The organism is Pseudomonas sp. NBRC 111140, from assembly GCF_001320885.1.
Lineage (GTDB): Bacteria > Pseudomonadota > Gammaproteobacteria > Pseudomonadales > Pseudomonadaceae > Aquipseudomonas > Aquipseudomonas putida_P.
This window is the reverse complement of sequence record NZ_BCBQ01000060.1, coordinates 1-40,629: the sequence shown is the minus strand read 5'-3', so window position 1 is coordinate 40,629 and position 40,629 is coordinate 1. Positions and strand designations below refer to the sequence as shown.

General features: G+C 56.5%; 27 protein-coding genes, 1 other RNA gene and 1 pseudogene. 16 read left to right on the top strand and 13 right to left on the bottom strand.

What is annotated here, in order from left to right:
* Positions 1-1,538: TonB-dependent siderophore receptor (locus tag APH42_RS18805; protein WP_156352831.1), on the top strand; the 1,538-nt coding region annotated here is incomplete at its 5' end.
* A 98-nt stretch (positions 1,539-1,636) separates the two neighbouring features.
* On the opposite strand, the gene APH42_RS18800 is transcribed toward APH42_RS18805, so the two are convergent.
* Positions 1,637-2,512: a WYL domain-containing protein gene (locus APH42_RS18800; RefSeq protein ID WP_060493991.1), complete on the bottom strand. Its 876-nt coding sequence runs from the start codon at positions 2,510-2,512 to the stop codon at positions 1,637-1,639.
* Between the two features lie 119 nt (positions 2,513-2,631).
* Between APH42_RS18800 and APH42_RS18795 the strand changes: the two genes are divergently transcribed.
* A complete protein-coding gene (locus APH42_RS18795; RefSeq protein ID WP_012274286.1) occupies positions 2,632-2,889 on the top strand; it encodes a hypothetical protein in 258 nt (85 codons plus the stop codon).
* 58 nt (positions 2,890-2,947) lie between these two features.
* Here the strand turns inward: APH42_RS18795 and APH42_RS18790 are convergent, their stop codons facing one another.
* Both APH42_RS18790 and APH42_RS18785 read right to left on the bottom strand, forming a co-directional pair.
* Positions 2,948-4,651: a LeoA/HP0731 family dynamin-like GTPase gene (locus tag APH42_RS18790; protein ID WP_012274285.1), complete on the bottom strand. Its 1,704-nt coding sequence runs from the start codon at positions 4,649-4,651 to the stop codon at positions 2,948-2,950.
* The gene (locus APH42_RS18785) at positions 4,651-7,614 is read right to left on the bottom strand and encodes a DUF726 domain-containing protein (RefSeq protein ID WP_374701058.1); all 2,964 of its coding nucleotides are present in this window, start codon (positions 7,612-7,614) and stop codon (positions 4,651-4,653) included. The genes APH42_RS18790 and APH42_RS18785 overlap by 1 nt, the downstream gene beginning before the upstream one ends.
* A 1,036-nt stretch (positions 7,615-8,650) precedes the next feature.
* On the opposite strand from APH42_RS18785, the gene APH42_RS29925 reads away from it, so the two are divergent.
* Positions 8,651-8,920 carry a hypothetical protein gene (locus tag APH42_RS29925; RefSeq protein ID WP_156352828.1) on the top strand — a complete coding sequence of 90 codons (270 nt, stop codon included), beginning with the start codon at positions 8,651-8,653 and terminating at the stop codon, positions 8,918-8,920.
* Between the two features lie 229 nt (positions 8,921-9,149).
* Here the strand turns inward: APH42_RS29925 and APH42_RS18780 are convergent, their stop codons facing one another.
* Complete coding sequence (locus APH42_RS18780) at positions 9,150-9,998, bottom strand: hypothetical protein (protein ID WP_232858683.1); 849 nt, start codon at positions 9,996-9,998, stop codon at positions 9,150-9,152.
* A 490-nt stretch (positions 9,999-10,488) separates the two neighbouring features.
* Here APH42_RS18780 and APH42_RS18775 point away from each other — a divergent pair, with 490 nt between their 5' ends.
* The 9 genes from APH42_RS18775 (at position 10,489) to APH42_RS29345 (ending at position 27,014) form a co-directional block, all read left to right on the top strand.
* Positions 10,489-10,689 carry an AlpA family transcriptional regulator gene (locus APH42_RS18775; protein WP_060493989.1) on the top strand — a complete coding sequence of 67 codons (201 nt, stop codon included), beginning with the start codon at positions 10,489-10,491 and terminating at the stop codon, positions 10,687-10,689.
* 323 nt (positions 10,690-11,012) lie between these two features.
* Positions 11,013-11,669 (top strand): inovirus Gp2 family protein, encoded by a 657-nt coding sequence (locus tag APH42_RS18770; protein WP_060493988.1) that lies wholly within the window; start codon positions 11,013-11,015, stop codon positions 11,667-11,669.
* A gap of 477 nt (positions 11,670-12,146) precedes the next feature.
* The gene (gene drmD / locus APH42_RS18765) at positions 12,147-15,272 is read left to right on the top strand and encodes a DISARM system SNF2-like helicase DrmD (protein ID WP_060493987.1); all 3,126 of its coding nucleotides are present in this window, start codon (positions 12,147-12,149) and stop codon (positions 15,270-15,272) included.
* Positions 15,269-19,372 (top strand): Eco57I restriction-modification methylase domain-containing protein, encoded by a 4,104-nt coding sequence (locus APH42_RS18760; RefSeq protein ID WP_177336863.1) that lies wholly within the window; start codon positions 15,269-15,271, stop codon positions 19,370-19,372. The genes drmD and APH42_RS18760 overlap by 4 nt, the downstream gene beginning before the upstream one ends.
* A gap of 91 nt (positions 19,373-19,463) precedes the next feature.
* Entirely contained in the window at positions 19,464-19,922 is a 459-nt protein-coding gene (locus APH42_RS30300; protein WP_060493986.1) for an ATP-binding protein, read from the top strand.
* A 4-nt stretch (positions 19,923-19,926) separates the two neighbouring features.
* Complete coding sequence (gene drmA / locus APH42_RS18750) at positions 19,927-23,961, top strand: DISARM system helicase DrmA (RefSeq protein WP_232858647.1); 4,035 nt, start codon at positions 19,927-19,929, stop codon at positions 23,959-23,961.
* A 2-nt stretch (positions 23,962-23,963) separates the two neighbouring features.
* Positions 23,964-25,820, top strand: a complete 1,857-nt coding sequence (gene drmB, locus APH42_RS18745) for a DUF1998 domain-containing protein (protein WP_060493985.1) — start codon at positions 23,964-23,966, stop codon at positions 25,818-25,820.
* A 1-nt stretch (position 25,821) separates the two neighbouring features.
* A complete protein-coding gene (gene drmC, locus APH42_RS18740) occupies positions 25,822-26,598 on the top strand; it encodes a DISARM system phospholipase D-like protein DrmC (RefSeq protein WP_060493984.1) in 777 nt (258 codons plus the stop codon).
* Positions 26,598-27,014 (top strand): very short patch repair endonuclease, encoded by a 417-nt coding sequence (locus APH42_RS29345; protein WP_256217837.1) that lies wholly within the window; start codon positions 26,598-26,600, stop codon positions 27,012-27,014. Before drmC ends, APH42_RS29345 begins: the two co-directional genes overlap by 1 nt.
* Here APH42_RS29345 and APH42_RS18735 read toward each other — a convergent pair.
* A complete protein-coding gene (locus APH42_RS18735; protein WP_060493983.1) occupies positions 26,965-28,029 on the bottom strand; it encodes a DNA cytosine methyltransferase in 1,065 nt (354 codons plus the stop codon). The genes APH42_RS29345 and APH42_RS18735 overlap by 50 nt on opposite strands.
* A 112-nt stretch (positions 28,030-28,141) precedes the next feature.
* On the opposite strand from APH42_RS18735, the pseudogene APH42_RS30850 reads away from it, so the two are divergent.
* The 4 genes and pseudogenes from APH42_RS30850 to APH42_RS18720 all read left to right on the top strand — a co-directional run.
* Positions 28,142-28,435: pseudogene (locus tag APH42_RS30850) on the top strand (transposase); the annotation flags it as partial.
* A 218-nt stretch (positions 28,436-28,653) separates the two neighbouring features.
* Complete coding sequence (locus APH42_RS18730; RefSeq protein WP_060493982.1) at positions 28,654-30,855, top strand: hypothetical protein; 2,202 nt, start codon at positions 28,654-28,656, stop codon at positions 30,853-30,855.
* Position 30,856: 1 nt separating this feature from the next.
* Entirely contained in the window at positions 30,857-32,824 is a 1,968-nt protein-coding gene (locus tag APH42_RS18725; protein WP_060493981.1) for a hypothetical protein, read from the top strand.
* Between the two features lie 37 nt (positions 32,825-32,861).
* Positions 32,862-33,611 (top strand): hypothetical protein, encoded by a 750-nt coding sequence (locus tag APH42_RS18720; protein ID WP_060493980.1) that lies wholly within the window; start codon positions 32,862-32,864, stop codon positions 33,609-33,611.
* Positions 33,612-33,964: 353 nt separating this feature from the next.
* Here the strand turns inward: APH42_RS18720 and radC are convergent, their stop codons facing one another.
* The 8 genes from radC to APH42_RS18680 form a co-directional block, all read right to left on the bottom strand.
* Complete coding sequence (gene radC / locus APH42_RS18715; RefSeq protein ID WP_060493979.1) at positions 33,965-34,462, bottom strand: DNA repair protein RadC; 498 nt, start codon at positions 34,460-34,462, stop codon at positions 33,965-33,967.
* Between the two features lie 51 nt (positions 34,463-34,513).
* Entirely contained in the window at positions 34,514-35,428 is a 915-nt protein-coding gene (locus APH42_RS18710; protein ID WP_060493978.1) for a hypothetical protein, read from the bottom strand.
* A 77-nt stretch (positions 35,429-35,505) separates the two neighbouring features.
* Entirely contained in the window at positions 35,506-36,510 is a 1,005-nt protein-coding gene (locus APH42_RS18705) for a YqaJ viral recombinase family protein (protein WP_060493977.1), read from the bottom strand.
* A 75-nt stretch (positions 36,511-36,585) separates the two neighbouring features.
* Entirely contained in the window at positions 36,586-37,554 is a 969-nt protein-coding gene (locus APH42_RS18700) for a DUF932 domain-containing protein (protein ID WP_060493976.1), read from the bottom strand.
* 71 nt (positions 37,555-37,625) lie between these two features.
* Positions 37,626-37,955 carry a hypothetical protein gene (locus tag APH42_RS29335; RefSeq protein ID WP_082421425.1) on the bottom strand — a complete coding sequence of 110 codons (330 nt, stop codon included), beginning with the start codon at positions 37,953-37,955 and terminating at the stop codon, positions 37,626-37,628.
* Between the two features lie 340 nt (positions 37,956-38,295).
* A complete protein-coding gene (locus APH42_RS18690; RefSeq protein WP_060493974.1) occupies positions 38,296-39,552 on the bottom strand; it encodes an integrase domain-containing protein in 1,257 nt (418 codons plus the stop codon).
* Between the two features lie 183 nt (positions 39,553-39,735).
* Positions 39,736-40,134, bottom strand: a transfer-messenger RNA (tmRNA) gene (ssrA, locus tag APH42_RS18685).
* Positions 40,135-40,233: 99 nt separating this feature from the next.
* Positions 40,234-40,524: a hypothetical protein gene (locus APH42_RS18680; RefSeq protein WP_060493973.1), complete on the bottom strand. Its 291-nt coding sequence runs from the start codon at positions 40,522-40,524 to the stop codon at positions 40,234-40,236.
* Positions 40,525-40,629: the final 105 nt, after the last annotated feature.

Sequence of the window (40,629 nt, the reverse complement as noted above, 5' to 3'; positions counted from 1 at the left end):
ACGTGACCTACGGCTCCTACAACCATGCCGAAACCGGTATCGATGTAGGCGATGCCCTGAACGACGAACAAACCCTGGCCGGCCGCTTCACGGCCAAGATGCAGAACAGCGACCGCGAGTACGACCACTCCCAGGACGACAACCGGTTCGTGATGGGCGGCCTGACCTGGGCGCCCACCGACTTCACCTCGGCCACCATGGTGCTCGACTACCTGAAAACCGATAGCTCGCCGAACAGTGGCGGCTACCCGCTGGACAAGGAATACGACCGCAGCGATTTCTATGGCGAGCCCAGCTACAACTTCCACAATGTGGAGCGCACCAGCCTCAGCGGCAACATCACCCACGACTTCGACAATGGCTTCGTATTGCGCAGCAACCTGCGTTACAGCGAGCTGAGCGATGACTTTGGCTACGCGTACCTGAGCGACAGTGCCTCGCGTGTCGGCACTACGATTCCACGCTACATCTTCGGCACCGACAGTGATGCCGATCAGCTCAATGGCAACCTGATGCTGCAGTACGATGCCCAATTCGAGCATATCGACAGCAGCACCCTGGTGGGCGTGGAGTACCTCGACTCGACGACCAAGCAGAGTTCGGTCTACGGCCTGGCGCCTTCCATCGACATCGCCAACCCGGTATTCACCGGCGTGCCAGGCGGCATCACGCCCTATACCCGCAAGAAGAATGATGCCACCACCAAGGCGGTGTTCCTGCAGCAGAACCTGTCGTTCTTTGACCGCGTCATCGCCACCGCAGGCGTGCGTAATGACTCGATGGACCTGTCCAGCAAGGAGTACATCGGTGGCGAGCAGACGGAAAAGGACAACTTCTCCGAAACCTCTTATCGCGCGGCACTGACCTATATCGTCAACGATGAAGTCTCTACCTATGTGAGCATGGTGGAGTCCGTATCACCCCCGCAAGTTGGCGTTACGCCGCAAACGGGCAGGCAGTATGAAGTGGGCGTGAAGTATTCGCCCCTGGGCATGGACGCACTGTTCTCGGCTGCCGTTTACGACCTGACCCAGGAGAACGTGACCATTGCCGTGGTGCTGCCAAGCGGCATCATCGAGCAGCAGACAGTGGGCGAGTCACGCGTGCGCGGTCTCGATCTGGAAGCCAAGGCGCAAGTCACGCAAGACATCAGCGTGATCGGTGCTTACTCCTACATGGAGTCCGAGGTGCTGCGCGGGTCGTTGTGGAACGGCGACTCGCTCAAGGGCAATGAATTTGCCACTGCACCGAAGCACACCGCATCGCTGTGGAGCTATTACGACGTACCGGGCACGGATGTGAGCGTGGGTCTGGGCGCGCGGTACGTGGGTGCCTACTACATGGATGCTGCCAACACCAAGAAGAGCGACGGCACAACACTGTTCGACGCGGCGCTGAACTACAAGATCGCCAAGGGGACCGACCTGGCGCTGAATGTCAGCAACCTGTTCGACGAGCAACATGTGGTTGGGTCGGGGACGGCGAACTACTACAACCCCGGGCGCGAAGTGACGGCCAAGTTGAGTTACAGCTGGTGAGGTGGGGCGGGCTGGCACGGGCTTCGCCCGTGTTCGCGGGCAAGCCCGCTCCCACAGAACAACACATGACGCGTTGCAGCTAGAGCAAGCGCCCAGCGTCAGTACTTCATCAACCACGGCTGCAGGTCCTGGAGGTTGCTCACCACCAGTTGCTGGGCCTCGGGCAGTATCGCCATGTTGCGGTGGTCGATTTGATACCGCTGCAACACATACTTCACCAATGCCCTGCGGCTAGGCACCACCAATTGGCCATCGGTCATGCCGAAGTCGGTTTCGATGATTGCCTGCTGCGCCGTGTTCAACCGCCCATCAGGCGCGAAGATGACCGGCACCTCGACATTCCAGTCTTCATCCTGCTCACGCGTGTTCGGCGACGCGTCGAGCAAGCCTGGCTGCCCACGCAGGCGGCTGAGGACGAAGTCGCGGTACTGGCCGTTCTTTTCGCAGTAGGCCCGCACGTGCCAGCGCATGCCGGTGTACACCAGCGTGTGCGGGGCGATCAGGCGCACCTCGACGTTGGGGGTGTTGAAGGATACGTATTCGGTTTCCAGGCGCAGGCCTTCACGGCAAGCCTTGAGCAATGGGCGCAGCACCTCTGGCCGAATAGGGCGGTCAGGCACCTCCAGTACACGGGTGTGCGCGTAGGCCAGTGCCAACCCGTCGATGTGCGGCGCCCGTTCGTTGTTCTGGTAGAGCAGGTGCAGATAGGCGCTGGCGCTGTTATCGATGAACAGCGGCTCGAACTGCTCGCTCGGTACATAGCCCTTGATCTGCTTGTCATACGTCAAGTTTTCGGGCGCATGTTCGGTGATGTAGGTATTGATGTCCTTCGACGCCTGCTGGCGGCTGATGCCAAAGCTCTGCATCAGGTGGCCCGTGGTCAGCCGGCCTTCCCACCAGGCAACGGTTTCGATCAAACGATAGCGAAGTGCCAGGTCCCAGCGTACCTGCTCGATGGATTGCTTGCGTTTCATACCCTCTCCATGTGCGCGATTACTTTACCTGTATAAGTCTACATTCTAGACGTGTAGTTTTGCATTACATATCTTTGGTTCGTCTTCGGAACGCTCCGAAGGTAGCAAAGGACATGAGCATGACGATGCCGGAAGTGGTTGCGACGGGTGCCTTGGTGGCGATGGGGATCATCTTGCTGGTGCTGATTCAGCAGGGGTTGAGGCTGGGCGAGCTGGGCAAGAAGGTGGAGCACTGCCAGAAGGATTTGCGCTGGTTGCAGATTTGGGAGATGGAGAACCGCGAGCTGAGGGCGGCGTTGCGGGCGGAGCGGGAACATGTGGGGCAGTTGCGGCGCAAGGTGGAGTTGTTGCAGGGGGTGGTGCCGGTTGTGGATTAGTGCTTGGCAACGCTCTCGCCAAGCGCCCGCTGCCTTGCGCAGCGGGCACCTGACCGGGTTAGTTCAACCTTTTGAATTCTGCATCGATGGCTTCAGCTTCGTCGCGCCATGCCTGGAAGCGCTGCTGACGCACGCGGCTTTCATCCACGTTGGCCTGAAGTTCTTGTCGACGAGTATTGAGCTGCAGGTAGTCGGGGAAGAACTTTTCTTTGAAGGTTTCGGAGTTCACCAGGTCCAGGAAGTCCTGACGCTGCTGTTCGAAGTTGCTGACAATCTCCGCAACAGACTTCTTGAACGCTTCTTCGCGCTTGTATTGTTCCCAGCTGTCCCAGGCTTCAAGCGCCACGCCGATGAAGGCGAGGGCCCCGTTGGCACCTTTGGCGAACTTCACGGCGCCCCATGGCTTGAACTTCAGATACTTGCCGATATCCATGCCTACCGTCTTGGCAATCGTCGTGAGGCCATCGCGTGCGGCCAGTACCGTGGTGTTATTGATCAGGTTGCCCTTGAGCAGATGGTTGATGCCTTGCTTGCCCAGTGCCTTGACGGTGGTATTGAAGTGGTTGACCTCGCTGTCGAAGCCCACTTGCATCTTCTCGACCTCAAGCGTGATCGACTGGGTCTGGCGGCTGAACTCGTTCTGCAGACGGGTGGAGACGATAATGCCTTCAGCGCCAACCTCACGCTCGAAAAAGTCACCGAAGGTTTCCAGGCTGGAGCCTTTGGCTTGAATGATCAAGTCAGAGAAATAGCGCGTGGCGAAGGCGCGCAGGCTGATGCGTGCCTCCTCGATTTGCTGCCCGGTCACTGCCAGCTGATTGACCAAGCGGTTGTTGAGTTCATCAAGCCTGGCAACCTCCAATGCGACCTTCTCATCGTTCTCGATGGCCACAGGCAATTGGTTGTTGAGCACGTCACGGATGACGCTGACGCGCATTTCGTTGGCCAGCGCGGCGCTGCCACCGTTCTGCTTGATCTTGCCAGTGGTAGCCGTCTGCAACGTAGCGATGTGCGACAGCGCCTTGAATTGCTCAAGGTTGGCTAGCCAGTGCTCGACACCCAAGTCGAAAGGGTTTGCGGCCACGGCGACGATGGACAGTTCGGCGACCTCTTGGTCGCTCAGCCCGATTTGTTCACGAAGCCGACCTGCCACGTTGTCGCGCTTGACTTGCAAGTTGGATTGGTAGTCCTGTTCGTCCTCTACATCGGCCACTTCGTCGAAGCGGCTGAGGACGAACACGGTGCGGGGCAGGAGGTCCAGGGTGCGGAACAACCAGGTCAGGTCATCCTTGTGGCTTTCCTTGATGGGGTTGGTCGAGTTCATCACGTACAGCACCAAGTGCGCTTCGCTCACGTACTTCTTGGTGATGTCCTTGTACTTCTCGAGGGTGTGCGTTTCTGTATTTTCCTGTTGCTTGAAACCGAACAGCCCGGGGGTATCGATTAGCACGAAGTCTTCGCCGACCTCGTAGACCTTCACCTCATTGGAAGACTCCTGGTGGCTGATCTTCATGCTGGACCTGTCCAGCTTTTCCATCCAGGCCGCCGCGATCGAAGTCTTGCCTTCAGAGAAGCCGCCAATCAGCGCGACCTTGAGTTTTTCACCTGACAAACTGTTGATCACATTCTGCAATTTGCCGATCAATGCAGGATCAATCGGTATGCCGGCCTGCGCGCCCTGCCCGAGAAAGCCTTGCAGCCGGTCAAGCAACGTCAATGCGCTCGCCTGTTGGGCCTTGAATGTCTTAAGGGTGTTTTCCATTACAGGTTTCCTGCGATTTCAATTTGGCGGGAGAGGATTTTCAGCCGGTTAGTCGAACGTGACAGCGTGTCTACCTGGTTGGCTGCTTGTTTGGCCGGTGCCTCCAGGGCAAGGTCAAGTTGTTCGATCGTGTCCTGCATATCGTCAAGGGCAGCCGCCAGGCTGGAATGCAGCGTTTCGCGCAATTGCTCGGCAGCGCTGCGCAGGTTATTTTCCAGGGCCTGGCGTTGTTGTGACATTTTGTAGCTTGAGCTGAACGCACCAATAAGGGCTTTGCTGACCGAGACCAGTGCGGCCAGTACCGAGGCACCGACGAACCAGAGGCTGGCGCCGCCAGTGAACGGTGCAGCGGCGATCCCCGCAAGGCTGGCCAACAGGCCCATCACATTGATGCCGTTATCGATTTTAATGTTGAGCTTGAAATGCTCATTGAAACGCATGCTGCCGAGCTTCGCGTAACTTGCGGTCAGCTCCTGGGCATGCTCTTCAAAGCGTTTGAGAATAGCTTCGGCCGCCTTTTGGAACTTGCCGACCTCTGCGTTCACCGCCTCGGGCAGTTGTTTGCCCAGCAGTGCTTGCTGGCTTTCAAGCTCCTTGGTCAGGGTGCTTTTGAAAGTGTCGTTACTGATATTGGCTTCAATCTGTTTGTAAACGCTGTTGCGCACGTTGCTGGCGAAGTCATCGATCAAGGTTTCGCCACAGGCTTCCAGCCGCTTTTTCAGCGCCTGGAAACTGCTGTTCAGCTGGCTTTTGGCACTTTGCTCTTCCTGAGACAGCTTCCTCGACAGCGCGCTTAACGTTTGCTGCACGCCTGAGAGCGTCGTGGTGGTCTGGTTGAGCGCATCGTTCGCCTTGTTGAAGTTGGCCCGCACGATCTTGGCTTTGCCGTTAAGGATCAACCGATCGCTGAGCATCTGCAGGAAGGCCCGCAGGCGGGATTTTTCCAGCAACTCGTCGGCGCCGAAGTCCTCGAGTGCTTTGCTGCGACGTTTGGCATTCTGCGAGCCGGGTGCAAGGTGGTCGGTCGAGGCGAGGAATGCCGGCAGCGCGCTCAGCGCGAACACCTCCTGATAGTGTTTGCCAAGCTGCTCGCTCATCTTCTCATTCAGCCCGGCAAGGCTGATGTTTTCGTCGTCGGAGGTCAGCGGACGGTTACCCAGAGAGTGCTTGGGGTTGGAGATCTTCTTGTTGAAAATGGTCCAGACTTCGGTTTGCGCCCCCAGGTGCTGCTTGATTTTCTCCAGCGTGCCTTGGTGCTGCCCATCGCCCGTTTGCGGTGGTGCCGGCTGGTTGGTGACATAGAACACGGCGTGAGCGGTTTGCACGGCACGTTCTATCTGGTCGAGTACCAAGCCTTCCTTGCCCTCGATGCCCGGTACATCCAATAGCGCAAATGGCTGGCCGTCCAGCTCGAAGTCGTAGCGCTGTGTCTCTCGTGTGTGGTCGGGCCGCCCGTCACCGATGATTTCACCATCAGCATGACGCTGCAGCTGCGCCACCAGGTCTGCCAGCTGGCTTTCATTCTCCAGGCGCTGCTGGACGAGCGCCTGCTGTTGCTGCGTGACCTGCGCCTGTTGGCTGGCAAGCGCCGAACAGGCTTGGTCGCGTGCCGTTGTCACCTCGCCTAACCGCTGCTCCAGAGCCAAGCGCTCATGGTTCGACCTCTGCTGTTCGGCGTTCAAGGCCGCCGCCGCGCTATCGCGTGCTTGAGTGGTCTCAGTCAGCGACGCGGTGGCTGCATTCAGCTCGACTTCTTCCGGCAATTTCCGGAACAGGCTCATGAGCGTCTGCCAGAGGGTGGCGGTGTTTTTGCGAGTGGCGAGCAGCGTATGCAGGCGGGTAACGGCCGCAAGGGCGTCCCTGTGTGCTTGCTCGTGTTGTTCAAGTGCAGTGCCAAGCCGTTGAGACAGCTCGTTGGATTGCGTGTTGGCCTGGTCGAGGGCGCTGCGGGCTTCGTTGAACGGCAGCTCGAACTGCTGCAGGGTGGCAGTTAACTGCTGCGTCAATTCGCCAAGGCGCGCTTCGGCTTGCTCGATGTCCTGCTGCAGCCGCTGCAGATTATCTTCAGTCACCCCATATTGTTCGCGCAGTTTGCGAAAAGCTTGTTGGCTGGCCCGTTTACCGGGCTCCTGAAGCAGAATGCGCAAGGTTTCGATAAGGGTGGACTTGCCCGCGCCGGTTTCACCATAGAAGGCAATGGTGAATGTGTTCCACTCGGCGTTCTTCTCCAGTTCGGCGAGGCGCATGTACAGGGCTGTGCGGTGCTCACTGAGGCGCTGGAGTGCCTCTTCGCGAGCCAGGTTCAACGTTTCGTCGTCTGCGGGGTTTCTCAGCTCTGCGATGATCAGTGACAGTTCATCGTTGATTTGCTGATAAACGTCACGCGGGCTGTTCAGTTCAAGTTTCATCGACTTTGCTTCGGCGGGTTGCGTGGGGGCGCGGGTTGGTTTTTTGGGGTGAGCGGTGGGTTGAGCAGGCTCGGGTGAGGGCGGCAAGCACGTTTTGAAGCGTGATTTAGTCAGCACCTCGGGCAGCCGCTCCCAGTAATCGGTATGGCCGAAGTCGTCCATCTCGATGCTCTCGAAGTGTTCGACCTCGTTCCGCCCCAGGCAGGTTTCCCCCACGTTCAGTAGCAGAGTCTTGTCCGCCTTCGAATAGGCATTGATCAGTCGCCCCTGGAGCAGCCCCCGCATCTCGCGGGCCTCGAGGGCTGTGACCTCAACGGCCGCGGCCATCAGCAGCACATCGTTGATGGCCAGTTGTTGCCTGTTCGAAAAGTGTTTAAGGCTGCTGATGACCAGTCGGCCGCCGAGCGAGTGGCCGATCAGGTTGATGGTCTTGATCTGTGGATGGTTGTTTAGCAGGTACGCCTGAAGCTGGTCGAGCAAAACCGCGCCCATGCTTTCGGCACGTGCGCGGGCCTGGGTGAAGTTGCCCATCCGGTCCTTGGCCAGCGAGCCCACAAGGCTCAGCGACCCCATGGGAGCGCCGGTGAACGCTGCGCCGGCGCTCAGGCCTGCCGTAGCAAGTTTCCAGGCTGAGGACTTGTCGAACCGAAAGATGTGGTTCGAAGGCCAGAACGCGAAGATATTGGTGTAGTGCTTCAGTTGCTCGGGGATTCGGTCGAGCAAGAGCTGCTTGTCTTCATCGCTGTGGCCCGCGCTGTAGCCGTGGATGAAGATGTTGGCTTCTGTGGCGGTGGCGCCGGCAGACCGCGCACTCTGGAAATGGAAGGGGTGGGGCATGAGGGCTTCCTATCCGTGGACGGGCTGCGTTTTGAGCAGCGGGCTTGGAGGGCAGGAGGATGGGGGCCTCGCAGCTGGATACGGCTGGGGGAGGTGCTTGAGGAGAGACTCCCTGGGATTGGGCATCGCTACTTCCTTGTGGGCGTGGGACGGGCGATTGTTGACGTCATTTATGTGGCGAATTTACCTTGTTTTGATGGCTGATTGCCATTGTGGTGGAGGGTGTTTGTAAGGGGGCGACGCGGCAGGGGGATGGTGGCGGGGGGGGTTAGGGATGTTGTTGCGTGTGGTTTACGTTGAAGGCGGGGGCCAGGATTATTCGCTGGGCCGGGGTAATCTGAACAGGTATCGCAATCCATTGATTTTAAAGTGATATTTCTGTTTGTTTTTTCTTGTGGAATGCCATTTGGAATGCCGATAGGATTTGCTTGGTACCTTGGGGCGTCATGATGGGGGGCTATTGCTAAGTCGTTCCTTTACCACTTACCTGAAGATCGGACTGGCTGATACGCGTAGTGCGCGACAACAGACCAGGCCACTGATTCTCCAGGGGCATCGGTCGCACAACAGACAGGCCGAATGGTTGGCTACAGGGCCATGGTGATCGCGTTGCGTCAGATGTTGTTCACCTTTGTTCGCACTGTAGCTCCGCAAGGCGGAGTGGAGCGAATTCGATCTGGAACGGGCCGAATAGCGAATTCCGGCTGAGCGTATGAAGATGTGAGAGTCGCACATCGTCCCGTTCTCCAGGCAGATGGCCGAGTTGCTGTGTGAACTGAGCACCCATACAGGTGGTCATCGGCTATTTTTTCCGAACTATCGCAAGCCAAACGAATTCATGATCGCCACAACGCTGAACTGGGCACTTGGGCACGTGGGCTTCAATGGTAAGGACAGCATAAGCTTTTCAGCCTATGGCTTTCGTGCGACAGCTTCGACCATGTTGAACGAAACGGGATATCGCGCAGCCGTGATCAATCGTCAGTTGGCACATGCCAAGAGAAACAAAGCTCGTGCAAACTAAAATCAGGCTGAATATAGTGAAGGACGACGCCAGATGATGAAGGCGTGGTCTGACGAAATTGATGCTTGAATTATGGTGATGGATGATCCTGATTTGTTTTTTAAATAATTTTCTTTTATTGATATCGCAAGGCTGTTTACTGGATTTCTGACAGCCTTGCTAGTAATTAAGATGCTTCGGCAAGGTGTTTTTGGCGGAGAATGAATAGATCAAGCTGCCTGTGCAAAATTTAGCTGTCGATCAGTTGTTTCAGTCTTGTTGGGATGTAAATTCCTTTCTCTTCTTCCAGTTTGAGCAGTATCTCTAGCACTTGAGTTCGCTTCAGATCATGTTTCTCGGCTAGCTTGTCAAGGCGCTTAATGGCTTTGTCGGATAGGATGAAATTGTGTTGCTTTTTGCCAGTCATTTTGGCGCGATATTTATTTTGGCTCCATCGCTTCTTGATGGAGCTCATAAGTAGTGCTTTGTCTGATGCATTGATAAATGGTGAATCAAGTAAAATAATTAAATCGTCCTTATCTTGCGGTTGGTTTTGGAGGTAGGTCAAGGGTGAGTGTTTGACTTTGATTATTTCCCATGCCGTATTCAGTTTTTCTTTCTCATCTACGCCATCGAACCATTTAAATAGGTCGTCTGATTTTGTATGGGTTTCCCATTCGGACCTTATTTGGTTGATTGTTGCTGACTTTTGAATGTTGTCTGTTTGCCATGTGTCAATTGCTGCAATGGTTAGATCTCTGTCGGCTAGAATTTCGGGGCCGTTTGTGTAGGTTATTCCATTTTTTTCGGTCAGTTTTCTAATTATGAAAGCGTTCTGTCTTTTGTTGTTTGTTATCCACTGAAAGCTCTGCTCGGGCAAGAGGTTGGTGCTCTTTTGGTACTCGATTGATTGTTTTAGTCCTGGCTGGTTGATGATGACTTCCGCCATTCGATCACGCATGCCTGGGCTTCCTAATTCCCCTAGGTTTATATTTTGAAATTTTTCCCTTATGAGAAACCATAGCCAGGTAGCAAATCGTCTGTCGGCATTGAGGCTATTAAATATCTTTTGAAGTTTATCGTTGAAACGGACTGCCATGTCTGTGGTTCGCCTGGTAGGTGGTGGAAGGATTGTAGTAAATCTCTAGTAGATCCATAGTGGAAAAATAGTCGATTTTTAGCTGTTTTTTAGCGAAATCCTATGGCTTTTCTAGAATAGAAAATTAGCTAAGGTGTCAGTATACATGGGGTTTTAATGAGGTAAAGCTTGCTGTGAGAGGGGCCTCATTCTCCCAAAGCATGTGAGGCTGTCGGAGCCGCCTTTTACAAGTGGAATGGGCTGCGGGCGGTGTTGGCTTCGGGGAGTGGTAGAAAGGTGCGCCTACAAATCAGGAGAGTGCTCGGTCGTTTATCTACTTACACAACTCCATTGGTTTGGTTGAGTTTGTACCTCGTTATTTTTCTGTGATTGCATAGTCGGGGTTGTGGGTGCAGGATCAAAAGTTGAAGTCTGTTTTTTCGGGTGGGCTGATCATCAAGTAAAGAATTACGAGGAAGCCAGATCTGATGAGTAAAATTAGGAGCTCATCATGAAAATAATTCGACTGCAGCAGGTGATGGAAATGACAGGCCTTGGGCGCTCGACGGTTTACAAGTATGTTTCCGGTAACTGGTTCCCGAAGCCGATCCCCTTGGGAGGGCGGAGTGTTGGGTGGCTGGAGAGTGAGGTTAAGGAATGGATCTTGGATCGAATTGAGGAGCGCGACACGCAAGGAATCGTTTCGGTTTGATCTTAAAGTTCTCTATGGTTTTAGATGAGGTGCTACGGCCAGGTTAGCTGGTCGTGGCAATTTTTTTCCAGAGTTTATTTTTGGAGTTTTGCATGGTTTTTATTGGATGTCTTCCCGGTGGTGATAGGCATTTTTCTTATTGGGTCTATCGGTATTGGTAGTATGCTTTATTATTTGTGTATCAGGTGTCAATGTGTTTGGGGTATGTGTTAGTGATGAATTGCAGGAATCCGTGGGATGCCTGAATGATGTGCATCGCAGATGCGTCGTAAAAAACTACTCATTGCTAGAAGTTTATGAAACCAGCACCGGAGTGTTTGAAAATGCAGCGTCTTCCTCAAAACCGAAATCTGATTATTCATGATGCAGGCAGCTATTTGGGATTCCCTATTCAAGTCGATAAAGGGCCTTTTGTTCAACAGTATCTGGAAAGACTTCACAGTACTACAGAGAGGGCTGTTCAGCAGTATTCACGTGTTTTCGCATTTAGGGTTGATCTGAGGTTTCCTACAGGCGTTGATCTGCCTGAAAGCTATTACACGAATCAGGTAATTGATCGATTTGTTGAATCGTTTAAGGCCAAGATACGGCACAATCGTCGAATAGCACGAATGGAGAACAAGAGTGCGCATGACAGTAATGTGCGGTGCGTCTGGAGCAGGGAGGTGGGGCAGCATGGAAGACCCCACTATCACATGGCCTTCCTGCTGAACTTCGATGCGTTCAATGCCCTTGGAAAATTCGAGGCCGGAAGAGACAACATGTTCAATCGTCTTGAGGGGGCATGGGCCAGTGCCCTGGGACTACCAGTTGAAGCGGTCAGGGGGCTGGTCGAGATACCTACCAATCCAACCTACTGTCTACGTCGGAATGACCCGCAGAGCCAGGCTGACTTTTTCTACAGGACCAGCTACCTCTGCAAGGTAGCCACCAAGGTTTATGGGGATGGCCAGCATGGCTTCGGTGCGAGCCGGCTGTGACAGCCCTTTGCAATGCCTTTCGTGCTGATAACCGATAGCATCTGTACTCTCCTCGCTCAAAAGAGATTCAGGCGAAGGGAGCAAGATCAGCGCTATTAGGCAACTCAGCAAGTGATCGAAGTCGCCCTCTACGTGGGTACCGTGCTTGATTGCTACGCCCGTACCTGTGTGGTCAGGATTGTATGAGGCCGATGAAGGCCTCGGTCAGTTGCCCAAACTGCAGAAAGCGTGGAGAGCGGCTTTACCCACGCCGTGCCAATGGATAAGGTGATGTATTTTGCATCATAGCAGGCGGTAGTATCCCAGGGATGGCCAATCTACAGTGTTCTCTGCGATCACGAATGCCGTTTCCAGCCCTGGACTTCGCACCTGTACTCAATTGAATTTAGTGCTTCGGGCTTTCGAAAGCGCGAAGCCCATAGGTGTTTGCTCATTCGTCGTCATCGGCTAGATGAAGACGGTGTTAAGGGGTTAAGAATGACTGCAATGGCGGAAGGCAGCAGCTACCGTGATATCCCGCAACCAGGTCAGCTTGTCGAAGTTAGACGCCGGCAGTGGGTGGTGGCTGAGGTGGACGCTTCCAAATTAGGCAGCGTGCAGCAGCACGCTGTCACGCTGGCTTCCATTGATGAGGATGCCCTAGGCGAAGAGCTCCAGGTGATTTGGGAAATTGAGCCAGGTGCGCATGTCATTGAGCGTGCTGGTTTGCCAGCCATCACCGGACAGGACGACTCCTGCACTGTGGAGGCTTTTCTCGATGCCGTGCGTTGGGGGGCTGCTACGAATGCTGATCGCGGCTTCCTCCAGGCACCGTTTCGCAGTGGTGTAAGTCTGCAAGACTTCCAGCTGGATCCCCTGGTTCGTGCAATCGACATGGCTCGCGTCAATCTGCTGATCGCCGACGATGTAGGTCTGGGGAAGACCATCGAAGCCGGCTTGGTCATTCAGGAAATGCTCCTGCGTCATCGTGCTCGAACTGTGCTGATCGTCTGCCCCGCGTCACTGCAAGAAAAGTGGCGTGTCGAGATGATGGAAAAGTTTGGTCTGGAATTTCGTATCGTCGACAGCACTTACATCAAGGAGATGCGGCGCGAGCGTGGAATACATGCTAATCCTTGGACCTCGTTCCCGCATCTGATCACGTCAATGGATTGGGCTAAGGCCGGTGATGGTTTGCGTGCATTCCGCGATATCCTGCCGACGCATGTCAGCTATCCGCGTAAGTTCGATATGTTGGTCGTCGACGAGGCGCACAACGTCGCGCCGTCAGCGAGCGCTCAATACGCGATCGAAAGCCAGCGTACTCGTTTCATCCGCACCATAGCCCCGCATTTTCAGCACCATCTGTTTCTGACTGCGACGCCACATAACGGCTACACCGAGTCCTTCACTTCGCTGTTGGAGCTGCTCGATGATCAGCGGTTCGCCCGCAATATCATACCGGAGCAGAAGCAGCTGTCTCAGGTGATGATCCGCCGCCTCAAGAGCGAAATCACTGACAAGGACGGGAATCTGATTTACGCACAGCGCAAGCTCGAAGCATTGCCCGTCTACTACACCGCAAAAGAAAGAGAAGTCCATCGCAAGCTTCAAGAATTCTGTGCCAGCAGAGAATGCGCGGATGACGAGTTGGGTGGTGTGACCGGTGCGTCCTTCGTCAACCAACTGCTACGGAAACGCTTGTTCTCGTCGCCGGCTGCTTTCGCGTCGACCCTGGAAAAGCATGTCGCGACGCTGGAAAACGACGGAACTAGCAAAAGACGAACGGATTTGTCCGAGCGAATTTTGCTCAAGGCTATACAGCGTGCCGAAGAGGATTACGCCAACGACTCAGACGTCGAAATTGCGCAGCAAGAGGCCGTCGAGGAAGCCACGCGCTACTCACGCGCGTTGAACGCAGAGGAGCGTATCCTGCTCGATGAGCTCAGGCACTGGGCTCAGCAGGCGATGAATCAAGCCGACTCCAAGGCCAAAGCGTTGCTTGATTGGATCAATCGGCATTTGAAGACCGATGGATCCTGGAATGATAAACGAGTGATTCTCTTCACCGAGTACCGCACCACGCTCGACTGGCTACATCAGATTCTGGCGACTAATGATTTGGGTGGCGATCGCCTGATGATCTTGCATGGCGGCATGGATCACGACGATCGAGAACAAGTGAAGGCGGCATTCCAGGCCGCTCCAGACATTTCCCCCGTGCGCATCCTGCTGGCCACCGACGCTGCTTCCGAAGGTATCGACCTGCAGAACCACTGTAACTACCTCATTCACCTGGAAATCCCGTACAACCCCAACGTTATGGAGCAGCGCAATGGTCGTATCGACCGCCATGGCCAGCGTGAGAAAGAGGTGGTGATTTGGCATCCGGTCGATGCTCGGCAAGACCAGGATACTGTCGGTGGCCATCAGGACGATATCCTGCGCGCCTTGCGTAAGCTCGATTCCATGCGTGTCGATATGGGCAGCGTGAACCCCGTAATCGCACCGCAGATGTCTGGACTCATCGAAGGGGCGCTACGTGATCTGGATACCCGTTTGGCGGATGCGAGGATTGCCCAGACCCGCCGATTCGTCAGAGCTGAAAAAGACCTCGCTAACCGAATAGCGAAGCTACATGAGAAGTTGGTCGAGACTAGGGAGGATTTCCACCTCTCACCTGAGCACATCCTGAAGGCGGTCGAAACCGGCTTGGCGTTGGCCGAGAAACCGGCTCTCAAGCCGCTGACGCTGGAGGGGATCGCGCCGGGTAAAGTCTTCGAGCTGCCGCCTCTAGGAGGTGCCTGGGAGCGGTGCCGCGAAGGGCTGGAGCATCCATTCACCGGCAAGTCACGCCCGGTGACATTCGATCATGAAGTCGCCAATGGGCGAGACGACCTGGTGCTCATCCATCTCAATCATCGCCTGGTGCAGATGTGTCTGCGTTTGCTGCGTGCCGAGGTTTGGGCGCATGAAGACAACAAGCGCTTGCACCGAGTGACGGTGCGAGCGTTGCCTGACGATCGTCTCGAGGCCCCGGCGGTTGTGGTCGTGTCACGCTTGGTGATCACTGGTGGCAATCACCATCGTCTACATGAGGAACTGACGTTGGCTGGGGGCTATCTGCGCGAACAGGGCTTCAAGCGCGAAGAGGGCGTCGCCCGCGTACAGGGCTGGTTGGACGACGCGCAGCCGTGTCGGCTCGATGATTCGCTCTTTGTCATGTTGCGCTCTCGCTTCGCCACTGCGGAAGAGGCGATTCAGCAATCCCTCGGAGCACGTTCACGCAATCGTCTCGAATATTTGGGCAACACCCTGGAAACCCGCAAGAACAAAGAAAAAGAAGACATTTTCGCCGTGCTGGATGAGCTGGATAGCGCCATTCGCAGGGAGCTGGGTAAGGACGAGTTGCCTGAGCAGTTTTCTTTGTTCAGTGAAGATGAGCGCACCCAGGTTCGTCGTGACAACTCCGCCCTGCAAGCACGTCTCGCGCGGATTCCTGCGGAGCGGGAAGAGGAGGCCGGTGCCATCGAAGCTCGTTATGCCGAACCGCAGGATCGCACCTTCCCGGTAGCCGTCATTTTCATCGTACCTGTATCGCTAGCCCAGGGAGGCCGCGTATGAACCCACTCGATATTCACGATGAATGGTTGTCGCTGATTGAGGTCTCCGGTCCTTTCCTCGCCACGCCGGTACTGAAACGAATCTTCTCCACTGGTCTACCTGCTGTCGAACCTCGCATTCGACAGTACCTGCGGCAAGCTTATGACGAATGGTGCGAGGCGCGTGACAACGACGATCCCAGATTCACCGAACTGCATCGCGCCTGGATTCACGAGGTGCTTGCCCGCGGCCTGGAATACGACGAGAACGATAGCGGTGAGCTTCTACTACGAGGTGAGCGCATTCCTTCTGAGCTGCGCGTCACTCTGCCGGAACATGGTGTCACCTTGGAGCCTGACTATGCGTTGGTCTCAGGCGGCAAAAGTCAGCTGCTCGTGCAAACCTATTCTGCGGGCACGGATCTCCAGGCAGCACTGAAATTGGATGGCTGGTCCGCTAGTCCAGCCGAGCGCATGGAGCGGCTCTGCCGGGCCAGCGGCTGTCGCCTTGGTTTGGTCACCGATGGTGAGCGCTGGATGCTAGTCGATGCTCTCGTTGGCGCTGTATCGACCTTCGCAAGTTGGTATGCACGTCTCTGGGGGCAGGAGCGGCTGACGCTGCAGGCCTTTCTCACCCTATTGGGTGTCCGGCGCTTCTTCGGTCCAGACGATGAGACCTTGCCCTCAATGCTGGACGAGTCTCTCCAGCATCAGGAGGAGGTCACCGATGCCCTGGGTGAGCAAGTCCGCCGGGCGGTCGAGGTGTTGATCCAGGCTCTGGGTAAGGAAGACCGTGAGCGGTCAGGGGCGTTGCTGCAAGGCGTCGAGCCGACCGAACTCTACGAAGCGGGCCTGACCATCATGATGCGTCTGGTGTTCCTGCTTTCGGCCGAGGAGCGGGGGCTCTTGCTGATGGGCGAGGAGGCCTACGAAAGCAGCTACGCCATTTCCACTTTGCGTATGCAACTGCGCCAGGACGCCTGGGAGGTGCTGGAGCGGCGCAACGATGCCTGGTCAAGGTTACTAGCGACATTTCGCGCGGTGTACGGCGGCATTGAGCATGAAATGCTGCGCCTTCCGGCACTAGGTGGTTCCCTGTTCGACCCGAATCGTTTCCCGTTCCTTGAGGGGCGCTCCAAGGGCTCAGATTGGAAGATCGACTCCGCGCGACCACTACCGATAGATAACCGTACCGTTCTGCTCCTGCTGGAGGCGATCCAGCAGTACGAGGGGCGTACGCTTTCCTACCGAGCGCTGGATGTTGAGCAGATCGGTTACGTCTACGAAGGCTTGCTGGATCGGACTGTAGGACTAACCGAGCGGGTGACAGTGGAGCTTGCCGGTGGCAAAGGGGCAAAGAAGACCCTCTATGCTCTGGAGGAGCTCGAAGCTATGCACCAGCGGGGGGGCGAAGTGTTGGCCGAGGCGCTCTCCGGTGCCGATGCGATCAAGCGTGGCGGAGGAGCGATCCGCAAGGATCTCGAACGCTCGGTCGAGGCTCTCCAGGCCAACCGCCTGCTCACCGCTTGCGCTGGCGACGAAGGCCTGCGTGATCGTGCACTGCCATTCCTCAACCTGCTGCGTACCGATCCTTGGGGTTACCCGCTGATTTACCCTGAGGGGGCATTTATCGTCACCATGGGCAGCGATCGGCGCGAGACGGGAACGCACTACACGCCGAAATCGCTCACCGAAGCCATCGTCGAGGAGACGCTGACCCCTATCGTCTTCACAGGGCCGGCAGAAGGAACTTCGCGTAAACAATGGGTGCTGAAGTCACCCGCAGAAATGCTGGATCTGAAAGTCTGCGATCCGGCCATGGGCTCGGGTGCCTTCCTAGTTCAGGTATGTCGTTGGCTGGCCGATCGCTTGGTCGAGGCATGGTCGAAAGTTGAAGGCAGCGGAAAGGCAGTGAGCGTGGACGGCGAAGTTTTGGATGCGCTGGATGCCAAGGAGCCGTTACCCTTGGACGCTGAGACGCGCACCGTGATCGCTCGCCGTCTTATCGCTGAACGTTGCCTCTACGGCGTGGACCTTAATCCTCTGGCGGTGGAACTAGCTAAGCTCTCCATCTGGCTGGTCACGATGGCAAAGAGCAGGCCGTTCGGTTTCCTTGATCACAACCTGCGCTGCGGCGATAGCTTGTTGGGCATTCACCGACTGGAGCAGCTCACTGAACTTTCGATGACGCTTGGCGGTAAAGGGCAGCAGCGTTTGTTTGGCAAGAACATCGAAAAGGCTGTCCTTGCAGCGATAAGCGGACGGAAAACACTACGTGAACTGCCAATTCGTGACATACGTGACGTAGAGATTGTGACTCGCCTTAATGCAACTGCGCACTCAAAAATCGAAATCCCGCAGCGTATCGCAGATGCTTTTATTGGTGAGGTTTTGGTGGTCGAGGGTAAATCCAGTGCATTGGAAAAGTGCATAAGCTCTTTGTCTATTCAAGCTGGGCAAGCAATCGAAGGGGACACTAAAGCCCTACAAGAAATTCAAGAGCGCGCAGGGAAAGCATTGAAAGAAGATGTCTCTGGAAAAGAAATAAAGCATAAGCCATTTCATTGGTCGCTGGAGTTTCCAGAGGTTTTCGATTCTGCTGAGCCGGGGTTTGACGCTATAGTTGGGAATCCACCCTTCCTTGGTGGAAAAAAAATTGCCGCAGCAATGGGGCGTAAGTATCTTAAATACCTTGTTGCGATAGTGGGTGAGGGGGTGAAGGGGTCGGCTGATTTAGTTGCGTTTTTCTTTCTTCGTTCTGCGCTAGTCCTAAAACCCTCAGGTGTAATGGGATTGATAGCGAGTAACTCTATCGCTGAAGGAGGTACGAGGGAGGTTGGACTTGAACAGCTAAAGAATCGTGGGTTTTTGATTTGTGCGGCAACAAGCTCAGAGGTTTGGCCAGGGTCTGCCAATGTCGTCACGAGCAGAGTTCACTTGGTAAAAGGGGAATGGTTGGGCGAAAGAGTTCTGAATGGTGAAAAGGTGGCGTATATATCGCCATATTTGACAAGTCGAGACAATTTGGAACCGGTCAAAATCTCGGAGAATAGAGGTTGTGTGCATCAGGGAAGTGTTCTTCTTGGTAATGGCTTTATTGTGGAAAAGGATTATGCGCTAAAGAAGATTAAAGAAAATAATCAGCTTGGTTTAATTCTTTTTCCCTATTTAAGCGGTCAGGACGTGAATAGGAGTCCAACGCACGATTCTGATAGGTGGGTAATAAATTTCTGGGATTGGTCTAAGGAAAAGGCAGAGAATTTTTCTCCTGAGTTATTCTCACTGCTTGAGAGGTTGGTCGTCCTGGAACGATCCGAAATGAAAAGCATGGGGGGGGCGGTAGATACTTTCTGGAGGCATTTGTGGTACAGGTCTGAGTTGTATCACTGGCTTGGCTATGGGGCATGCTTTGATGAGCATCCGACGGATTGGAGTGCCAGCCATGTTTCTCCTAAACGAGTGATGGTTTTTGCAACTGGTGCTACGAAGTATCCATGCTTTACATTTGTCGATAATATTTACATATATGCAAATACGTTATGCGTGATCGCCAGTGAAAGCTATGGTTTGTTTGCTTGTTTATCTTCGGATATTCACTCTGTTTGGGCTTGGGAGCATGGCTCTAGAATGAAGCAGGATTTGCGTTATACTCACGGAGACATATTCGAGACATTCCCTTTCCCAGTAGGGGCGCTGGATGATGGTAATCGACACTTGTGCGCTCTTGGTGAAAAGTTCTTCGAGTTTCGGTCAAAGTACATGGTTGCAAATAATGTCGGGATGACGAAATTTTATAATGATTTCCATGATCCAGCTGTTATAAGTGAAGCCATGAGAGAGCTGAGGGGGCTTCAGGTCGAGATTAATATGGCAGTCTTGGGTGGCTATGATTTTGATGTTTGTGATTTGGAACAAGGGTTTCATGAGGTTGCATACCTGCCAGAAGGGAAGAATATACGCTTTACGATAAGTGAAGCCGCACGGGAAGAATTGCTTTATCGTTTGGTAATGTTGAACAAGGAACGCTCTGAGTTGAAGTCTGCTTCGTCCAAGGGTGTCGTAGGAGAGTTGGTTAAAAATTCAAAAAAATCTGAAGACGTCATTCAAGGCAGCTTTTTTTGAACAGAAATAATTAAGCGATATGGATGGAATCAAGGTTTATCTACAACGCTGAAATGTGACACGGAGGGTTGGTAATGAGAGGTGAGGGCAAATGACGAATGAAGTCACACCGACGTTTGAGATGACTGTAGACCTCAACGTCCTCGAACATCTCGGTATCAACCTTTACAGCAACATAGCCGCCGTCCTGACCGAAGCGGTGGCCAATGCATGGGACGCGGATGCATTGAGCGTGCAGATTCGAGTGGCTCCGAACAATGAGTGGATCAAGATCGAAGATGATGGCATCGGCATGTCGGTCGATGACCTGATCTTGCGTGAGCAGAATCAGACCAGTCCTAATATCGAGGTGATCTTCGTGCTCGGGAAGACCGTAGTCGAAGAGGCATCCAACCCGGATCGACTAAAGTTGTCGATGACATCGATCTCGGCAGATAGTCGCATCGTTCATTACGACACCCTGATTCGTGGAGCGCAGGAAGGGTATTCGGCCTATATCGCCCAGAGTAAGTCGCTCGACAAGCTGGAAGATATCGTTAATAGGATTTAGAAGAATGAGCTTGGAAGAGATGGTGCAGAACAGCACCCCAGAGGCTTGGATAGTCGTCGATCGTGGCTTGGGGCGTGACATTCGCTTGGCCGACGAGGTCGTCTATCTAAGAGGAAATCATCCCGCGTTGCGCGAGGGGGCCTGGGTGCTAGTTTTGAACCCAGCTGGCGGCGTTGTGCGTATCGGTCATGTCTTGCGTATCCGAGTCGACACGGAAGGCACTTCCCTGTATTTCGATAAGGCCCAGACGATAGCGCCTGGGGTGGGGATTGGTAGCACCGGTTTGCTGCCTCCGACCGCTGGCAGCGTCGTACGAGCGCCCTGGACAAATTTCGCAGAGGCTATTCCCCGTGTGCTGGGTATCACTCTCGCCGATATTCCGCTGATCGAGAACGAGGCTTACGTTCGCGAGCTTTTGCAGTTCGCGATCATGGACGACCTTCTAGGGCCTGCCGGTGGGCCGGAAGAGCTCATCGTCGATATGAGCGTTCGCGACCGATACCTCGTCGGCAAGCTTGCGCCGATGGAGAACTCCGAGCGCGGCGAAGATGTGGCTCCGCCGGAAAAGAATGAGGACGATGAGCCAGCGGATCTGGAACCGAAGGCACAGTCGAGTAAAGTCGATTCACCTCCGAAATCTGGTGGTGGGGATTCCGAGGCAGAAGAGGAAGTGGATACGGCCTCGAATCAATCGCTCGCACCGTCGAGTTTGGGCTTCACTTTTTGCGTCGATGGCGATGCGGAAAGTCTTGAGGTGGTGGTGAGTTGGGGGCGCTATGAGCGCTTCGAATCCGATGACCCGGCTCATGCCAAGGTGGTCAAGAAGGCAGTACGTGACGCCGAAGGTCGAGTGATCAAGACCACCGAGCAAGTTCTCAAAGCTAAAGTCTGGCGGCGTAAGCCTTCTGGTGGAACCTTCCAGTTGGCGCTGAAGGATGGAGTGATTTCTCCGGTCACCCCTGATTCTGCATGCCAAGATGTGATCATCCAGGGTACGGTGCGTTCACCCAACGAGAAGGGTGAACGATTGATCACTCTGTTTCTGGTGAATGGCCAAACGGAGCCTGATGAGAATCGCGATACCGCTTGGGTGTTCCAGCCGGAAATCCTCGTACGAGCCAATGACAAAAATTCGCTGAAAGATATATTCCGCCGCCGCCCAGCATTGGAAGCCGATGCTGGCGCTGCGGACGATGACGATTTACGCGAGCGCTTGGCGCTGGAGATGATCTATCGCGATCGGGTCGAGTTCGCAGTAGGGCACGGTGTTGCAGTGCATGCAGTGTCTGGTCCAGATGTGGCAAGGGCGATAGAGCTGCGCACTGCGGTGATGCCGCAATACGAAGTGCCGGTCACCGAAACACCGGGTTTGGATCCGCAGGATCGGCCAGCGATGCGCAGATTGGTCGACGAAGGTCTGCTGGATATGAAGGGACTGGCAGAACTGGAGAAAGACCAACTTGTCGCTGCACTCGGAATACTTACCGAGGACTATGCCGCATGGATCAAGGATCAGCGTGCACGCACTGATAGGGATGTGGCTGGCTATGCGCAGCAAGCCGATGAGGCGCTGAGCCACTGTGAGTCGATCCTGATTCGTCTGCGTGAGGGTGTGGAGTTATTGGCTGCGGATGACAAGGCCTTGGCGGCTTTCCGTTTCGCTAACCGAGCGATGGCGATCCAGCGGGTGCATAGCGCGTTCGCCTTGCAGCGCCGTCGCGGGCGCACTGTCGAGCTAGCGGAGTTCGATGTACCGAAGAACCGCTCTTGGCGTCCCTTCCAGTTGGCTTTCCTGCTGCTGTCCGTTCCTGGGCTTACCGATCCTAAGCATACGGATCGCACTCAGCCTCTGCAGGCTTATGCAGATTTGCTCTGGTTCCCAACTGGTGGTGGTAAGACTGAGGCCTACCTGGGGGTGGCTGCATTCACAATGGCAATCCGCCGCTTACAAGGAAATTTGGGGGGCTACGATTCGTCTCGCGGGCTGGCGGTGATCATGCGCTACACCCTGCGGTTGCTGACTTTGCAGCAGTTCCAGCGGGCTACCGCGTTGATCTGTGCGATGGAACATATTCGTCGGGAAGCATTATCGGCAGGTGATAAGTCCCTTGGTGAGAGCGCTTTCACAATCGGTCTTTGGGTCGGTAACAAGGTGACGCCTGGGACTACCGAGGATAGCCATAAGTTCATCGAGGCCATTCGTACCCCAGGGCGAAATCCCACCGGAATGGCTTCGCCGGCGCAGCTGACAGGTTGCCCTTGGTGCGGAACCGAGATCGACCCGAAGAGGGATATTGAGGTCGACAAGATATCAGGGCGTACGACGATCTATTGCGGCGACAAGCTGAGCACCTGTGACTTCTCTCGTGGTCGTTCGAGCAAGCAGGTACACCCTGGTTTGCCGGTGATGGTCGTGGATGAGGAGATGTACCACCGCCCGCCGTCGATGATGATCGCCACGGTGGACAAGTTCGCCATGATGGCGTGGCGTGGGCAGGTACGGAACCTCTTCGGCCGGGTATCGAAGGAGTGTTCCCGCCATGGATTGCTTTGGCCTGGCTCGGATTGCAATACCGGCCATAGGGCTGTTGCGGGTAGGGCTGCTGCTTCGGTCAAGGCTATTTCTCAGGTGCGGCCTCCGGATCTGATTATCCAGGACGAGTTCCACCTGATCAGCGGTCCCTTGGGAACCATGGTAGGTCTCTACGAGAGCACGGTCGATGAGCTGTGCACGTGGCAGTTCGATGGCGATGCTATCCGGCCGAAGGTGATCGCCTCCACCGCTACCGTTCGTAAGGCGCAGCAGCAGGTCAACAACGTCTTCATGCGTCAGGTATCGGTTTTCCCGCCCCATGGCTTAGACGTCGAGGACAACTTCTTCTCGGTGCAGCGGCCCATCGAGCAAAAGCCAGGACGGCGTTATCTGGGAATCTGCTCTCCGGGCAGCTCACGGCCGGCGATGTTGATCCGTGTCTACACGGCAGCGCTGACCGCCGCTCAAGCACTATTCGATCGATTCGGCAAAGCTGCCGATCCTTACATGACCATGGTGGGCTACTTCAACTCATTGCGAGAGCTGGGAGGCATGAAGCGTCTAGCCGAGGACGATGTGCAGACCCGTGCGTACCGTGTCCAAATGAGCATGGTGCAGCGGCCTGGCCTGGCCCAGCGCAGCGTCATGAATATCCGTGAACTGACTTCCCGGGTTTCCAACCAGGACATCCCCAAGTATCTCGATCAGCTCGAAGTGATGTTCAAGTCCGAATGGGATCCTGAGCTAGGTAGGTACGTGACCAAGTGGGAGGAGGGCGATGCACGTGCCATCGACATCGTTTTGGCGACCAACATGCTGTCGGTCGGCGTCGACGTCAATCGGTTGGGCATCATGGCCGTCAACGGTCAGCCGAAAGGAACGGCGGAATATATTCAGGCAACCAGTCGTGTCGGCCGACAATTCCCTGGGTTGGTCTGTACCGTACTGACATGGGCTCGCCCACGCGATCTTTCGCATTACGAGACCTTCGAGCATTACCACGCGACGTTCTACAAGCACGTCGAGGCGCAATCGGTCACTCCGTTCTCGCCGCGTGCGATGGATCGAGGTCTGACCGGGGCGATGCTGTCGCTGATCCGTGGCAAGAGCGATCGCTTCGCTCCGAACGAGGGGGCGCAGAGTCTCAAGCAACCTAATCAGGTGGAAATGCTGGATGCGATGAAGGTGCTCGAAACGCGTGCCGACAACATCGCGGAGGCCCCTGCGAAGAAGCTCGCTAGCGGCATGCTCAAGCAGCGGGCGGATCAGTGGGTGAATGAGGTAATGCAGGGCAATCGTATCTTGGCGTACGAGAAGCGTGGGCCTGAGAAGGATCTGACCTATGCCTTGATCAAGGCACCTGGAACGCATACGTGGGATAACTGGACGGTGCCCATGTCGATGCGCGAGGTCGAACCTGGCGTTCGCTTGGTCATGAACTCAGCGAAGATCAAAGACGATATTCAATGGAAGCCTCGCCCCGCGGCGGCTGATAAGGACGAATGAAGATGGCGCACGAAAAGACTCCCGTTGGCTCGGTACGGCCCAGCCAACTGCTATGGACCTATGGTCCAGGTGCCCTCATCGATTTGCCGAATCTGTCGGTCGTGACTTCAGGTATCGACATCTGGGAGAGGGATCGATGCAACCTGGTGATTGAGAATCGCCTGCTCGCCGCGGTGCAGAAAGCGCTTGGTCCTCAGGTCGAATCACTACGAATGCCGCCTATCAGCAAGAGCGAGTCGAATGACACGAGCTCTGCGGAGGCTAATGTCGGTGTGCCGGTAAGGCCGTTCCCTCGTTGGTTGCGCTGTGTGAAATGCGGGCTGCTCTCGCCTTACGACAGCGGGTTGTTCGAGTTGAAGGAAGGGTATCGCCGCCCTGAGGCGACTCGTTTCGTGCATCAGGGCTGTCGCGGTTCGAAGGGCGATCAGCCTGCGAAGGATGCCGATGCTGTTCCCGCACGTTTCCTTTTGGCTTGCAAGAATGGGCATCTGGATGATTTTCCTTGGCAGTGGTTCGTCCACAGCGGCCCCAACGATTGCAAAGGCACGCTGCGTTTCTTCGAGAGTGGCGCATCCCTTCAGACCGAGAACCTATGGGTCAAATGCGATACTTGCGGCGCGGCGCGGAACATGGCTCATGCCTTCGGACAGCTCGGTAAGGAGAACCTGCCGGGCTGTCGTGGACGGCATCCTCATTTGGATCAGTTCGATCCGGATTGCGATGCCGAGCCGCGGGCCGTCCTATTGGGGGCTACCAATAGCTGGTTTCCGGTCTCCTTGTCGGCGTTGGCGATACCTCAGGCAAAAGATGGTCTAGCGCAGCTATTGGAAGATGGTTGGAGCTTCTTCAGCGATCTGGAGTCGCTCGATGAGGTTCCTCTGACCATCAAGCTATTGAAAAAGACTGGCTCATTGCCTGGAATTGACCAATATTCCGCAGCAGCCATTTGGGCGGGCATCGAGGCTCACCGCTCAGCAGATGGCGAGAGTGTCACCGAGGCTGATATCAAAGGCCCCGAGTGGCGGGTGCTGATCGCCCCGGTGCCGGTGAATGACTATCCGCATTTCTTGTCCGAGGCAGTTGCCGTTCCTCAGGGCTACCAAGGCAAGATCGCCAGGGTATTGTTGTTGAAGCGTCTGCGCGAGGTGAACGCTTTGCTCGGCTTCACGCGAGTCGAGGCGCCTGACGACTCCGGTGGCGTTGGAGTTGGACCGATTCAGGCACCACTGTCACGTACGAAGCCCGATTGGGTCCCCGCGAATCAGGTGCACGGTGAGGGTATCTTCATTCAGTTCGACGAGCAGGCGATAGCTGAGTGGGAGCAGATAGCTGACGTGCAGGCCGCCGACATGAAATTGCGCGGGGGGCACAAAGGTTGGCGAAACTCCCGCCGTCTCTGTCCTCCGGAAGACGGTTATCCAGGTGCTCGTTACGTGATGCTGCACACTCTGGCGCATCTTCTGATCCGCGAGTTGGCGTTGGAGTGCGGATACAACGCAGCCAGTATCAGAGAGCGGATCTATGCCGAGTTGAATGAGGATGGCAACCAGTGCGGCTTCATCATCTACACAGCCGCTGCGGACTCCGATGGTACCTTGGGTGGATTGGTCGAGCTGGGCAAGCCCGAAAACTTGGAGCGCCTACTGGTTCAGGCTTTGCGGCGTGCGCGCATTTGCTCCTCTGACCCTCTGTGCGCGGAGCATGATCCCCGGAAAGACCGTAGTTTGCATGCAGCGGCATGCCATGCTTGCTCCTTTGTCGCGGAGACATCGTGCGAGCGTGGCAACCGTTATCTTGACCGGGCGATGGTCGTGCCGACTTTCGAGAATGCCAAAGCGGCATTCTTTCCGGATGCTTGAGATGCGAGAGCTACTCGCAGCGGTGTCCGAGTTGGTTTCCATAGTCTCCTATGACCGCGTAGCAGCTTTGGCGGCGAAGATCAGAGGAATGCAGGTCGCGAGGGCCGGTAATCTGAGGGTGGGGGCGCTGTCCGCGAAGGCCGACAACGCGCTCAGAGAGCTGGTCGATGGCTGGAAAGCGTCGACCATCAGTGGCGAGACGTTGGCTGCCATGCTCATGGCCGCTGCGCATGCGTTTCGTCATGCCGAGGGTCGGCAGAGGGTCGAGCTGGTGTGGACTGGGCCGACGACCGAACTCGTTCCTGCTCGGCGAACCGAGCAGGCTTTGATACAAGTGATCGATGCTGCTCAGCAGCGGTTGTTCATCACCAGTTACGTCGCTTACGACATAGAGTTGGTAGCTAGAGCTCTGAAGTCAGCGGCAGTGCGGGGTGTGAGGATCGAATTTCTGATGGAGCTTTCGAGCGCGCAGGGTGGCAAGGTTAGCATCGACCCTATCGGGAAGCTGAAGAAGATCGTTCCCGATGCGCTGTTTTACGTCTGGAAAGACAAAGATGCTGCTTTCGTCAATGGCAGCGTGCACGCGAAGGTCGCGGTGGCGGACGGGGCATATTGCTTCATCACCAGTGCCAATCTGACGGGGTATGCGATGGATCAGAATATGGAGGCTGGGGTATTGATATCTGGCGCTCCCTTACCCGAGCAACTTCATCGACATCTGGAAGCTTTGGCGATGACGGGAGTGGTCGTTCCTATCGATGGTCAGGGGGATGGCTAGTGTCGCGAAGCGACATCATGCGGGCGGTCAAGCGTGCCCATACAAAGCCAGAGATTATCGTGCGCCAAGCGTTGCATGCTCTTGGGCTCCGATTTCGTCTGCATCGTCGTGATCTTCCTGGTTCGCCGGACATAGTCCTGCCTAGACTCCGGACGGTAGTCTTCGTGCATGGGTGTTTCTGGCACCGGCATCCTGCTTGTCGCTTCGCGACCACACCTAAGAGCAGGCAGGAGTACTGGCTGCCCAAGTTCGAAGCGAATGTAGAGCGTGACGCGCGTAAGGAAGCCCAATTGCGAGAATTGGGCTGGCGTGTGGTGGTGATATGGGAGTGTGAAACGAAAAGCCTAGAGGCGTTGGAGGCACGACTCAGGCTTGAATTCGACGTTCCGCTTGGCGAGCCGCCTCATAAGCCCTAACGTGTTGTACAAGGCTTTCTCCGATCACTTCCCCCAGTCGCACCGGAACCGCATTTCCGATCATACGACCCACGGCTTTAAAGGTGATCCGTTCTGGTTCCATGAACGCGTAGTCCCTAGGAAAGGACTGTAGGATCGCTGCTTCACGCAGAGATAGCGCGCGAGCCTGCTCAGGGTGGCCGAAACGACCATTCCCGAAACCGTAGCAGAGGGTAGTCATCGTCGGGCTAGGGCGATCTGCGCGCATGCGTCCGTAGACGCTCGGATACGTTTTGCCGCTCGCTTTGCGATGACATTCGGCGACCAGCTCTGGCGGCCAATCTTTCCAGGTTCCGCCTGGCCTGGAGTGAATGATACGGCGCATGTTGATCGGGGTGAGTGTTGCTGCCCTGTGAAGTGGATCGTTCGGGTCGCATTCTCCGGCGGCTAGGCGAGGCAGTGCGCCGATGACGTCCTCGACATTGACCGGGGCGTTCAAGTGTGTAGGTGGGATGATGCTTATTGGCATCCCCAGTTTGGAGGCGAGCAGTACATGTCGGCGGCGCTGTTGCGGCAAACCGTAGTCGACGCAGGCTACGCGCCCATCCCATATTTCGTAATCTTGATCCCGGAGGCTCTGCACAAAGTCGTGGTAGACCTCGTGCTTGGTGACATCAGGGACGTTCTCCATGGTTACCAGGTGAGGCTCGGTTTCTTCGATGAGGCGGCTGAAATGATAGAGCAGCGGCCACTTGCGATCGTTGCGGGTATCTTTGCCTTGGTTGTAGGTCGAGAACGGCTGGCAGGGCGCGCAACCGGCCAGCAATCTGTATCGGCCAGGGCGATACCAGGCCAGCAGCTCTTCGGCCGTCACTTCCTTCACATCTTTGGTGACGAAGGCAGCCTGGTTGTTCTCTTGGTAGGCGTACGCACATTGGCCTTCGATGTCATACCCGGCATGTACCGTAATACCGGTGTTTCGCATGCCAGCGGTAAGGCCGCCAGCGCCACAGAAAAGGTCAACAGCATCGATCATGGGATTAGGCCCTCCTAACGGAAGGTATTCTAGCTGGAACTTGTATAAAGATCGAGCACGATAATTAGGTTAGTTGTAAGCGTCCGACGAACTCAACTTCCGAAGCTCTTATCCGAAACCATTCAAGGCTCAGGTCGTTCAGGAATACCTGCAACCCGGAGCATCCGTTTCCAGCGTCGCCATCCGTCACGGTATCAACGCCAACGTCATCCGCAAATGGATGCCTCTTTTCCGAGATCAGGTCGTAACCTCGGCGCCGGCATTCGTTCAAGTAACAGCTGCACCCAAACGATCAGCCGAAGCGTTGGCAATCATCAAGCTGTCTGTGGCCGGTCAAGCGATCACAGTGAAATGGTCCGCTTCAGATCCTGAAGGCTGCGCGCTTTTTATTCGGGCTGTTGCTTGATGATCCGCATCACGCTTACTTTTTGGGCGACGGAATGGGCTGTAATGCTCAAGTATCTATATAGAGGGCCGATAGGGACTAGCATCTACCCCCTGATGCCGCTACGCCGCAGTGCCACGCTTAGCACATTCATTTGTATTGCTTAGACGGCCACTGGCCGGCGTTTGTGCCGAAGCTCGCATGCTGCGGCCCCTTGATGATCGAACGAGGAAACCACAGTGACCCTGCAGTCCCCGGAAGCCCTACTTGAACACCTGAACAATGCCTTACGCCATCTACGTGGCGCCTGCACTGTCTTGGACAGTGATGACATTGACAGCAAGCTGTTGGCCGTGATGCGCCGTTTGCTGCTGGCCCAGGTACTGGGCGACACCTGGGTGGTGGCGGTGGGCGGCTCCCAAGGGGCGGGCAAAACCACGCTGATGGCCAGCCTGTACGGTTTGCTTGATACCGAGCAAAAGTGGCTTGAGGGCAACGAAGGGCGCGGTGAGAAAATGCCCGTATTGGTCCTCGAACAAGACGGCATGAAGCAGGCGCAAGGCTTCGTGCGCCGCCTGGTGCAGAATGAGAGCGCAGCAGGCTACAGGCTGCAGGATGTGCAGGTTGAAGTGGCTGACTTTCAAAAGGCGATTAGCGACCCAAACGCTGAGGACCTGCTGCCGGTGCTGCGGGTGCCGCGGCGTTACTTCAACCGTGACAACCAGGCTTGGCTACTGCTGCCGGGCTACGAGCGACAGGACCGTGAAAACCGTGCCTGGCAAGAGCTGATGCGCCAGGCCATGATCGCCGCCGCCGGCTGCATTGTGGTCACTGACGAAACCCGCATGGCCAACCAACAGCAGGTCGAGATCGTCAAAGACATGCTGGCAGGTGAACTGGCCGGTGTGTACCCCTACGTGGTGGTTACCAAAACCGAGTCCAGCCAGGGCGATGACGCCAAGCGCCAGGAACTGCGCAACAGTGCACAGACCACGTTTCAAGTGGCGCCAGAGCGTGCCGAGACGCACATCATCCTCACCGGTACTGACGACTCCGATTACATTACGCAGTGGCTGCCGCAGCTTGAGCGCGCGCTGTACGGCCTCAACTTCACCGGGCAGGCCAACCGCCATCTGCAGATGAGTGACTTGTCCGAGTTGCTGGGCAAAGACCTTACGCGTGTGCTCGGCTTGATCAGTGGTAAGGCGCAGTTGTACTTCAACAATGACACCAGTTCCGAGGGTGCGCGGGTGCTGGAGCTGGTACTGAGCGAGTTCGACGATGCGGCGCAGGCCCTGCGTGAAGAGCACCTCAAACAGGTCAATGAAGTGGTGGGCCATGCGCTGGACCGTGCCAGCAAAAAACTCGACGAAGCTCTCAAGAACGACCACGAAGGTTTCAAGAACTGGCTATCAAACGTGTTCGACACCACTAGTGAAACCAGAATAAAAATGAAGGCGGTGGTCACCAACGCCTGGGCTGATGGCGCCGCACCACTGTTCACCCAGTATTCGGGGGAGTTAGAAAAACTGACGGCCAAACGCTTGGGCCGAGACGCCACAGTACCTGCCGTGGGGGCCGCAAAACCGTTGCTGGCGGCAGCGCCGTCACGTGCGCTGAAGCAGGTCGGCTATATGCACAGCTCTGGGGAAATGGTGCGTTTTAACGCGCTGACGCCTGACGCCACCCACGATGTTCGGCAACTGCTGAGTGATCCTGTGCTGGATAGCAATGCCGTCTCGCAGCCGTTCAGCAAGGCGCTGAGCAAAAGCGTGAAGCTGATCCCGGCACTCTCGCTGGAATACACCCGCCTGGTCTATGCGCTACCCGAGGTGGTAGGGCTCAAGGATGGCCTAGTGCTGGCCGATGCTGTACCGGCTGGCAATCTGGTTGAGGACGGCGTGCAAAGCCTAGGTGCAGGCGTTGAGCTGGGTAAAACCGCGATCAAGTCTTTGGCAGCAGTGATGGCGGTGGATGTGGTCAGCGATGGCAAGGCCGACATCCTCAACACCCTGCTTGGCAACACCCAGATCACCAGTGCTGACCCAGGCGCCACCCTGCCTATAGTACCGCCTTCGCCGCACCCGGCGGCGATTGCAGCGACTGCCGTCGTTGCTGCGGCGTACCTGACCACGGTTGCAGTGACGCGGCTACGTTCGTTCGAGAAAGCCGCCAGCGCCCAGGCGCACACCATGCTGCATGGTGTTCACGATGCCCATGTCGAGCACCTGCGTGTGCAGTTCGATCAGACTATGGCGGTGGCCCGGGCGCGCATCGTCGACTCGATACGCGCACGCTACAAGATGGACGAATCCTTGATGCTCAAGGATCGCCTAGCGTGCGCGCTAACCACGGTGAAATCACTGGCCGGCGACCTGCGCCATGACCTTGATGCCTCGGCCACCGGCCTGAACGTGCTCGCGGCCGGGCGCGGTGCTTGAGATGGCGCCTGAGCGCGCGCCCAACCTGGCTGTGGCGCACTGGCATGGCTTGAGAGTAGAGCATCCGCAGTGGGCCCTACGCGCTTATGCCCGGCTGGTGAGCACCCTTAGCCCGCAGGTGCAGCAGCGCTTGCAGGTCAAGGAGGCTGAGGCCGAGCCTTACGTGGTGGTGTTCGGCAAAACCCAGGTTGGCAAAACCACGCTGCTGCTCGACCTTATGGGGGTTGCCCCGACGCAGATGGCCAGGGTATCGACAGTGTTACGCGGTGGCCGCGAGGCCGGCCAGTCGGCGACAGCCACCACCATGGAGTACTGCCGCTCTGCCAGCGAGCAGTGGGGCCTGGGGTGCCAGGGCGAGCCTAAGTGGTTTGCCAGTGACCAGGCCATAGCTGAGGAACTGGGCGGTTTGCGTGCGCGCATGGAGGCCGGCCAGTTGCACACTGGCACTGCGCCCTGGGTAGTGCACATCCCACGGGGCTGCTTTGTGGCCGACGCTAAAGGTCCGGGGGTACGCATGCTCGACCTTCCGGGAGACAAACCGTCCAACGAGCAAGAGCAGCGGCACGTGCATCTGATGGCCAAAACCTACTTGCCGTTTGCAGACTTGATTCTGCTGGTGGGCCGCGGTGATGACTTAAGCTTTTTGCGTGCCGGCGAACTTGCGCTGCCGGGCATCGAAGACTGGCAGGCCATGCCCTACCGGTTTCGGATCGTGACCACCTACTCGTATTTTGCCAAATCGGCGAAGGACTTTTTGCGCGAGCACCCCGGTGCCGGCACAGCGCAGGTACGCCAACGGCTGTTAAACGAGGCACAACGTTTCGGCGCATTCAGCGAATCGGCGCGGCAGGAGCGGTTGTTCTTCCCGCTTGAGTTCGGCAATAGCTGGCAGAACACCGCCAAGGATGACCCCCTGCTGCACAAGCGCATGGCGCCCATCATTACTGGCCTGCGCAATGAGCTGCTGGCACAGATCCGCAGCAATACTACTCCCATGGGGCGCATGCTCGGCACGCTCCAGGCGCACATTAGCGTGCGCTACATTCAGCAGCAGAAAACCTGCGCGGTTGAGCAAGCGCTCAATGTGCTGGCTACTCGCCGGGACGCATCGGAAACCGAGGTAAAAAGCTGGGCAGTACTGAGCGCATCATCTACAGCGCATTTTAAGGAGATGCGCGACGTCATGGGCACACAGCCATGCCAGCAAGGCATTGCGGCCATCGACGCAGCGGCCGAGGCCTTGCAGGAAGACCCTGAAGAACACTACTGGCCGAAAGCCGGTAGTGTAGAGGACGACCGTGAAACCCTTTACACGTTGATCAGGGACTACCGCCGGGTACTGGCAGCCCTGCGCTTGGAGGTTTCACCAAATAGCATCCCTCCCAACTTTTGGCGGCAGGTGCGCAAGCAGTTCAACGAACCGCCGACGCGCGCCATCGACAGTGCGCTGGATGCTGCCTTTGGGTGGGTGCGCGGCGTACTCAACGGCTATTGGTTCGACACCTACCTGTCATCTGACAATTACCAGAAGGACCGAAAGCGCGTACGTGCGGCCGGCGCCGAGGCCCTGGAGCTGTTGGTCGGTCTATGGAAAAACCAGTGGCTCGAAGCCCTTATGGGTACCGAGCGTGCATTTACTGAAGCCGCCAGGGCCGCTCAGGCCCAGGCCGCTGCGCACAAACAGGAAGCTGAGCACGCACTGCAACGCCACCGCTTTATTACCCAGGCCATCGCCGAAAACGCCACAGAGCTTGAGCGTATTGCTCAGGATTCCAAGGATGATCTTGAGCGCTGCGAGCGCTACGTTGGGCTTCTGAAAGAGGAGTACGGCACTGAGCTTTGCCATCGCTACACCACGGCGCTGGCCGAGGTCGAGCCGGTCGATGCGTTGCTGGGGCTGTTGTCCTGCGTTGCGTTGCGCCATCAGTACGCTGAGCTCATGCAGGTGTGCGGACCCGCGGCAACCTGAGCCTGCCAACATTCACTGTTTTTTTAGAGTACCCATCGTGAGCGACCAAACCCAGGAAAAAGAAAATAGCCTTGCCGAGTTGATGGTCAGGATCTTAAAAGAGCCGCTCAAGCCGCTGGATGAGTCGGTCAAAGGCTTGAAGGGTGAGCTGGCCGACATCAAAGAAGAGATTGAACACACAAAAAACTCCGTCGTCAGCGGTGTTGTCGACGTGCTGAACAAGCACGAGCGCAACGCTAAAAACCGGGACGAAGAAACGCTGGAGGTCCTTCGCACCAGCCTCTCTGAGCAAGCACTGGCGTTGGCTGCTATGCCTGGGCTCGTGAGCGACGCGCTGGCGGGTACCGTAACCAGTCTGCACGAGCAGCTTAATAAGCAGCAGGCAAGCTTGGCCGCCATATTGGCACAGTGGCAAACCCATGCGAGCGCCGCCCATACTGAGCAGGCCGCGAGCATAAACACCGCCGTCGCCGGCATCAGCCAGCGCCTTGAACAGCAGCAAAAAAGCGCCCAGGCTGCGCAGCTAGCACTGCTCGGCGCCCTGAAGAGCGCTGCCGAGCACTCACAATCGGCCATGGCTAAAACCCAACAAGACGGCCAAACGCTGCGCGAGGCATTTGCCACCGCCCAAGCCGAGGTACTTGGCGTCTTGCACCAGCAGGCCGAGGTGTTCAGTACCCGCCTCGACCAGAGCCAGGCTAAGGTACGCCAGCTAACCGTCATCATCGGGGTGTTTTTCGGTTCGATGATAGCGTACGTAGTGTACGACCTGTTGGGCCGGGTCTAGCGGAGCGATCACGGCGTTGGATCGGTCGCGGTAGGGACGGCAGCTACCTGCAGCCCCCCGCACAAATCCGTACATGCGGAAGTACCGCATTAAGTGTAAGGGGCAGGTTCGGAAGGTGTGTTCACCGGCCCCTTACGGTTAGTTATCATATCGCGTGCTTGGGGTTAGCTTACAACGTGTACTTCTTAGCGCCTGAACCTGCTCCATATTCGGCCATGTGCTCTTGGGGTGGATGAGGTTTGTCAGGCGGAATGCCGCTGGATTGCGACAAAAAATAAACGATAGGAAGCCATCCCGATGGTCGCCCTGGCATCAGCCAAGGGCAGTCCATCGGACGGTGTGAGCTATAGGGGTTACAGGTAACCTCGTTCGGCCAACGACACACAACCTTCATGGCCAACCACCACATGATCCAATATGTGGGTGCCGACCATGTTCAGAGCGTCCTTGAGGGTGGTGGTCAGGGTCCGATCGGCTTGGCTTGGTTCTGGGTCTCCGGAGGGGTGATTGTGCACCATAATTATGGCCGCAGCGTTGTGCTCCAAGGCGATCTTGACCACTTCTCGTGGGTACACGCTAGCCCCATCCAGCGTACCTCTGAACAGTTCTCTAAAACCTATGACCCGATGTTTGGAGTCGAGCAGCAGCAGGGCAAAGACTTCATGCTCGTGGTACTGCAGCAGTGTTTGCAGGTGACTGAAGACCTGCTTCGGCTCAGTCAAAGCCCGGCCTTTAGACAAACGGCTCATGGCCAGTTGTTGTGCCATCCGTAGGATGTCGGCCTCGGTGACGGGTGATTCCATGACGTAGGTGCCACTTGCCTCACCGGCTTTGAGCTTGTGATATTTCATGACGGCATTCCTGTACGAATGAGGGGTAGGCTGGAGAGGTTGAGCAGAGCGTTACTTAACGGAAGGCCTAATGCTGTGCACGGTAGCTTGAGCCTCCAGCTTCTGAGCCAGTGAGGGCTTTGAGGGTACTGTCGGTTGTGGCTCTGCGTTGTTGGGCTGTGTTTCATCAGCAGGGAAGAACTCCTCGACAATGGCGCCGGTGTCTTCCTCGCTGTCTTCAAAAGCGCCATTGTTAAAACCCTGCCGGGCTGCGCGATCTAAGGCGCTCTGGTCAAAGCCCGAGGCTTGCCGGGTTTCCCCCAGTTGCTTGGCGGCCAATAGGGCGTCCTCTAAACTCAGTCCACTGCGCACCGTGATATCGACGTAGAAGATCGGCGTGCCGTGGCTCTGACGGGTGGATTTGCCACGCAGACGCAGCTCCAACGGCAGGCAGGCCAGGCGATTGCCAGAGATGGCTTGCAGGTAATGCAGGCGCGCTGCCAGGGTGCGGATGCTGTTGAAGCCAGTGGTTCGGAAGACAAAACTGCCCAGTGGGTCGTCATCACCAATCATCACGTTTAGCCGACCGTAAGGCTTGCAGGCATTGCCTTGGGCTAGTGGACAGTCATCGGGTGAAGGGCAGGGCAGCGATTGGATGCCGTCCTTGGTCAAACGCTTGCAAGTTTCACCATTGCCGACGCACAACGGCCTGCCGGTGGTACGGTCGAACAGACTGTAGTCCGCACGAAAGTTGAGGTCTGGTTCGTTGAACAACAAGCGGATCGGAATGCTGCGCAGCTTGCCGTCCTGGCCATTGCGCAGCTCCTCATTGAGTGGGTGCATCAGCCAGCCGTCGCGGCTCTGGACTTGTGAAGTGATGGTGAACTGATCGTCCTTCTCCGGCTGGCGCTTGCCGTTTTTCTCGACGACCTTGCCGATAGAAATGCGCCCGAGTACCGGCGGGGTGATGGCTAAACCTTTGAGCATGGCGGTTATCCTTGATCTGAAAATAAAAAAGCCACCGGGACGTGAGCGGTCCAGGTGGCTAGGGTAAGCGGGCTGTTTCAGCCGATCAGGAAGCGACGAGTGCCTACTTTGGTCCTGGGGTAGCGAGCTTGCAGGTAGGGCTTGTCTTTGAGCATCTGTTCGGTATCCAGACCAATGCTGTCCTTGGATCTCTTCCAGCTGATGTAGCCCTCGGCAAACTCTGCACGGGTGGCTTCCCCCATGGCCTGCTGCAGAACCTGCTTGAGCCGCGCTTCACGTGTCTCCTGCTGGGCAATGTTCTGGCGAACAGACTTGAGTTCCACGAAGGTGCTGGCCAGCTCTGTGTGCTGGCTGAAGTCCAGGGTTTGTCCGTTATCCTCGGGGTAGAGGCAGCGCAAAGCCGCTTCCGAAGATGCTGTGCCATCGGCCGGTGGCGGGGTGTCACTGACGACGTAATCCCAGAACAGTCGTTCCAGGTCAATCAGCCGCGCAATCAATGCCTCGTCGCGTGCGATGCGATGGATTTCCAGTTGGTGGCCACCGAGCAGCACCGCCACATCAGCAGCCTGCTTGCCAGTGACCGCGAGCTGGTGCATGACTTGCAATTGCACGTACTCGGGCACGCCTTCTTTCCAGAGGCGTGCCCCGTTTATGCCGGCCGTCTTGCATTCGAGGATTTGCACGTCTGGGGCGCCGATCACCTCGCGGTCGATATTGGCGAGCATCCAGGGCAGCGCCGGATCGGGATGCTGTAGCACCGCGTTGATCCGTCGAACCTTGTGCTGGCTGCGCTTGCTGTAGTGCCAGGCCACGATGGGCTCCAGCACATTGCCCCAGTACAACGGGCTTTCCTCATCCTGAGGATCGGCCTTGGGCATGCTGGCATCGCGGCCAGTCTTCTCCAGCCACAGCTCCAGCTGCGACTTGTACGGATTAAGCCCCACCGCAGCGGCGGCGTCCGAACTGCCGATGCCCTGCTTGCGTATCTGCAGCCAGTCTTCCCGGGGCAGCTCTTTGGTGCTGACCAGGCGCAGGGCAGGGCGGGCTTTGCGGGTTCTGCCATTCAATGACGTTGCTTTCATCGTATTCACCTGCAGACATAAAAACGCCCGACCAGCACAAGGCTGACCGGGCGCAAGGGTTGATGTGAGTGAGAGTTAGGCGGCGAGTTGCAGCGCGGCATCCAGGGCGCGTTGCTTGATCTGCGCCCCCTGGCCAAACCAGGCCGAGTCCAGGCGGTACTCGTTGCTGCGAGCACGGCGTTTGTGGTCAACATACTCGGTCACGGCATTGAGCAGGCCCCAGGCGGTGCCGCGTGCCGAGTCGAGCTGACTGCCACGACCACGCCCTTCGTACAATTCCTGCACCTTACGCAGGGCTCGCTCATTGGGCAGCACCTCCGGCAGAGCGCCGGTCGGTGTTGTTTCGCACAGCACGTTCATGAAGAAACCCAGTGCCTCATGCCATTGCACTTTGCGTTCAGCCAGTGCTCGCATGCGGTACATGAACTCATCCCATTGTGAGACGGCGATGCCGAGTTGCTTCTTCACCGCCTTGGGATCGAAGCGAGTGTTGTGTGGCACCTTGATCGCCCTGCTGGTGCCGTCCAGGGCGATGGTCAGGGTGTTGTTGCAGACCACGCGCACGGTGGTCGGCGTTGCTGTGGTGGCCAGGGTGCCGTCGCAGGATGTCGCCAGCAGCAAATAGCCGTTCACCTGGTCATTGCCCTTGAGTGCCGCGCCTTGCCCGGTACGCGCCAGCGCCCAGAACTTGCGTCCACCCTTGAGCACGCCAGCCGTTTCCAGCTCGTAACCGGAGGCCTCGGTGAGGTCGCGATAAAACTCCAACACTTCACGCGGCTGCACCGTGTGGTAGCGCTGGGAGACCACCGACAGCGGTGCTTTGGTGTCAGAACGGTAGAGCACTTTCTGTTCCGGGAAGGAGTGGATAGTGCCAAGGTGACCGACAGTATCCGACTTGAAGTGCACTGTGCTTTCCTGAATCTGCCAGTCCATGCCGGCCTCACGTTGCCAGACCTCGATAGGCTGTTTACGAGGGAGTTGATTGCCCAGACCGTGCCACGGAGTAGTGCCGGCGTAGGCCATGGTTTCAATGAGATGAGCCATAGGAATGATTCCTTGCGAATGAGTTGGAATGAGCGTCGATTCATCAACCTCCGACGCGTGTTAACGACGGCTTAGTGGTTGACGCTGAAGCTGTAACCGCACTCCTGGCATTGGTAGTTGTGAAGCACCTTGTCATCGATCTGCTCCCCCAGCGTGGCACCGGCTATCCCGCCTGCCACTCCGCCAAACAGCCCACCGAGAAGAGCCCCAGCAATACCACCAATGGCGATTCCTACCGGCCCGCCGACAACACCAAGCACCGCACCGACTTCAGCACCCGATAGGGCGCCAGCGGCTCCACTGGCCGCACCGCCCGCGGCACCAATCAAGCCGCCTGCTTGTTTACCGATATTTTTAGTGATGACATGTCCAGAGTTACAGCTTGGGCAAGGGGTATACATGTGCAGATACTCTCAAGTGATGAGCGTGCCGAGGTAGAAACTGGCACGCCAAATCCCCCTGCAGCAGTCGATACTGCGGGGCGTTCATTGAGGTGATATAGGTTTGAAATATTTTTGGATCCAATATCGATTAATCTAGCGCTTTTGACGCAACCGGATATTGGTCCCTCAGGCTTTGAGAAGGGCGAGTAAGGTTGATAACGAAATTATGAAGAACTGGGCCGCTGGCAATCATGAGCGAAAACTGCTCTAGGTGAGCCCAAGCACATGGGTCACCATCGGCAACCCTGTGAGGTAGCGTAATGTCCGTAGCCCGCTTTCGCGAGGAACTGACGCTGGGTCAACGTATCGAGACGACTTTTTTATCTTGATTTTCTGTCATCGCTGACACCGACAGGTTGCCTGTAGCAGCTTCCTGAATATGGTTGCTCCACCACGCCATCAGAGGGCGTCTGCGTTCTATGTAATCTGCTCGGTTGTACGCGCTACGTACCTCGTCTTTATCGACGTGGGCAAGTGCAACCTCGATCAATTCAGGATCCCAGCCGTGCTCGTTGAGGATGGTGCTCGCCATAGAGCGCATGCCATGGCTTACCAAGCGCCCTTCGAAACCCATGCGCTTTAGCGCCATGTTAGCGGTCTGACTGTTGCAGTGCGTGCGGGGGTTCCGGTCTGCGGGGAACACAAATTCCCGATGTCCGCTGTATGGCTTGATCGCTTCCAGGAGCGCGAGAGCCTGCTCCGTGAGCGGGACAATGTGCGCGCGGCGCTTCTTCATGCGCTCCGCAGGAATCGTCCAGATCTTCTTCTCGATATCAATATCTGCCCAGCGGGTGGTTGCTGCCTCGACTGGCCGGGTTATGGTGTGGAGCTGCCACTCGATCAGGCAGCGGGTTGTTCTTTTTATGCTGGCATTGGCGATTGCCACCATGAGCTCTTTCAGCTCATCGGGGGGTAGAGCCGCCATGTTTTTCTTTTTCGGTTTCTTGAAGACGGAGCGGATACCGCTGAGCGGGTTCGCGTGAATCAGTCCCGAGTTGACCCCGTAGGTCATGATCTCGTTGAGCCGCTGCGTCAGTCGCTTCACGGTTTCAAGGCTACCCTTGGTTTCGAGTGGTCGGAGCAGATTGATGACTTGCGGTGCGCTGATGGCTGAGATCGGTGTGGAGCCCAAGTCCGGGAATATGTGCAATGTTAGCGAGCGCCAGATGTCCTCAGCGTAGGCCGGCGTCACAGCATCCTTCTTCAGTTCATACCAGGACGTCGCCACATTCTGGAATGTGTGCTCAGTCGCAGCTTGTTTAGCTTGCAGCACAGCATCCCGTTTCTCTTTAGGGTCGATGCCGTGGGCAAGTGCTTCCCTCGCTTCAACGGAACCTTTGCGTGCTTGCGCCAACGAGACTTCGGGGAAGGTTCCCAGTCCCATGTTGATCCGCTTCTTCGTCACAGGGTGTCGGTAATTGAAGTTCCATAGCTTAGAGCCATTGCTTCTCACTCGCATTTGAAGTCCGCCGCCATCAAATAGGACGTAGTCCTTTTCAGCAGGCTTGGCAGATTTGACTTTGAGTTCAGAGAGACGGGTAGCTTGTGCGCACATTGGCATTCCAGACTTGATTTGGCATTCCAAAAATTAGCACCTACGGGCTTGGAATGCCATTTGGAATGCCAAAAGGCGTAGCTGATCATGGACGTCCGTGGACGCCTATGGCCTTGAATGCCGCGTATTCTCTGGCTTTCAGGCACAAAAAAAGACGTCCGTGGACGTCTTTAGATGTTAATGTGGTGGAGCCGGGGGGATTTGAACCCCCGTCCGCCAGTACTCCGCTGTCGGTACTACATGCTTAGCCGTGTCTACTGATTTAATCCGCAGCCGCCCGACGGGCAGGGTGCTTTGGATGAGTTGTGTAAGTTTTAGTCACTTCGCCCACAACGTGCTACGCGACGATCCTGTTCTGTATGACAATCAGTTCGGGTTTACAGGCATCCCCTAGTGATTGCTGGAGCCGAAGCTACCAGAAGCAACGGGTCAAGAGGACCGCTTAAGCGGCCAGCTTGAACTCCGCGCCGTAGTTTTCGTCATTGGCAACTATAAAAGTTGCAACAGTGGATTTACGAGTTCTGTTACCAACTCGGCATGCACCTAGAGTTTCGCTACCGGCGTCGAATCCTAATCGGCCCCACACTAGCGTTACGCTAACGCACCTTACGGCGCGTGGGATGGAGTATACGGCATTGCGCGGGCGACGTCGACAGCCGGTCCTGTCGCCCGCCTTCGGGCTTACGCACCGCCGCTGCCGGTGCCGCTGCCTTTCTCGGTTTTTTCCAGGCGCTCCAGCACTTTGCTGGTGATGGCAATGCATTCCTTGGTGTCGCCCGAGGCCTGGGCGGCCTTGGCTTTGTCGACGTGCTCGGTGATGGCTTTGTCCAGGCCCTCGGAGGTGGCGCCGGCAGTGGCCATGCTGTCGTCGATCTTTTGCAGGTTGGTGGTGCAAAGGTCTACGGCGGCGAACACCGGCGAAGCCAGCAGGGTGGCGGCCGCGAACAGGGCCGAAAGCGCGGTACCTTTCATGGGTGTCTCCTCTGGGGCCTCTGGAAGGTGGGCCTGTAAGGTGGACTGTGGGGGATTGGCGGGGGGTCAATCGGGATGGTGGCGGGGGGGTATGGGAGGGGGGGG

Bases quoted from the DNA above. Each gene is read 5' to 3' on its own strand.
- APH42_RS18800 (WP_060493991.1), bottom strand. From the start codon at position 2,512: ATGAAACGCAAGCAATCCATCGAGCAGGTACGCTGGGACCTGGCACTT.
- APH42_RS18795 (WP_012274286.1), top strand. From the start codon at position 2,632: ATGACGATGCCGGAAGTGGTTGCGACGGGTGCCTTGGTGGCGATGGGG.
- APH42_RS18790 (WP_012274285.1), bottom strand. From the start codon at position 4,651: ATGGAAAACACCCTTAAGACATTCAAGGCCCAACAGGCGAGCGCATTG.
- APH42_RS29925 (WP_156352828.1), top strand. From the start codon at position 8,651: ATGGCCGAGTTGCTGTGTGAACTGAGCACCCATACAGGTGGTCATCGG.
- APH42_RS18780 (WP_232858683.1), bottom strand. From the start codon at position 9,998: ATGGCAGTCCGTTTCAACGATAAACTTCAAAAGATATTTAATAGCCTC.
- APH42_RS18775 (WP_060493989.1), top strand. From the start codon at position 10,489: ATGAAAATAATTCGACTGCAGCAGGTGATGGAAATGACAGGCCTTGGG.
- APH42_RS18770 (WP_060493988.1), top strand. From the start codon at position 11,013: ATGCAGCGTCTTCCTCAAAACCGAAATCTGATTATTCATGATGCAGGC.
- drmD (WP_060493987.1), top strand. From the start codon at position 12,147: ATGACTGCAATGGCGGAAGGCAGCAGCTACCGTGATATCCCGCAACCA.
- APH42_RS18760 (WP_177336863.1), top strand. From the start codon at position 15,269: ATGAACCCACTCGATATTCACGATGAATGGTTGTCGCTGATTGAGGTC.
- APH42_RS30300 (WP_060493986.1), top strand. From the start codon at position 19,464: ATGACGAATGAAGTCACACCGACGTTTGAGATGACTGTAGACCTCAAC.
- drmA (WP_232858647.1), top strand. From the start codon at position 19,927: ATGAGCTTGGAAGAGATGGTGCAGAACAGCACCCCAGAGGCTTGGATA.
- drmB (WP_060493985.1), top strand. From the start codon at position 23,964: ATGGCGCACGAAAAGACTCCCGTTGGCTCGGTACGGCCCAGCCAACTG.
- drmC (WP_060493984.1), top strand. From the start codon at position 25,822: ATGCGAGAGCTACTCGCAGCGGTGTCCGAGTTGGTTTCCATAGTCTCC.
- APH42_RS18735 (WP_060493983.1), bottom strand. From the start codon at position 28,029: ATGATCGATGCTGTTGACCTTTTCTGTGGCGCTGGCGGCCTTACCGCT.
- APH42_RS18725 (WP_060493981.1), top strand. From the start codon at position 30,857: ATGGCGCCTGAGCGCGCGCCCAACCTGGCTGTGGCGCACTGGCATGGC.
- radC (WP_060493979.1), bottom strand. From the start codon at position 34,462: ATGAAATATCACAAGCTCAAAGCCGGTGAGGCAAGTGGCACCTACGTC.
- APH42_RS18710 (WP_060493978.1), bottom strand. From the start codon at position 35,428: ATGCTCAAAGGTTTAGCCATCACCCCGCCGGTACTCGGGCGCATTTCT.
- APH42_RS18705 (WP_060493977.1), bottom strand. From the start codon at position 36,510: ATGAAAGCAACGTCATTGAATGGCAGAACCCGCAAAGCCCGCCCTGCC.
- APH42_RS18700 (WP_060493976.1), bottom strand. From the start codon at position 37,554: ATGGCTCATCTCATTGAAACCATGGCCTACGCCGGCACTACTCCGTGG.
- APH42_RS29335 (WP_082421425.1), bottom strand. From the start codon at position 37,955: ATGTATACCCCTTGCCCAAGCTGTAACTCTGGACATGTCATCACTAAA.
- APH42_RS18690 (WP_060493974.1), bottom strand. From the start codon at position 39,552: ATGTGCGCACAAGCTACCCGTCTCTCTGAACTCAAAGTCAAATCTGCC.
- APH42_RS18680 (WP_060493973.1), bottom strand. From the start codon at position 40,524: ATGAAAGGTACCGCGCTTTCGGCCCTGTTCGCGGCCGCCACCCTGCTG.